The sequence below is a fragment of the Achromobacter maghribensis genome (assembly GCF_057334215.1).
Genome location: NZ_JBHFII010000001.1, coordinates 80,249 through 135,214, shown reverse-complemented (window position 1 = coordinate 135,214; position 54,966 = coordinate 80,249). Strand labels below are relative to the sequence as shown.

58 protein-coding genes and 2 pseudogenes (1 of these 60 running past the window's edge) are annotated in these 54,966 nt (G+C 65.0%); 25 read left to right on the top strand and 35 right to left on the bottom strand.

Annotated elements, in window-relative coordinates:
• A protein-coding gene (locus ACE039_RS00690; RefSeq protein WP_485821371.1) for a tripartite tricarboxylate transporter substrate binding protein crosses the window boundary here: on the bottom strand, nt 1-85 show its 5' end (the start). The gene continues 905 nt to the left of window position 1, outside the view; only the first 85 of its 990 coding nucleotides appear in the window; its start codon is at nt 83-85; the stop codon falls past the left edge of the window.
• Complete coding sequence (locus ACE039_RS00685) at nt 82-918, bottom strand: amidohydrolase family protein (protein ID WP_485821370.1); 837 nt, start codon at nt 916-918, stop codon at nt 82-84. The genes ACE039_RS00690 and ACE039_RS00685 overlap by 4 nt, the downstream gene beginning before the upstream one ends.
• Nucleotides 919-1,034: 116 nt before the next feature.
• Between ACE039_RS00685 and ACE039_RS00680 the strand changes: the two genes are divergently transcribed.
• Together ACE039_RS00680 and ACE039_RS00675 are read left to right on the top strand one after the other, a co-directional pair.
• The gene (locus ACE039_RS00680) at nt 1,035-1,922 is read left to right on the top strand and encodes a LysR family transcriptional regulator (RefSeq protein WP_313463279.1); all 888 of its coding nucleotides are present in this window, start codon (nt 1,035-1,037) and stop codon (nt 1,920-1,922) included.
• Between the two features lie 143 nt (nt 1,923-2,065).
• Complete coding sequence (locus ACE039_RS00675; protein ID WP_485821369.1) at nt 2,066-3,898, top strand: ABC transporter ATP-binding protein/permease; 1,833 nt, start codon at nt 2,066-2,068, stop codon at nt 3,896-3,898.
• A 56-nt stretch (nt 3,899-3,954) separates the two neighbouring features.
• Here the strand turns inward: ACE039_RS00675 and ACE039_RS00670 are convergent, their stop codons facing one another.
• A complete protein-coding gene (locus tag ACE039_RS00670; protein WP_485821368.1) occupies nt 3,955-4,758 on the bottom strand; it encodes an aspartate dehydrogenase in 804 nt (267 codons plus the stop codon).
• Between the two features lie 140 nt (nt 4,759-4,898).
• On the opposite strand from ACE039_RS00670, the gene ACE039_RS00665 reads away from it, so the two are divergent.
• Complete coding sequence (locus ACE039_RS00665) at nt 4,899-5,408, top strand: GNAT family N-acetyltransferase (protein ID WP_485821367.1); 510 nt, start codon at nt 4,899-4,901, stop codon at nt 5,406-5,408.
• Between the two features lie 49 nt (nt 5,409-5,457).
• Here the strand turns inward: ACE039_RS00665 and ACE039_RS00660 are convergent, their stop codons facing one another.
• From ACE039_RS00660 to ACE039_RS00635, 6 genes are all read right to left on the bottom strand, one after another.
• Entirely contained in the window at nt 5,458-6,846 is a 1,389-nt protein-coding gene (locus tag ACE039_RS00660; RefSeq protein WP_448710343.1) for an amidohydrolase, read from the bottom strand.
• 142 nt (nt 6,847-6,988) lie between these two features.
• Nucleotides 6,989-8,488, bottom strand: coding sequence for an MFS transporter (locus tag ACE039_RS00655; protein WP_485821366.1), 1,500 nt, complete (start codon nt 8,486-8,488; stop codon nt 6,989-6,991).
• A gap of 84 nt (nt 8,489-8,572) precedes the next feature.
• Nucleotides 8,573-9,520, bottom strand: a complete 948-nt coding sequence (locus ACE039_RS00650; RefSeq protein ID WP_310029866.1) for a Bug family tripartite tricarboxylate transporter substrate binding protein — start codon at nt 9,518-9,520, stop codon at nt 8,573-8,575.
• A gap of 43 nt (nt 9,521-9,563) precedes the next feature.
• Nucleotides 9,564-10,844 (bottom strand): carboxylesterase family protein, encoded by a 1,281-nt coding sequence (locus tag ACE039_RS00645; protein WP_485821365.1) that lies wholly within the window; start codon nt 10,842-10,844, stop codon nt 9,564-9,566.
• Nucleotides 10,845-11,001: 157 nt separating this feature from the next.
• Nucleotides 11,002-11,952, bottom strand: a complete 951-nt coding sequence (locus tag ACE039_RS00640) for an adenosine deaminase (protein WP_485821364.1) — start codon at nt 11,950-11,952, stop codon at nt 11,002-11,004.
• A 44-nt stretch (nt 11,953-11,996) separates the two neighbouring features.
• Nucleotides 11,997-12,932: a LysR family transcriptional regulator gene (locus ACE039_RS00635; RefSeq protein WP_105556454.1), complete on the bottom strand. Its 936-nt coding sequence runs from the start codon at nt 12,930-12,932 to the stop codon at nt 11,997-11,999.
• Between the two features lie 441 nt (nt 12,933-13,373).
• Between ACE039_RS00635 and ACE039_RS00630 the strand changes: the two genes are divergently transcribed.
• The 5 genes from ACE039_RS00630 (at nt 13,374) to ACE039_RS00610 (ending at nt 17,584) form a co-directional block, all read left to right on the top strand.
• Nucleotides 13,374-13,802: a hypothetical protein gene (locus ACE039_RS00630; RefSeq protein WP_485821363.1), complete on the top strand. Its 429-nt coding sequence runs from the start codon at nt 13,374-13,376 to the stop codon at nt 13,800-13,802.
• An 8-nt stretch (nt 13,803-13,810) separates the two neighbouring features.
• Nucleotides 13,811-15,181, top strand: a complete 1,371-nt coding sequence (locus tag ACE039_RS00625) for an MATE family efflux transporter (RefSeq protein ID WP_485821362.1) — start codon at nt 13,811-13,813, stop codon at nt 15,179-15,181.
• Nucleotides 15,182-15,255: 74 nt separating this feature from the next.
• Entirely contained in the window at nt 15,256-16,803 is a 1,548-nt protein-coding gene (locus ACE039_RS00620) for a lytic murein transglycosylase (protein ID WP_485821361.1), read from the top strand.
• Between the two features lie 7 nt (nt 16,804-16,810).
• Entirely contained in the window at nt 16,811-17,368 is a 558-nt protein-coding gene (locus ACE039_RS00615; protein WP_448710498.1) for a GNAT family N-acetyltransferase, read from the top strand.
• A gap of 30 nt (nt 17,369-17,398) precedes the next feature.
• The gene (locus tag ACE039_RS00610; RefSeq protein WP_448710499.1) at nt 17,399-17,584 is read left to right on the top strand and encodes an oxidoreductase-like domain-containing protein; all 186 of its coding nucleotides are present in this window, start codon (nt 17,399-17,401) and stop codon (nt 17,582-17,584) included.
• A gap of 78 nt (nt 17,585-17,662) precedes the next feature.
• On the opposite strand, the gene ACE039_RS00605 is transcribed toward ACE039_RS00610, so the two are convergent.
• The 9 genes from ACE039_RS00605 to ACE039_RS00565 form a co-directional block, all read right to left on the bottom strand.
• Nucleotides 17,663-18,100 carry an acetyltransferase gene (locus ACE039_RS00605; protein WP_105556448.1) on the bottom strand — a complete coding sequence of 146 codons (438 nt, stop codon included), beginning with the start codon at nt 18,098-18,100 and terminating at the stop codon, nt 17,663-17,665.
• A 62-nt stretch (nt 18,101-18,162) separates the two neighbouring features.
• On the bottom strand, nt 18,163-19,902 hold the full coding sequence (locus tag ACE039_RS00600; protein ID WP_485821360.1) for a M14 family metallopeptidase: 1,740 nt from the start codon (nt 19,900-19,902) through the stop codon (nt 18,163-18,165).
• A 69-nt stretch (nt 19,903-19,971) separates the two neighbouring features.
• On the bottom strand, nt 19,972-20,841 hold the full coding sequence (locus ACE039_RS00595; RefSeq protein WP_105556446.1) for an ABC transporter permease: 870 nt from the start codon (nt 20,839-20,841) through the stop codon (nt 19,972-19,974).
• A gap of 5 nt (nt 20,842-20,846) precedes the next feature.
• On the bottom strand, nt 20,847-21,770 hold the full coding sequence (locus tag ACE039_RS00590) for an ABC transporter permease (protein WP_105556445.1): 924 nt from the start codon (nt 21,768-21,770) through the stop codon (nt 20,847-20,849).
• Nucleotides 21,771-21,938: 168 nt separating this feature from the next.
• Nucleotides 21,939-23,471 (bottom strand): ABC transporter substrate-binding protein, encoded by a 1,533-nt coding sequence (locus ACE039_RS00585; protein ID WP_485821359.1) that lies wholly within the window; start codon nt 23,469-23,471, stop codon nt 21,939-21,941.
• Nucleotides 23,472-23,521: 50 nt separating this feature from the next.
• Complete coding sequence (locus tag ACE039_RS00580; protein WP_332007169.1) at nt 23,522-25,375, bottom strand: ABC transporter ATP-binding protein; 1,854 nt, start codon at nt 25,373-25,375, stop codon at nt 23,522-23,524.
• Nucleotides 25,376-25,384: 9 nt separating this feature from the next.
• Complete coding sequence (locus tag ACE039_RS00575; protein ID WP_035213506.1) at nt 25,385-25,897, bottom strand: winged helix DNA-binding protein; 513 nt, start codon at nt 25,895-25,897, stop codon at nt 25,385-25,387.
• Between the two features lie 108 nt (nt 25,898-26,005).
• Nucleotides 26,006-27,697, bottom strand: coding sequence for an ABC-F family ATP-binding cassette domain-containing protein (locus ACE039_RS00570; protein WP_485821358.1), 1,692 nt, complete (start codon nt 27,695-27,697; stop codon nt 26,006-26,008).
• Nucleotides 27,698-27,857: 160 nt separating this feature from the next.
• Complete coding sequence (locus tag ACE039_RS00565) at nt 27,858-28,343, bottom strand: Lrp/AsnC family transcriptional regulator (protein ID WP_485821357.1); 486 nt, start codon at nt 28,341-28,343, stop codon at nt 27,858-27,860.
• 97 nt (nt 28,344-28,440) lie between these two features.
• Between ACE039_RS00565 and ACE039_RS00560 the strand changes: the two genes are divergently transcribed.
• Nucleotides 28,441-29,928 carry an aminotransferase class V-fold PLP-dependent enzyme gene (locus tag ACE039_RS00560; RefSeq protein WP_485821356.1) on the top strand — a complete coding sequence of 496 codons (1,488 nt, stop codon included), beginning with the start codon at nt 28,441-28,443 and terminating at the stop codon, nt 29,926-29,928.
• Here the strand turns inward: ACE039_RS00560 and ACE039_RS00555 are convergent, their stop codons facing one another.
• Nucleotides 29,929-30,297 (bottom strand): hypothetical protein, encoded by a 369-nt coding sequence (locus tag ACE039_RS00555; protein ID WP_448710507.1) that lies wholly within the window; start codon nt 30,295-30,297, stop codon nt 29,929-29,931.
• A 306-nt stretch (nt 30,298-30,603) separates the two neighbouring features.
• Nucleotides 30,604-31,449, bottom strand: coding sequence for a site-specific integrase (locus ACE039_RS00550; protein ID WP_485821355.1), 846 nt, complete (start codon nt 31,447-31,449; stop codon nt 30,604-30,606).
• Between ACE039_RS00550 and ACE039_RS00545 the strand changes: the two genes are divergently transcribed.
• The 5 genes and pseudogenes from ACE039_RS00545 to ACE039_RS00525 all read left to right on the top strand — a co-directional run bounded on the left by ACE039_RS00545 (nt 31,448) and on the right by ACE039_RS00525 (nt 33,711).
• A complete protein-coding gene (locus ACE039_RS00545) occupies nt 31,448-31,735 on the top strand; it encodes a hypothetical protein (protein WP_485799546.1) in 288 nt (95 codons plus the stop codon). The two genes, ACE039_RS00550 and ACE039_RS00545, sit on opposite strands and share 2 nt — an antisense overlap.
• A pseudogene (locus ACE039_RS00540) lies at nt 31,726-32,225 on the top strand (lysozyme). The gene ACE039_RS00545 and the pseudogene ACE039_RS00540 overlap by 10 nt, the downstream one beginning before the upstream one ends.
• Nucleotides 32,204-32,716, top strand: coding sequence for a lysis system i-spanin subunit Rz (locus ACE039_RS00535; protein WP_448710511.1), 513 nt, complete (start codon nt 32,204-32,206; stop codon nt 32,714-32,716). Before ACE039_RS00540 ends, ACE039_RS00535 begins: the two are co-directional and overlap by 22 nt.
• 87 nt (nt 32,717-32,803) lie before the next feature.
• Nucleotides 32,804-33,541 carry a DUF6270 domain-containing protein gene (locus tag ACE039_RS00530; RefSeq protein ID WP_485821354.1) on the top strand — a complete coding sequence of 246 codons (738 nt, stop codon included), beginning with the start codon at nt 32,804-32,806 and terminating at the stop codon, nt 33,539-33,541.
• Nucleotides 33,542-33,597: 56 nt separating this feature from the next.
• Nucleotides 33,598-33,711 carry a DUF2514 family protein gene (locus tag ACE039_RS00525; RefSeq protein ID WP_310029832.1) on the top strand — a complete coding sequence of 38 codons (114 nt, stop codon included), beginning with the start codon at nt 33,598-33,600 and terminating at the stop codon, nt 33,709-33,711.
• A 15-nt stretch (nt 33,712-33,726) separates the two neighbouring features.
• On the opposite strand, the gene ACE039_RS00520 is transcribed toward ACE039_RS00525, so the two are convergent.
• Complete coding sequence (locus ACE039_RS00520; RefSeq protein WP_448710516.1) at nt 33,727-34,230, bottom strand: hypothetical protein; 504 nt, start codon at nt 34,228-34,230, stop codon at nt 33,727-33,729.
• A 948-nt stretch (nt 34,231-35,178) separates the two neighbouring features.
• Here ACE039_RS00520 and fmdA point away from each other — a divergent pair.
• Together fmdA and ACE039_RS00510 are read left to right on the top strand one after the other, a co-directional pair.
• Nucleotides 35,179-36,408, top strand: coding sequence for a formamidase (fmdA, locus tag ACE039_RS00515; protein WP_105556438.1), 1,230 nt, complete (start codon nt 35,179-35,181; stop codon nt 36,406-36,408).
• 9 nt (nt 36,409-36,417) lie between these two features.
• Nucleotides 36,418-36,750 carry an FmdB family zinc ribbon protein gene (locus tag ACE039_RS00510; protein ID WP_485821353.1) on the top strand — a complete coding sequence of 111 codons (333 nt, stop codon included), beginning with the start codon at nt 36,418-36,420 and terminating at the stop codon, nt 36,748-36,750.
• Nucleotides 36,751-36,837: 87 nt separating this feature from the next.
• Here the strand turns inward: ACE039_RS00510 and ACE039_RS00505 are convergent, their stop codons facing one another.
• Nucleotides 36,838-37,575 (bottom strand): ABC transporter substrate-binding protein, encoded by a 738-nt coding sequence (locus ACE039_RS00505; protein ID WP_313464824.1) that lies wholly within the window; start codon nt 37,573-37,575, stop codon nt 36,838-36,840.
• A gap of 95 nt (nt 37,576-37,670) precedes the next feature.
• A complete protein-coding gene (locus tag ACE039_RS00500) occupies nt 37,671-38,096 on the bottom strand; it encodes a copper resistance protein NlpE (RefSeq protein ID WP_310029823.1) in 426 nt (141 codons plus the stop codon).
• A 139-nt stretch (nt 38,097-38,235) separates the two neighbouring features.
• Between ACE039_RS00500 and ACE039_RS00495 the strand changes: the two genes are divergently transcribed.
• From ACE039_RS00495 to ACE039_RS00460, 8 genes are all read left to right on the top strand, one after another.
• Nucleotides 38,236-38,718, top strand: a complete 483-nt coding sequence (locus ACE039_RS00495; protein WP_485821352.1) for an OsmC family protein — start codon at nt 38,236-38,238, stop codon at nt 38,716-38,718.
• Nucleotides 38,715-39,380: a glutathione S-transferase family protein gene (locus ACE039_RS00490; RefSeq protein WP_485821351.1), complete on the top strand. Its 666-nt coding sequence runs from the start codon at nt 38,715-38,717 to the stop codon at nt 39,378-39,380. Before ACE039_RS00495 ends, ACE039_RS00490 begins: the two co-directional genes overlap by 4 nt.
• A gap of 48 nt (nt 39,381-39,428) precedes the next feature.
• Nucleotides 39,429-39,980 (top strand): cysteine hydrolase family protein, encoded by a 552-nt coding sequence (locus tag ACE039_RS00485; RefSeq protein WP_485821350.1) that lies wholly within the window; start codon nt 39,429-39,431, stop codon nt 39,978-39,980.
• A gap of 18 nt (nt 39,981-39,998) precedes the next feature.
• On the top strand, nt 39,999-40,232 hold the full coding sequence (locus ACE039_RS00480) for a DUF3820 family protein (protein WP_105556433.1): 234 nt from the start codon (nt 39,999-40,001) through the stop codon (nt 40,230-40,232).
• 155 nt (nt 40,233-40,387) lie between these two features.
• On the top strand, nt 40,388-40,717 hold the full coding sequence (locus tag ACE039_RS00475; protein WP_105556432.1) for a hypothetical protein: 330 nt from the start codon (nt 40,388-40,390) through the stop codon (nt 40,715-40,717).
• 101 nt (nt 40,718-40,818) lie between these two features.
• The gene (locus ACE039_RS00470; RefSeq protein ID WP_485821349.1) at nt 40,819-42,072 is read left to right on the top strand and encodes an Hsp70 family protein; all 1,254 of its coding nucleotides are present in this window, start codon (nt 40,819-40,821) and stop codon (nt 42,070-42,072) included.
• 118 nt (nt 42,073-42,190) lie between these two features.
• Nucleotides 42,191-42,778, top strand: a complete 588-nt coding sequence (locus ACE039_RS00465; protein WP_310029814.1) for an NUDIX domain-containing protein — start codon at nt 42,191-42,193, stop codon at nt 42,776-42,778.
• Between the two features lies 1 nt (nt 42,779).
• Nucleotides 42,780-43,121, top strand: coding sequence for a 2Fe-2S iron-sulfur cluster-binding protein (locus tag ACE039_RS00460; protein ID WP_485821348.1), 342 nt, complete (start codon nt 42,780-42,782; stop codon nt 43,119-43,121).
• Here the strand turns inward: ACE039_RS00460 and ACE039_RS00455 are convergent.
• The 8 genes from ACE039_RS00455 to ACE039_RS00420 form a co-directional block, all read right to left on the bottom strand.
• On the bottom strand, nt 43,102-43,503 hold the full coding sequence (locus ACE039_RS00455; RefSeq protein ID WP_485811226.1) for a hypothetical protein: 402 nt from the start codon (nt 43,501-43,503) through the stop codon (nt 43,102-43,104). The genes ACE039_RS00460 and ACE039_RS00455 overlap by 20 nt on opposite strands.
• Before the next feature lie 13 nt (nt 43,504-43,516).
• Nucleotides 43,517-44,215: a DUF899 domain-containing protein gene (locus tag ACE039_RS00450; protein WP_485821347.1), complete on the bottom strand. Its 699-nt coding sequence runs from the start codon at nt 44,213-44,215 to the stop codon at nt 43,517-43,519.
• A gap of 55 nt (nt 44,216-44,270) precedes the next feature.
• Nucleotides 44,271-44,714, bottom strand: coding sequence for an SRPBCC family protein (locus ACE039_RS00445; protein WP_448711214.1), 444 nt, complete (start codon nt 44,712-44,714; stop codon nt 44,271-44,273).
• The gene (locus tag ACE039_RS00440) at nt 44,621-45,052 is read right to left on the bottom strand and encodes an ArsR/SmtB family transcription factor (protein ID WP_448711212.1); all 432 of its coding nucleotides are present in this window, start codon (nt 45,050-45,052) and stop codon (nt 44,621-44,623) included. The genes ACE039_RS00445 and ACE039_RS00440 overlap by 94 nt, the downstream gene beginning before the upstream one ends.
• A 64-nt stretch (nt 45,053-45,116) precedes the next feature.
• Entirely contained in the window at nt 45,117-46,418 is a 1,302-nt protein-coding gene (locus ACE039_RS00435) for an MFS transporter (protein ID WP_485821346.1), read from the bottom strand.
• A 216-nt stretch (nt 46,419-46,634) separates the two neighbouring features.
• Nucleotides 46,635-47,840, bottom strand: a complete 1,206-nt coding sequence (locus ACE039_RS00430; RefSeq protein WP_448711210.1) for a hypothetical protein — start codon at nt 47,838-47,840, stop codon at nt 46,635-46,637.
• 14 nt (nt 47,841-47,854) lie between these two features.
• Complete coding sequence (locus tag ACE039_RS00425; protein WP_416029612.1) at nt 47,855-48,583, bottom strand: helix-turn-helix domain-containing protein; 729 nt, start codon at nt 48,581-48,583, stop codon at nt 47,855-47,857.
• A 99-nt stretch (nt 48,584-48,682) separates the two neighbouring features.
• Nucleotides 48,683-49,120, bottom strand: coding sequence for a gamma-glutamylcyclotransferase family protein (locus ACE039_RS00420; protein ID WP_485821345.1), 438 nt, complete (start codon nt 49,118-49,120; stop codon nt 48,683-48,685).
• Between the two features lie 136 nt (nt 49,121-49,256).
• Between ACE039_RS00420 and clpB the strand changes: the two genes are divergently transcribed.
• A complete protein-coding gene (gene clpB / locus ACE039_RS00415) occupies nt 49,257-51,863 on the top strand; it encodes an ATP-dependent chaperone ClpB (RefSeq protein WP_485821344.1) in 2,607 nt (868 codons plus the stop codon).
• A gap of 63 nt (nt 51,864-51,926) precedes the next feature.
• On the opposite strand, the gene ACE039_RS00410 is transcribed toward clpB, so the two are convergent.
• The 4 genes and pseudogenes from ACE039_RS00410 to ACE039_RS00395 form a co-directional block, all read right to left on the bottom strand.
• The gene (locus ACE039_RS00410; RefSeq protein ID WP_485821343.1) at nt 51,927-52,304 is read right to left on the bottom strand and encodes a DUF1641 domain-containing protein; all 378 of its coding nucleotides are present in this window, start codon (nt 52,302-52,304) and stop codon (nt 51,927-51,929) included.
• The gene (locus ACE039_RS00405) at nt 52,301-53,491 is read right to left on the bottom strand and encodes an NAD(P)/FAD-dependent oxidoreductase (RefSeq protein WP_485821342.1); all 1,191 of its coding nucleotides are present in this window, start codon (nt 53,489-53,491) and stop codon (nt 52,301-52,303) included. The genes ACE039_RS00410 and ACE039_RS00405 overlap by 4 nt, the downstream gene beginning before the upstream one ends.
• A 423-nt stretch (nt 53,492-53,914) precedes the next feature.
• Nucleotides 53,915-54,664: an SDR family NAD(P)-dependent oxidoreductase gene (locus ACE039_RS00400; protein WP_485821341.1), complete on the bottom strand. Its 750-nt coding sequence runs from the start codon at nt 54,662-54,664 to the stop codon at nt 53,915-53,917.
• A 13-nt stretch (nt 54,665-54,677) separates the two neighbouring features.
• Nucleotides 54,678-54,966 (bottom strand): annotated as a pseudogene (locus tag ACE039_RS00395) (MBL fold metallo-hydrolase); the annotation flags it as partial.

Genomic DNA, 54,966 nt, shown 5'->3' with positions numbered 1-54,966 from the left:
ACGCTGCGCCCGCGGCGCTGCCCAACAGGGCGGAGGCCATCAGCAGGGCGCCGCGGCGCGCCACGCGTTTGATCAGAGGGGTCATGGGTTGTCTCCTTGGAATTGGAATAGCTGCAACGGCGTGCCGGAAAGGACGGCGCGCCGTTGCGTTGGATCGTCGATCCAGGCGTCCAGCCATTGCGTCGCCGCAGGATAGGACGCCAGGTGCCGATGTTCGGTGTGGGGCCAGTCGCTGCCCCACATCAGGCGATCAGCGGAATAGGCGGTTAGCAGCTGGCCCGCGGCCTGCCGGCCGGACGCGGCGCAGTCCGCCGCCGGCCAGTTGCGGTAGGGGGCGGACAGCTTGACCCACACGCGGCCGCTGTCGGCCTGTTGCAGCAGGTATTGGAAACCGGGGTCGGCCACACCCAGCGCCGGGTCCGGGCGGCCGAAATGGTCCACGACCACGCGGCAGCCGGCGGCCAGCAGCGTGGGCAGCACATCGGGCAGCCGAGCCGCCTGCAGATGGACTTCCACATGCCAGCCCAGCGCGTTCACGCGCGCAAGCAGTGTCTGCCAGCCGGGGGCGGCAAGGTCGGGCACGGGCAGCCCGATCAGGTTCAGCCGCATGCCCACGACGCCGGCATCGGCCAGGGCCTGCAATTCGGCGTCGGCGATGCCGGGCGCCACCACCACCACGCCGCGCAGGCGGTCAGGCGCGGCGCGCAGGGCCTCAAGCAGGTAGCGGTTGTCGGTGCCCAGGAAGCTGGGTTGCACCAGCACGCCGTGACGAAGCCCGTGCGTGTCCAGCAACGCCAGGTAATCCGCCAGCGTGGCGTCGTAGTCAGGGGTGTGGCGGCGCGTGTCGGCCAGCGCCAGCCCTTGCTGCAATACGTGCGCGTGGGTGTCGACGGCGGCGCCGGTCGCGAGGGGGGGCAATGCGGTCTCCTGTTTTGTGCACGGGCGTGGCCCGCGCTGTTCTATAAGCCGGGATTCTAAGAAGTCGGGGTATAGTTTTCTATTGTAGAAAAGCGCTTTTTATATATTGGAACGATATGGAAACGCGACACTTGCGTTACTTCCTGGCGGTCGTGGACCATGGCAGCGTCAGCCGGGCGTCGGAATGGCTGGGAATCGCGCAGCCCGCGTTGAGCCAGGCGCTGGGCCGCATGGAAAAGGATCTGGGCGTGCGTCTCTTCGAGCGCTCGCGCCAAGGCGCCGCGCCCACGCCCGCTGCCCTGGCCATCCTGGAAGACGTGCGGACCAGCGTGGCGCGTATCGACGCGGCGGCGCAGCGGGCGCGCGAGATCGGGCGGGGCAGTGCCGGGCAGTTGACGGTGGGCCTGGTGTCATCGGCCTTGTTCGACACCTTGCCGCGCGCGCTGCGCGAAATGCGGCGGCAGGCGCCGGGCGTGCGCGTGATCTTGCGAGAGATGAGCAACGCCGAACAGGCCGAGGCGCTGCAAACCGGGGAGATCGATATCGGGCTGATGCACACGCCCGTCGCCGTGGGTGGGCGCATGCGTGAAAGGCAGTTGCTGCGCGACCGTCTGGTGGCCGCGGTTCCGGACGAGTTCGTCGTGGCTGAAGACGGGCAGGTGTCGATGGCGCAAATCGCGCAAGCGGGCCTGGTGATGTATCCGCAGGCGCAATTGCCGGCGTTCTACGCGGGCATCCTGGACGCAATGCGCAAGGGCGGGCACGATGCCCAGGTGGCGCAGGAAGCCAACCGGACGCTGACTGTCCTGTCTTGCGTGGCGGGCGGATGCGGGGTGGCGCTCTTGCCCAGCTGGATCCGGACGATGAATTTTGGCGGCGTGCGTTTCTGCGAAGTGCGCGACGGCCAGCGCCTGCCCAGCTTCGACCTCAGCGCGATCTGGCCCGCGCGGTCGGTGCCCACGCTGGCCGACCTGTTCGCCAATCTTGACCTTGGTCCACGCTGATCCTGCACGCAATCCTCGCCAGCCTTTCACTGCGCATTCAGCGGCGCTTTCAGAACGCTTAAGCCAGGCTTAAAACGGCATTTTCTTCGGAACCCGGCCCCGCCGTCCCGTCTAACCAGGAATGGCTTTTCGGGGGCTTGCCCATGGATCTGAACTGGCAACAGCAATTGGCGGAAAGCGCGCTGTGGCTTGCGCGCGCGTTTGGCATCACGGCCGTCGCGACCGCGTTGATGGCGGTGGTGCTGGCGCGCACGACCGACTGGGGCCGCAAGTTCTGGCGCCTGGCATGGCCTTACCTCACGCCACGGCGCAGTTGGCGGCCCTTGTTGACGCTGGCGCTATTGCTGTTCCTGGCGATGGCCGCGGTGCGCATGACCGTGCTGTTCTCATTTTGGTACAACGGCTTCTATAGCGCGCTGCAAGCGCTGGATCCCACCGCCTTCTGGCGCTTCCTGGGCATCTTCTCGATACTGGCCTCCGTGCACGTCGTGCGTGCGCTTGCCGACAGTTATGTCGGCCAGTCATTCGATATCCATTGGCGCGTGTGGTTGAACGACCGCCTCACGCGCGACTGGCTTGGCGCCAGCGCGTACTACCGCGGGCACTTCGTGGATGCGCCCGTCGATAACCCTGACCAACGCATCGAGCAGGACATCGCGATGTTCGTCACCGGCTCGCGCACGCTGGCCATCGGCGCGCTCAGCGCGGTGGTGTCGCTGGTGGCGTTCACCGGCATCCTGTGGGGGCTGTCCGGCCCGTTGTCGGTCGGGGGCATCGACATCCCGCGCGCCATGGTGTTCGTGGTCTTTCTGTATGTGATCGTCGCGACGTGGTTCGCCTTCAAGATCGGCCGTCCGTTGATCCAGCTGAATTTCCTGTCGGAACGGCTGACCGCCAACTTCCGCTACGCGCTGGTCCGTTTGCGTGAAAACGCCGAAAACGTCGCGTTCTACCAAGGCGAAGCGGCAGAGCGCGCGACGTTGTGGACACGGTTTGCGGCCTACATCGCGAACCTCTGGGCACGGGTCTACCGGGGCCTGAAGTTCGACGGCTTCAATTTGTCGGTCAGCCAGGTTGCGGTGGTCTTCCCCTTCATTCTGCAGGCGCCACGTTTCTTTAGCGGCGCGATCAAGCTGGGTGATGTGATGCAGACCTCGCAGGCGTTTGGCCAGGTACAGGATGCGCTGTCGTTCTTCCGGACGTCCTACGACACCTTTGCGCAATACCGCGCCACGCTGGACCGCCTGAATGGATTCCTGGATGCGAACGAAGCGGCGCGCGGGTTGCCGGCGGTGCAAACCGAGCCGTGGCGGGATGGCTTGGACATCGATGGGGTCACGGTGACGCGCCCTGACGGCAGCATGTTGCTGCGCCAATTGCATCTGCGGTTGCGCCCGGGGCAGACCTTGTTGATCAAGGGGCCGTCGGGCAGCGGCAAGACGACCTTGTTGCGGGCGTTGGCCGGGTTGTGGCCTTATGCGCAAGGCCGGGTGCGGCGGCCCGAAGGCGCATCGGCGTTGTTCCTGTCGCAGCGGCCCTATCTGCCGCTGGGCGATTTGCGGGGCGCCGTGGCCTACCCGGGGCAGGCGCAGCCGCAGGATGACGCGCGCCTGGCCGACGCATTGCGGCACGTCAATCTGGGGCATTTGGCCGGTCGCCTGGACGAGGTCGCGGACTGGTCCCGCATCCTGTCCCTGGGTGAACAGCAGCGCGTGGCGTTTGCCCGGGTACTGTTCAATCGGCCGGCCATCGTGTTCCTGGACGAAGCCACTTCGGCAACCGACGAAGGGCTGGAGCACATGCTGTACAGCCTGTTGCGCCGTGCGCTGCCCGACTGCATGCTGGTCAGCGTGGGCCATCGCAGCACGCTGGACCCGTTCCACACGCATCGGCTGGCGCTGGACGGCGAGGGCGGTTGGGCGGTGGAACCCATGGCGCCGCCGGCCGACAGCGCGGCCTTGCGCGCCGCAGCCTGATGGACCGACCCGCTTGACCCGCCGGGCCGGTCGGCAAAGGTGGGGCTGCGCGCCGTTCAGGTGCCCATGCGCAGCGGGCTGGTCAGCTTGCGCAGCGCGGCGACCACGCTTTGTGCCGTGATGCGGCCTGTCTTGGGGTTCGCCGAGGGAATGTTCTGGATTTCCATCGAGAACGACGCCGAATCCGAGACGACTTCCACGCGGTGGATATTGCGTTCCAGCGACGGGTCGGCCCAGATCTCCAGCGTGGTGCGGTCGGGCCCGATGCCCGCCAGCGACACGCTGACGGCCACGTTCAGGTTGGCCGGAAAGCCCACTGCGGCCTCGCGTGGCGAACCGCGGAAGATCAGGCGCGGTTCGGTGATGTCGGTGATGTCGATGTTGTTGTCGGTCAGGTAAGGCGCGCCCAGCAGGCCGCGCACGGGTTTGCGGGTGATCATCGTGACGGAATGGATGACGCCTTCGGCGGCCGCCGTGATGGCGTCCAGCCCCAGGATAGCGCCCGACGGCACGATGATCTGGCCATGATGCTGGCGCGCCAGTTCGATCAGGTCGTCGTGGCGCAGCAGGGCGCCGGAGCTCAGCACCACCATCTTCTTGCCCTTGCGCAGCACGGGTTCGGCGATGTCGCGGAACACGGCGGCGGGCGCGCATTCCACGACCACGTCGCAATGCTCGTGCAAGGCGTCAAGGGTGGTGAAGACCGGGGCCGCGTGGGTCCATGCGAAGGCGGGCGGGGCCTTGGGGTCGCGCACGGCGACGGCGGCCAAGGTCAGGCCGGGCACGCCGGCGTCCAGGGATTGCGCCACGGCTTGGCCGATGGCGCCGAAGCCGGCGATGCCGACGCGGTAGCTGTTCATAAGAGTCCTGAAGGGCGGAAAAAAGCGCCGAGGAAGGCGCAGGGCTGCCGGTCACTGTAGCCACCGTGCCGACGGTCGTCAATGCGCAATGGCCGTCAAGGGCGGCTACACTTTCAGCTCGATTCGATGGGAGCCCAGGCATGCAGATCCTGCCGGAAATGCCGGAAGACCACGACGCCATTTTCACGTTGACGCAAGCTGCGTTCAAAGACCATCTTCATAGCCAGCAGACCGAAGGCTACATCACCCACGCGCTGCGCGAGGCAGGCGCGTTGACGCTGTCGCTGGTGGCGCGGGCCAATGCACAGGCCGTGGGGCACATTGCGTTTTCTCCCGTCCGGATCAGCGACGGATCGCCGGATTGGTACGGGTTGGGACCGGTCGCAGTGTTGCCTGACTGGCAGGGCCGCGGCATCGGCGGGGCGTTGATCCGGGCCGGCCTGGACCGCCTGAAGGCAATGGGCGCGGCGGGCTGCGTGGTGTTGGGCGACCCGGCGTATTACCGGCGTTTCGGATTTGAGCCGACGCCCGCATTGACGTATCCCGGCGTGCCGCCGGAGTACTTCATGGCGCAGGCATTCACGCGCCCGGCGCAAGGCCGGGTTGCGTATCACCCGGGGTTTGACGCCACCGCGCAGGCGGACCGCTGAAGCACATGGCGGCCCTGCGGGCGGGCTTCACGCCCGCCTGCCGTGCCGCTTAGCTGCCTTTCTGCGCGCGGGCCATGTAGTCGATGGTCAGATTCGACAAGGCGCGCACGCCGTTGATCAGGCCTGATTCATCCACGTAGAAGCGCGGCGAGTGATTGGGGGCGGCCTTTTCCACGTCGGTACCCTTGGGCGTCACGCCCAGATAGAAGAACATGCCCGGCACCTTTTCCTGATAAAACGAAAAGTCTTCCGACGCCGTGGATTTCGGTTGCAGGCCATAGTTGCCTTCGCCCGCCACGCGGCGCAAGGTGGAACCCATCTGCTCGGTCAGCGCCGGGTTGTTGACGGTGGCGTTGTAGAGTTCGACCACGCGCACGTCGGCCTTCGCGCCGGCGCTTTGCGCGATCATCTCGGCGGTGCGGGTGATGCGTTGATGGATGTCCTTCTTCATGCCTTCGTCATAGGTGCGGATGGTGCCCGTCATGGCGACGTTGTCCGGCACGATGTTCATGCGGTTGCCGCCGTGGATGGCGCCCACGGTGATGACGGCAGGCTCCAGCATGCTGTTGATCTGGCGGCTGGGAATGGTCTGCAAGCCCAGGATGATCTGGGAACTGACGACGATGGGGTCGATGCCCGACCAGGGGCGCGCGCCGTGCGTCTGCTTGCCGGTGACGTCGATCCAGAACTGGTCGGCGGCAGCCATGGCCGGGCCGCTGCGCCACGACAGCCAGCCGGCCGGATACGCGCTGGACACGTGCAAGCCGAAGATGGCGTCCACCTTGGGATTTTCCAGCACGCCTTCCTGCACCATCATCTTGGCGCCCCAGATCTTCTTGCCGTCCGGTTCGAAGTCTGCCGGGCTTTCCTCGGCGGGCTGGAAAATGAACTTCACACTGCCGGGCAACTGGTCTTTCATGCCGGCCAGGACTTCGGCGGTAGCCATCAAAATGGCGGTGTGGGTGTCGTGGCCGCAGGCGTGCATCACGTCCACGTCTTTGCCCAGATAAGTGCCCTTGGCTTTCGACGCGAAGGGCACGTCCACTTGCTCCTTGACGGGCAGGGCATCCATGTCGGCGCGCAGCGCCACGACCGGCCCGGGTTTGCCTCCCTTGAGCACGGCGACGACGCCCGTGCCTGCCACGCCGGTCTTCACGTCCATGCCCAGCGCGCGCAGATGATCCGCCACGAGCTTGGCGGTACGCGTTTCCTGGTTGCCCAGTTCGGGATGCTGGTGGATGTCGCGACGCCAGGCGATGAGCTTGTCTTCGATCGCTTTCGCGCGCTGGTCGATCTGTTCGGACAGCGCGGCGTTGGGCGCGGGCGGCAACGGGCCTTGCGTGCCGGGCGCGCTTTGGGCCGCCGCGGGGCCGGCCATCAGCAGATGGGCGGCGAGCGCCAGCGGGGCCAGCCGGAATAACGTCTTACGCGATTGCATGGTCTTCTCCTCGTGGTTGTTAACCTGTTATTGGATGAGGATCTTACCCAAGCGCCGCGCGGCCGGCAGCTTTGTTACGGATGCTTAAAATCACCGCCGTTTGATTCCGGGAGGTGGAATTCTGGGCGCCGGAATCAGGCGTTCAAACGGTGTGCAGCGCGGGCTTGGCGCCGCGCGCGACGGCCCACAGCAACACCGCCGTCAATACGGATGCGGCGCCCGCGATCAGCATCGCGGTGTGGAAACCGCTGGCCAGCGCGTCGGCGAATCCGGCGACGATGCCTGACGGTTGGGCAGGCATGACATGGCGCGTGACGGCGGCGCGCGCCACGCCCGGCGCATCGGCCACGCCCATGCCTGCCAACGTGCGGGTGAACGCGTCGATTGCGCGACCGCTCATTAATGCGCCCAGCAACGCGATGCCTATCGTCATGCCGGTCTGGCGCAGCGCGTTCATGGTGGCGGACGCCATGCCCGAACGCGCGCGCGGCACCGTCGCCATGACGGCCATGCTGGTCGACGGCACGGCCAGCCCCATGCCCAGGCCCAGCATCACCATCAGCGATCCGGTCGCGAGCCAGGGCGTATGCGCGTCGAATTGCATCATGCCCAGCATGGCGGCGCCAATCAGGCCGTAGCCGGCGATCATCAGCCGGGGCAGGCCGAAGCGCAGGTTCAGGCGGCCGAACACCGTCGATACCAGCCCGGTCGCGATGAACTGCGGCGCCAGCCGCCACCCGGTGTCCAGCGGCGACAAGCCTTGCACATGCTGCAGATACAGCGAAAAGAAAAACAAACTGCTATAGCCCGAAAAGCCCAGCACAAACGAGGCGAAGTTGGTTGTCGCGAAGCCGGCATCGCGGAACAGGCGCAGCGGCAGCAAGGGCCGCGCCGCGCGGTGTTCGACCACCAGGAAGGCCGCCAGCCCCGCCGCCGCCACGCACAATGAGGCCACGGCGTCCGTGGCATTCCAGCCGTGTTCGCCCGCCGCGATCAGGCCGTAGGTCAGCGCGCCCAGCCAGACCACGCTAAGTGCCTGGCCCGCAGGGTCGAAGGCGGCGTGTTCGGGGTCCGCGCTTTCCTGGATGCCCCATGCACCCAGGGCGATGGCCAACGCACCCACCGGCAGGTTGATCAGGAAGATGCTCTGCCAGCTGAAATGCGCCACCAGCAGGCCGCCCAACATCGGCCCCACGATTAGCGAGATCGCATTGCACGATGCCCACACGCCGATCGCCTGTGCGCGCGCTTTCGGGTCCGGAAAGGCCTGTGTCAGCAACGACAGCGCGCCGGGAATCAGCAAGGCGCCCGCCACGCCTTGCACGGCGCGCCCGATCAGCAGCACGGGCAGGCTGCCCGCCCATCCGCAGATTGCGGAGCCGGCCGTGAACAACAGCACGCCGGCCAGCCAGGAACGCTTGCGGCCATAGCGGTCGCCCAGGGGGCCTGCCGACAACATCAAGGCGGACAGGAACAACGCGTAGGCGTCCACCACCCACTGCAGGCCCGCCATGTCGATCTGCAGCGCGGCCTGCATGGTGGGCAACGCCACGTTGACGATGCTGATGTCCAGGATGGTGATGAAGCTGCCCAGGTTGACGGCAATGGCAAGGGCGCGGCGGCGCGAGGGCGACATGGGCATGAAAGCGGAACCGGTGGCGAAAAAGCCATTCTAGTTATCGACCGACCGTCGGTCAATTGAAAAGAACGCATTCTCGATACCGACTTATTGCAGCTTGATGCCCAGCTCCTTGATCAGCGGCGCCATGTCGGCGCGGTCCGCCTTGATGGTCGCTGCCAGTTCTTCCGGCGAACTGCCGATCGGGATCATGCCCAGCGTGTCCATCTGCGTCTGCATCGCGGGATCTTTCAAAATGTCCGACACCGCCTTCTGGATAAACGCCACGCGCTCTGTCGGCACGCCGGCGGGCGCCATCAAGCCGATCCAGGGTTGCGGCGCGTAGTCCAGGCCGGACTCCTTCAGCGTGGGCGTGCCGGGCAGGCCGCGGAAGCGTTCGGGGCTGGTGATGGCGATGGCGCGCAAGCGGCCGCTGTCTATCAGGCCCTTGGCGCTGGATGGCGCATCCAGGCCCACATCCAGTTGGCCACCGATCAGGTCGTTCTGTGTCTTACCGGACGAGGACGACGGCACGTAAAGGGCCTTGATGCCGGCGCGCCGGGCGGTCTGTTCCCACACCAGATGAAAGGCCGTGCCGATGGAGAACGACCCCACACTCAGGTTGCGCGCCTTGCTTTCGCGCACGAAGTCTTCCCAGGTCTTGATCGGGCTGTCCTTGGACACGATGAAGAGGAACGGCGTGCGGGCCACCAGCGAGATCGGCTGCAGGTCCTTTTGCGTGTCGAAAGGCAGCGCATCCACCGCGAATGGCACGATCGTGACGGTGGATGCCACCACCATGCCCAGCGTGTAGCCATCGGGCGCCGACTTGACCAGGGCGCTGGTGCTGATGATGCCGGAGGCGCCCGGCCGGTTCTCCACCACCACCGGCTGCCCCCAGGCGGCGCCCAGTTTGCTGGCCAGCACGCGCAGCATTACGTCCACCGGGCCGCCGGGCGGGTTGGATACGATGATCTTCACGGGTTTGTCGGGATAGGTGGCCGAAGCGGCCACTGGCGCCAGCAGCGCAAGTGCCAGCACGGTGTGCTTGAACATGGAATTTCCCCTTGTGTTGTAGGTGGGCGATGCGGTCGCAGGCTCAGGCCAGGATGTGCTGGTGCGGCGCCATCGGCCAGTCGGGCGCTTCGCCGCGGATGAACGCGATCCACGCTTGCTGCGTCTGCTGCGTAAGCTGGGACGCCTGCGCCTCGGGCAATCCCGCCAGCATCGGGGCGGCGGCATAGGCGCCGATGGTGCCGAACACGAACGGCAGTTCGATGCAATGGCAGGCCCCGAAGCGCGCGGTGGGCGCCACGTCGAAGCGCGTCAGCCAGGCTTGCCGGCCACTTGCTACGGCGTCCCGGGCCCATTGACGGGAAGGCGCGCCGAAGACCTCCTCGCCGGCTTGTTGGCCGGCCGCATCGGACGCGTTGGCCATTTGGCCGGGAAAGGCCGCCATTTCGTCGCGGGTATAGGCCACCAGCACATCCGCGCGGGAGGCCGCCCGTTGCAGCGCGGGTGCGATGTCTTGCGGCAGTACCTGGCCGTCCAGCACGGGGCAGAACTGGCTGCGGCTGCTGCCTTCGGCGCGCAACGCGTCCTGCACGGCGGGCGCCTGCTGGGCCGCCAGCAGGGCAGCCACGGGCAAGCCACGTGCCGCGTCCAGCGATTCGGCGCCGGCAGCGTGTAAAAACGCCTGGCCCAGCGCGTCGGCTTGCGCAGCGCTGCGAAAGCCCCGGCCCAGCGCCGCGCTTTGCAGAATGGCGCGCGAGAAACGGGGTTGTCGCGCCAGCATCGCACAAATCGACGACGCTCCTGCCGATTGGCCCATGACCGTGATCCGCTCGGGGTCGCCGCCCAGGTCCTGGATGTTGTCCAGCACCCAGTCGATCGCCATCTCCTGGTCCAGCAGGCCGACGTTGGCGGTTTGTCCGGGCACATACAGCCAGCCCAGCGCGGCCAGCCGGTAATTGACGGCCACGACCACGAGGTCGCCCCGGGCCGCAAGATGTGATCCGTCGTACCAATCCAGCGCGCCGCCGCCGCTTTGCCAGGCGCCGCCATGCAGCCACACCACCACGGGCCGTCGCGCGGCGTCCGCGCCAGGCGTCCATACGGTCAGGTGCAGGCAGTCTTCGGATTGTGGCGCGTCGAAATCGCCCATGGCGCCGCGTAGCCGCGAAGGCAGTTGCGGCGCCACGGGCCCGGCGCGCGTGGCATCGAGGTGGCCGCGCCATGCGGCAGGCTGCGGCGGCGCGAAGCGCAGGCTCCCCACGGGAGGCTGCGCATAGGGAATGGCGCGATAGCAGCAGATGCCGCCCACCTCGCGCTCGCCAGTCAGCGTGCCGGCCTGCAGCACCGCTTGGACGGGTTGGTTCATATCCTGCCCCTTGCATCGTTGTCGTGCGGCCAGCGCCGGATGGCGTCGCAACCGTGGGGCTATGGTAGGGAAGATCGGGGCAGGGCAGCCATGCCGGTTTTGAACATTGCCATGCGGATCCCGCATGGCCTGGGTGCCGCCTGTTTTCTAGCGCCGCCTAGTTGGCGATGCGCGCGTCCAGGCTGTTGTCGGCTAGCGCTTGCGCTTGCGCACGGGTCATGCCCAGATGCTCGTACAGCGCGTGGAAGTTCTCGTTGACGTAGCCGCCGAAATAAGCCGGGTCGTCGGAGTTGACCGTGACCTTCACGCCCGCGTCCAGCAGCGACAGGATGTTGTGGTCGCGCATGTGGTCAAACACGCGCAACCGGGTGTTGGACAGCGGGCAGACGGTCAGGGGGATTTGTTCATCGATCAGGCGGGCGATCAGTTTCGGGTCTTCGGCGGCGCGCACGCCGTGGTCGATGCGTCGCACCTTCAACAGGTCCAGCGCTTCCCAGATGTATTCGGGCGGACCTTCCTCGCCCGCGTGGGCCACGGCCGGCAGACCTTCGGCACGGGCGCGGTCGAACACGCGCTGGAACAGGCGCGGCGGAAAGCCCATTTCGCTACTGTCCAGTCCCACCGCGATGAAGGCGTCGCGAAAGGGCAGCGCATCTTCCAGCGTCCGCATGGCCTGCGCTTCGGGCAGGTGGCGCAGAAAGCTGAGGATCAGGCCGCTGGTCACGCCCAGTTGCTTGCGGCCGTCTTCCAGCGCCTGGCGAATGCCGTTAAGTACGGCGGCGAACGGTACGCCGCGGTCGGTGTGGGTCTGGGGGTCGAAGAAGGGTTCGGTATGCACCACATTCTGTTCGCGGCACTTCAGCAGATAGGCCCAGGTCAGGTCGTAGAAATCCTGTTCCGTGCGCAGCACGTCGGCGCCCAGGTAGTACAGGTCGAGGAATTCCTGAAGATTGTCGTACTGATAAGCGCCGCGCAGGGCATCGATGTCGGGCCAGGGCAAGGCCACGCCGTTGCGTTGCGCCAGCCGGAACAGCAGCTCGGGTTCCAGCGAGCCTTCCAGGTGCAGGTGCAGTTCGGCCTTGGGCAATGCGTTGAGCCAGTCGTACATGGATGCTCCGATAAAAAAGGGTGATGCGAATTCCGGGTCTGCGGCTAGGCGGCCAGCGCGATGTCGTCCGCCTGGATGGCTTGCTTGACCTGCTCGGCGAAGGCGCGCGCCTGCCGCGTGCTGGGGCGGTCTCGGCGCCAGATCGCGGCCAGGGGTGATTTTCCGATGGCGGGGCGCGCCGGCAGCACGATAAGTTCGCCCCGAGCCTGCCGGACCGCGGCCACGCTGCCCGGCAGCATCCACAGATACTGGCCGTCCAGCAGCATCTCGCGGCCGAATTCCAGCGACAGGGCGCCGATCATATCCGGAATCGCCAAGCCGGCGTTGCGCAAGGACATCTCCAATTCGCCTCGTATGCGGCTACCCGGCAACGCCGTGATCCACGGATAGGCCACATAGTCCGCCAGCGTGGCGTCCGCCCGTCCGGCCAATGGATGCCCAATGGCGCAGCCCAGCACCACCGGGTCTTCCAGCAAGGTGGTGGACCGGTAGATCTGCGGGTTGACGGTGGAAGAGAAGCGGCTGATCAGCACGTCCAGGCCGCCGGCATCCAGGTCTTCGATCAGGCGTTCGTGCGTGCCGATTTCGATGGTCAGCGTAATGCGGGGATAGGCCTGCCGGAAGGCCCGCGCGGCTTGCGCCACCGGCCAGCCGGCAAACATCGAAAAACACCCGACGGTCAGGCTGCCTTCGTCGCCGCGCGACATCGCCGCCAGGTCGATCTCGGCTTTGCGAAAGTCGGTCAGCAGCAGGCGCGCATGGCGGCACATGGCGTCGCCAAGCGGCGTGCACGTCGTGCCTTTGGCCGTCCGCTCGAACAGGCGGGCGCCCACCAGCTCTTCGATTTCGGCGATGGCGCGGGACAGGCCGGATTGCGTGCTGTGCAATTGTGCCGCTGCTTTGGACAAATTGCCCAGTTCAGCGACGGTCAGCACGATTTCCAGGTGCCGGATACGGAGTTTGCCTCGGAAGGGTGTCATGGCGCGGGCGGGAAGCGATGGGCCGATTATTCCCCTGCGTCAGGCGCTTGGCAACGGCGCTGCGGGATTCGGATATAGTTCGTCGCCAGACACAACAACGAATACGGGGCGGCCGCCAGTGGGAGTTACCCGAAAGCTGGCAAGCAAGGAGACAGCCATGAATGCAACGGGACTGGGCGCGCGACGAATGATGCGGCTTGCGGCGGCGGGGTTGGCGACGCTGGCGTTGAGCGCGTGCGGCGTCTCCAAGGTGGACGAGGTCTCCGTCAAATGGCCGCCATTCCGGGACGGCACGCCCGTGGTGCTGCCGTCGGATCCGGCGCAATGCCCGGACCTGACGGGCACGTACCGCGCGCAAGGCGAGTACCGCTCGGGCGACCGCGAAACGAAGTCGCTCGCCGACCTTCGCAATTTCCTGTACTACCCGCTGGACCTTCAGGCATGCACGACAACCTGCTGCCGGAATGGCAGTCGACCTCCGCGGCCACCGTGGCGTTCGCGCCCGCTGCTGGCGGATGGGCCGTGCTGGCGCTGGACGGGCGCGGGGCCCGGTCGGCCGCGCACTTGCCTTTGCTGAATGGCGCGCAAGATCCCGCCGCGTTGACTCACGACGCCAGGCCTGGCGTGCCTGACGGCATCCGGCGCCACACGGGTTGCGCGCAGGGCCGGATGTGGGTCAGCGTGCGGCATGACTGGCGCCAGTACGAATCCATGGGCGTGCGGCGGCATGTGGCGTTGTTTCGCCCCGAGGCCGGCGGCTTGCTGGTGACCGTGCGGCGCGAATCCGATTCGATCGGCATGCTGCCCTGGTATTCCAACGAAAGCAGCGTGTTCCAGTACTGGTTCGCCAACGTGTCCGCGGCACGGTAGGCCGCGCCTTGGCCACCGTCACTCGCGCCGCCGCCCCGCGCGCCCGCTTCATCTCCGGGCCCTTGGGCCCCCACGTCCTGGAAATGATCCTCACCGGCTGGGCCAGCATGCTGGCCGTCTTCGCGGTGGAGTTTCTGTCGCTGCTGTACCTGGGCACGCTGAAGGATGAAGCCGTGCTGGGCGCGGTGGGGTTCGGGTCGATGACGCAGTTCACGATCACGGCGGTCTGCATCGGCGTCACGGTAGGCGGCGCCGCGCAGGTGTCGCGCGCGCTGGGGTCCGGCAATGCGCCGCGTGCGCGTACCCTGGCCGGGGCGTCGCTGATCTTGATGGCGGCGGCGGGAGTGGCGGCCGGCGCGGTGTTCCTGGCGGCGATCGGGCCGTTCACCGCCGCCATCGGGTTGGCGGAAGACGTGCGCGCGCACTTGCTGTCGTACGTGTTGATCACCACGCCCTTCGCCGTGATGATGGGTATCGGCATGATGCTGTCCAACCTGCTGCGCGCCGCCGGCCGCGGCCGCCAGTCCATGTGGGTACTGCTGGCGGGCACCGCCACGGTGGCGGCGCTGGATCCCATCGTCATCTTCGTGCTGGACGGCGGCATGGAAGGCATCGCGTGGGCGAGCGGCGTGGGCCGTCTGGCGACGGTGGCGCTGGGTGCATGGCTGGTGTTCCGCACGCATCGCCTGGTGGCGTGGCCCGTGTTGCGCACGTTGCGGGCCGACCTGGCCGCCATCGGCAAGATCGCCTTGCCCGCCGCGCTGACCACGCTGGCGACGCCGGCGGCGGTGATCTTCACCGCGTCCACCTATGCCAGCTTCGGCCCCAGCGTCATGGCGGGCGCCACGGTAGTGGACCGCTTGCTGCAACTGGCCTATTCGCTGTTCTTCGTGCTGCCGGGCGCCATGGGCCCCATTCTTGGGCAAAACCTGGGATCGGGGCAATGGGACCGCGTGAAACAGACCGTAAGGCTGACATCGCGATGGGCCCTATGCTACGGATTTGCCGCCGCCATCGTGCTGGCGGTGCTTGCGCCCTGGGTGCCGGACGTGTTCCAGGTTACCGGCCCGGGGCGCGACCTGATCATCTTCTTCTGCCGCTACGGCAGTTTCGCCTGGGCGGTGAACAGCCTGTTCTTCGTGTCGATCGCCGTGTTCAACAACCTGGGCTACGCCACGTATTCCACGGTCATCGGCTGGCTGCGCGCTACCTTGGGCACCTTGCCGTTCGTGTGGCTGGGCGCGCATTACGGCGGCCCCGAGGGGGTGATGCTGGGGCAGACCTTGGGGTTTGCCCTGTTCAGCGTGATCGCCATGGTGGTCTGCCTGCGGGTGTTGCGCGAGCCGCCGGTCGCGCCAGTAAGCAGGCCGGCCGCCTAGCACCGCGCCTGCGGTTCGATTTCGGCGGCTGGTCGCGGTACGATCCCGGCTGACTTCGATTTTTCAGGATTACCATGCGTTCGCGTTCCTCAGGCCCTCGAATCGATACCCTTTCCCGCGCCTTGCTGGCCGCCGCCGTGATGGCGGCTACCGCCGGCGCCGCGCAAGCGCAATCTCCCGAGTCGGCTACGGGCTCGCGCGCCCAGTCGCCCGCCCCGGCGCCGGTGCAACCGACCTTGACGCCGAAGCGCACGTTTGATGACGTGACCGCCGCGCAAGCCGCCGGACAGAAACCGGCCGCCGCCCCGGCTCCCGCCGTGTCAGCCCCCCCTGCGGCGGCGCCAGCCACGACCGCCGAGCCGGCCGCAACGGCGACGGTGATGCCCGCCGCCGCGCCGGCTGCCGCGCCCACGGTCATTGTGCCGACCGAGCTGGACACCAAGGCTTGCATCGCGAAGCTGCGCAAGGGCGCGGCCGCCAACGGCCTGACCGTCGCCGACTGGGACAAGTACACCGCCAACGCCAAGCTGCTGCCGACGACCGTGGCGTCCGCCAAGGGCCAGCCGGAAGGGCGCGAAAGCTGGTGGGACTACATCGCCAAGACCGTGGACGACGAACGCGTCAACGACGGCCGCGCCGTAATGAAGAAGGTGGGCCCGCAACTGGCTGCGATCGGCCAGCAGTATCAAGTGGATCCGGCCACGCTCGTCGCCATCTTCGGCATCGAGACCAACTATGGCCGCCAGATCGGCAAGACCGACGTGTTGAACGCCTGGTTGACCCGTGCCTGCACCGAGAACAAGACCCTGTGGGAAAAGAACGCCTACGCGTCGGTGCGTCTGCTGCGCGACGGCACGGTGCCTGCGGATAGTTTCGTGGGATCCTGGAGCGGCGCCTTCGGCATGACGCAGTTCATCCCGACGTCGTTCTATGAACTGGCCGCGGACGGCGACGGCGACGGCCGCATCGACCTCTACAACTCGCTGCCCGATGCGCTGGCGTCCACCGCCAGCCATTTGCGCAAGCGTCGCGCCAAATGGACGCACGGTCTGCCGGCCGTCGTGGAAGTGCGGGTGCCGGCCGAACTTGCCGCCGCCATCCCGCCCGAACCCGACGCTGAATACGTGGGCTCGCAAGACCGCCGCACGATCGCGCAGTGGGCCCAGGCCGGCCTGAAACAGGGTGACGGCTCCGTGCTGAAGCTGCCCTCGGGCAACGACGAGCAGGCCTATCTGTTCGCGCCCACCGGTGCCAAGGGGCCGGTGTTCCTGGCCACGGTCAACTTTGACGCCATCCTGCATTACAACCAGTCGCGCCGCTACGGCCTGGCGGTGTCGCTGCTGCTGAACCGCCTGCAGGGCGGCCCCGCTATCGTGGCCGCGTGGCCGACGGATGATCCCGGCCTGTCGCGGGCCGAGATCAAGCAGCTGCAGGAAGACCTCTACGGTCGCGGCTACGACATCGGCGTGGCGGATGGCATTCCGGGCGCCAAGACCCGCGACGCGGTGCGTGCCGAGCAAGAGCGCCGCAATCTGCCGCAGGACGGCCGCGTGGGCAAGCGCATCCTGGATGTCCTGAAGGCCGATCCGCCGGTGGCGGCGCGGGCGCTCCCGCCCAAGTGAGTGCCCCATGCCGCATGCCGTGTTCCCCGATGCCTTCCTGACCCTCCGTCTGCGCGCACAGCGCATGCGGCAGGGGCACCTGCCGTTCATCACCGACATGCACGCCGACGCCGGCCTGATGCAGACGATGGGCGGCACGCGTGATGCCGCCGCCAGTCGGCTGTATGTGGCGCAAAACGTCGCGCATTGGTTGGAGTATGGCTACGGCATGTACGTGCTCGAGGACCGCTACACCGGCGCGATGGCCGGCCGCGCCGGCCTGAAGTACACGGTCTCCGGCGATCAAGGCGCCATCGAACTCGCCTACGCGTTCGTTCCTGATTGCTGGGGGCGGGGCTATGCGGGCGAGATCGCGGCGGCGTTGATCGAAATGGGGTTCGAATTGCTGCCGGTGGACGTGTTGTCGGCCGTGGCGCTGCGATCGAACGCGGCGTCGCGCCGCGTCATGGAAAAGGCCGGTTTGCAGTATGTGGGTGAAACGTCCGGCGACGATGCCAGCGCCAAGGTCCGCTACGAAATCCGCCGCGTGCAATGGCGCGCAGCGCATGCGCAAGCAAGCGCCTGAGAGCCGGCGGATCGGCGCTAACATTGCGTCATGAGCACCCCGATAATTCCCGAAGACCACGACCCGCAGCCCGTCCCCCCAGAGCGCCCTGCGCCCGAGGAATGCTGCAACAGCGGTTGCATCCCCTGCGTCTACGATCGCTACGATGAGGCCATGGAAAACTACCGCGATGCGCTGAAGGCATGGCGTGCCCGCCACGAGCCACGGCATTCATAGAACAGGTGAAGCGCGAGGGGCCGGCGGCAAGAACGGCGACGTCTGGCCGCGCAACCCATCAAGCGGCGGTGCGCCGCGTCAGCCCGCCAGCTTCATGTGGATGATTGGAAACGGGCGGCCCGCATCGTCTTGGGCCGAGCGGCCCGTGTCTTCGAATCCGTAGTGCTTGTAGAAGCCATGCGCCTGCGGGTTCTGCTCGTTCACGTCGACCAGCAGCGTGCCGTGCAGCGACCGCGCGAAGTTCAGCAGACGGCGGCCGGCACCCTTGCCGCGTTTGTTGGCGTCCACGAACAGCATTTCCACCTTGTTGCCGGACAGGCCCATGAAACCGGCGAGTTCGCCGGCATCGTCCTCACAGACCCACACGCGCACCGACGGCAGGTAGGTGTTGAGCACCTGCGGGTACATGGCCTGAATCTCTTTTTCGGTCAGGAAGGAATGCGTGGCCCGCACCGAACGGAGCCAGATGTCCGCCAGGACCAGATCGTCGCCGTGATTGCGTTCTCGGATATTCATTTTCTTATTGATTCTGTTTGTCAAAGGCGCCGCGGTCCTTCGCCGCCGCGCCTTCATGTTTCCTACAGCCCTGAACGATACAGCTCGGTAGCCGCCAGGACGGTTTCCATTTGCACAGTATGCGCGAAAACAAAACGGTCTCCGTAGACGGTTTCATCCGGAAACTCCGAGATCAGCGCCAGGGGCAGTTCTTCGCGATCGCTTTCCGTGATCTGTACCGGAATGCCGTTCAGCACGTCAAAGCCGGATTCAAGCGCGTGCGCATGAAACAGTTCCAGCTGGCGCGCATTGAATTCAACCAGCCCCGGCACGGTGCAAGCCAGGCGGGCCGTCACGCCTTCGATCAGGAGGTGCGCGCGTTCGCTCCAGCCTGGATGGTGGCGCAGCACCAGGAAAAAACCCTTCGGCACGGTCCACAGTTCAAAATTTCGGGGCAGATAGCCCGACAGGGGACGGGTCCATTCATGCGCGGGATAGCCATGCAGATTGATATGCAGCTGCGCGCCGCTGATCGCATGCGCCTGGTGGCGGCCATCGCGTTCGAAGAAGGGCGCGTGTTCGCGGTACGCGATGTCGTCGCCCAACGCGCTGTAGCGCGACGCGTGCAGCATGTGGCGCGGGTGATGTTCGCGCAGGCGGTTGAACAGCGCGTAGCCGTCGGGGTTTTCGGCGGCGATCAGCGCGAAATGCGCGTTGCCGTGGGCGGCCAGCGTCTGCGCGGCGCGCAGGGCGCCCACCACGCCAGATGTCTCGTTGGCGTGTTGCGCGCCTGAAATGAAGACTGCCGGCCCGGGGCCGCGCACGTACGTGCCCAGTACCGGGCGGCCCTGACGCGACACGGCCTGGAACGCGTCGCCGCCGAACGCCGCCATGCAGCCGGCGATCTGACCGGCGGTCAAGGGTTCGCGGCGCTGGGCCAGCGGGGCGTCAAGCGGCGTGGCGACGACAGGGGCCGGGGCCTCGAACGGTTCGACGGAAATCTGCACGCGCGCCGCGCCGTCATGACGACGGATATCGGGGATGATCTGGCCGGGCTGCAGGCCACGGTCGCCGGAAGGGCGGCCGGAGTGGTGCTGGAAATGCTCCAGCAACGAAAAGTACACGTCTTCGTGCAGCGCTTCGAACGTGCTGATGATCTCTTCGTCCAGCGGCAGGGCGAAGTCCATGCCCGGCAGGTCGACGCGGATTTCCAGGCGGTCGAAGTACGGTTCGTGCGTGCCCCACGGGTGGTTGCGCACGGTATCGACGATGCTGCGGAACACTTGCTGATATTCAGTGGCTTGGGCGGCATCGGCCTGGACCTGGCCTTCGGCGTCGCGCACGCGCAGCCAGCCGGTGGGCGACAGCTCGGGCTTGCCGTCCTGGGTCTGGCCCAACTGGTTGGGGGCGAAGACGCGCGCGTCCACCTTGCGCCCGTCGGCATAGGTCAGGGCGACGTCGTAGTGCAGGTCCGACGCGCCGGGTTGCATGACCACGTGCACGCCCTCCATCAGGGCTACCAGCGGATAGGCTTCCAGCGTGAAGCGCTTGGCCTGGGCATGCTCGTGCAGCGGATAACGCACCAGGGCGAACACCAGCCCTTCGCGGTCGACCTCTTCCAGGAAGAAGTGCACCAACGGCTTGTAGGCGCTACGAAACCGCGCAGTGACGCCCGCCTGTGCCAGCCGCGCCTCGGCCGCCCGTCGGGCCTCCACGCCTTCAAACAACCAACCTTCCACGACCGCGCCGCGCCAGGCGGGAGCCATGTAGGCGTGCGTCCAGGCGTCCAGCGTGCGGTCGAATGTTTTTTCCAGCAAAGACATGCTTTCAGTTCCTTCGGTGTTCTTTCGTCATCCGGTAATGGGAAAAATGCCCCTTGCGGGGCATTTGCCTTACACCTTACCGGTGGGATCCAGGCGGTCCCGCAACCAGTCGCCAAGCAGGTTCAAGCCCAGCACGGTCAGCATGATCGCCAGGCCGGGGAAGACGCTGACCCACCATGCGGTCTGCATGTAGGTGCGGCCATCGGCAAGCATACCTCCCCAGCTGGGGATCATGGGATCCACGCCCAGGCCCAGGAAGGTCAGGCTGCTTTCCAGCAGGATGTTGTTGGCCACGTTGAGCGTCATCAGGATCACCAGCGGGCCCAGCAGGTTGGGCACGATGTGGTGGCGGATCATGGCCAGGTCGCGCACGCCGAACGCGCGGGCGGCCAGCACGAACTCGCGTTCACGCAGCGCCAGCACTTGCGCCCGGACCAGGCGCGCATATTGCACCCATTGCGACACGATCATGAAGAAGATCACGTTGTACAAGCCGCCGCCCAGGATGGCGATGAACGTGATGGCCACCAGGATGAAGGGCAGCGCCAGCTGCACGTCCGCGAAGCGCATGACGATCATGTCCCAGAAGCCGCGGTAGTAGCCGGCGATGAGGCCCATGATGATGCCCAGCAACGCGCCGCCGAGCACGGACGCAAAGCCCACCATCAGCGAAATCTTGCCGCCGACGATCACGCGGGCCAGCACGTCGCGGCCCAGCGGATCGGTGCCGAACGGATGGGCGGCGGACGAGAAGGGCGCCATCAGGCGGGCGGCCAGGTCCATGGATTCGCCGCCATCCGGGAACAGCCAGCCGGAGCTGAGCACCAGCAGGACCATGACACCGGTGAGCAGCGCGCCCAGCACGAATTCCAGGGAACGGTAGCGGCTGCGCGGCTTGAAAGGCTTGGGAGCGGCGGCGGTGGGGGTGGTTGTCTGCATAAGGCTTACCGCGTGCGGATACGGGGATCGACGATGCCGTAGGCGATGTCGACGATCAGGTTGACCAGGACGATGACGGTGGCCAGCACGGTGACCGTGCCCTGCAGCACCGGGTAGTCGCGCCCGGAAATGGCGTCGAACGCCAGGGTGCCCAGACCGGGCCAGTTGAACACCATCTCGATGACGACGATGCCGCCGATCAGGCCGCCGAACTGCAGGCCCAGATAGGTGATCAGCGGAATCGCGCAATTGCGCAGCGCATGCTTGTACAGCACCACGCGTTCCTTCAGGCCCTTGCTGCGCGCCACCATGATGTACTGCGCCGACAGCGTTTCCAGCATCGTGGTGCGAACCAGGCGGATATTGGTGGCGCTGAGGATGATGGCCATCGTCAAGGACGGCAGGATCAGGCTGGCGGGCCCGCTCCAGCCCGAAGGCGGCAGCAGCGGAAACGTGATCGACAGCAGCAGGACCAGCATCAGCGCCAGCCAGAAGTTGGGGAATGACAACCCCACCAACGACAGGATGCGGATGGCCTGGTCGGTTGCCTTGCCGCGCTTGATCGCCGCCTGGATGCCCAGGGGCAAAGAGATCAGGATCGAGAAGATCAGCGACGTGAAGGCCAGCATCAGGGTGGCGGGCAGGGCGTCGCCGATCAGCTTGGCGACCGACGTGCCGCCCATGAAGCTGCGACCGAAGTCGCCATGCAGGAGGCCCTGCATATAAGACAGATATTGCTCGTGGAACGGCCGGTTCAGGCCCAGCGCCTGGCGGATATTGGCCAGGTCTTGTTCGGTGACGCTGCCCGATCCCTGGCTGAGCATCAGCGCGGGGTCGCCGGTCAGGCGCACGGCATACGAGACAAGCAGCGTCACGGCGACGATCACGAAGACCGCCTGCAACACGCGTTTAATGAGAAATCCGGTCATAAGGCGCCGCCCCGGCTTGCGCCGGAGAGGGTCGGTAATGTTATGGCTTCAACGGGCATCGTCGATGCTTCAACGGGTATCGCACCAGCGGGATGCCAGGGATCCGGCTTTGCCGGTCCCGAGGCATGCCCCCTGGGGGGAAGCGCGGCAGCGCTTCGGGGGGGAACGCTACTCCACGCTGGCTTCTAGGAAGCGGAAGCGGATGTCGCCGGGCACTTCCAGGTTCTTCACGCGCTTGTTCACGCCCACGATCGTGTTCAGGCTGTACAGCGGCAACTCCAGGGCCTGGTCGGCGACATAGCCGGCGATTTCCTGCAGCATGGCCTCGCGCTTCTTCACGTCGTAGACGGTGCGCTGCGCTTCCAGCATGCCGTTGAGCTTGGCGTCGTTGTCGTACGGGTTCCACTTCTGGCCCGTGTGGTACATCAGGTACGCGGTGTTGTCGTAGTCATACGTCCAGCCGCCCCATTGGTTCTGCCACATTTCGCCCGTCTTGCCGCCCGGGATGATGTCGTTGAGCAGCACGCCGGTTTCATACGGCTTGATGGTGGCGCGCACGCCCACGGCTTGCAGGTAGCCCGACACGGCCTGGGCCACTTCGCGGAAGTTCGAATCGCTGCCGCGCACGTCGATCTGCACGGTGGCGCCCGGCTTCACGCCGGCCGCGGCCAGCAACTTCTTGGCTTCGGCGGGGTTGAAGGGCAGGGGCTTTTGCTCGGGGTTGTAGCCGAAGGACTGCGGGCCCTGGAAGCTGGCAATAACCTTGGCCTGGCCCAGCAGCAGCTGCTTGACGATGGCTTCGCGGTCGACCGCCATGATCAGGGCACGGCGCACGTCGCGGTTCTGGGTGATGCCGCCCTTGGTGTTGTAGCGCAGCGCGAAGGCCACGGGGCCACCGGTCGAGATGACGTCCGCGTTGCCGGACTTCTTCACGGTTTCGATCAAGCCCAGCGGGATCAACGTGGCGATGTCGATGCGGCCGGCTTGCAGCTCGGCGACCTGGGTGCCGGGTTCGCCGATGAAGCGGTACACAACCTTGTCCAGCTTGGGCTTGCCGCTCCAGTATTCGTCATTGCGAGCCAGGGTCACGTTGACCTTGGGCTGGTAGCTTTCGAACTTGAACGGGCCGGTGCCGACCGGGTTCGTGTTGAAGAAGTCTTCGCCCTTTTCCTTGATGTACTTCGGCGGCACGATCATGGCGCCGTAGCCGGCCAGCTTGGTCAGCAGCACCGGATCGGGTTGCTTCAGGATGAAGTCGACGGTGTATTCGTCCACCACCTTGATCTCGCCGATCGAGTCGTAGTTGGACTTCTGCGGTCCCTTGGCGCCTTCCGCGCCCAGCAGGCGTTCGAACGTGAACTTCACCGCTTCGGCGTTGAAGGGTTCGCCATTGTGGAACTTGACGCCTTCGCGCAGCTTGAAGCGCAGGCGCTTGTTGTCGTCCAGGTATTCCCAGCTGGTGGCCAGGCCCGGTTGCAGCTTCAGGTCGGCGCCGCGCATCGTCAGGCCGTCGTACAGGTTGCCGCCCACGGAACCCCAGAAGGTCACGAAGGTGTCGATCGGATCCCAGCTTCCCGGGTCCTGGTTGATGGCCACGCTGAGCGTGCCCGCGGCATGCGCGGTCGAGAAGACGGCGGGCATCGCGCCGCCCAGCGCCAGGGTCAGGGCGGCGGCGGTGAAGGTGGTGCGTAGGGATTGCATGTTCGCTCCAGGGACGGGAAGTCGGGTCGGGCCGAGGGAATAAAGGGGCTTCAGGCCGCCCGGGCCACTTGGTGGCCGGGCGCGAATTCGATCAGGGGAATGATGGCGGGCTCGTCGCCCACGCGGCGGACGGGGCTGGGGATTTCGCCTTCGATCAACGACGTGTCGATGTGGCGGCCGGGCTCGGCCACCGGCACCGCGGCCAGCAGTTTGCGGGTGTAGGCATGCTGCGGCGATTCGAAAATCTGCCGGCGCGTGCCCAATTCCACGATCTGGCCCAGGTACAGCACGGCCACGCGGTGGCTGACTTTTTCCACCACGGCCATGTCGTGCGTGATGAACAGGTAGGACAGGCCGCGGTCTTTCTGCAGGTCCATCAACAGGTTCAGGATCTGCGCCTGGATGGACACGTCCAGCGCCGACACGGATTCGTCGGCGATGATCAGCTTGGGGTTGCTGGCCAATGCGCGTGCGATGCACACGCGCTGACGCTGGCCGCCCGAGAATTCGTGCGGATAGCGCTTGGCGTGCTCGGGCTTCAGACCCACTTGCTCAAGCAATTCGCCCACGCGGCGGGCGATGGCCGCGTCGCCGTTCAAGAGGCCGTGCGTGCGGATGGGTTCCGCGATGCTGAATTCCACCGTCTTGCGCGGGTCCAGCGATGCGTAGGGGTCCTGGAAAATGTACTGGATTTCCTGGCGCAGGCGCTGGCGGCCGGCGGCATCCATCGAGAAGACGTCCTGGCCGTTGTACCGCACCGCGCCCGAGGTCGGCGCCACCAGTTGCTGCAAGGTCTTGCCGATGGTGGACTTGCCACTACCCGACTCGCCCACCAGCGCGAGTGTCTCGCCGGGGTAAACGTCAAAGCTGACCTCTTCGACGGCATGCACGCGATGCGTGACGCGGCCGAACAGGTTGTGGCCCACATCGAAACGGGTGGTCAACTTTTCCACGCGCAGCACCGGCTCGTCGTAGCGCGCCGTGTCCTGTTCGCGTGTTTCACCCACTTCGCGCAGGGTGTCGCCTTCCAGCACCGTTTGTGGCGTGCGTAGCGGCAGGTCGCTGCCGGTCAGGCTGCCCAGGCGCGGCACCGCGGCCAGCAGCGCGCGGGTGTAGGGATGCTTGGGCGCATTGAAGATCTCGTCGACGGTGCCTTGCTCGACCTTCTTGCCGCGCAGCATCACGACCACATCGTCGGCCATCTCGGCCACCACGCCCATATCGTGGGTGATGAAGATGACGGCGGTGCCCAGGTCGCGCTGCAATTCGCGGATGGTATTCAGGATTTGCGCCTGGATGGTCACGTCCAGCGCGGTGGTCGGCTCGTCGGCGATCAACAGACGCGGCTGGCACGACAGCGCCATCGCGATCATCACGCGTTGGCGCATGCCGCCGGACAACTGGTGGGGATACCGGTCCAGCAATTGCTCGGCGTCCGGCAGGCGCACCTTCTCAAGCAGCTTGCGCGCCGACTGGCGCGCGGCCGAGCGCGACAGCTGCTGGTGCAGCATGATGGCCTCGACGATCTGGTCGCCGATCGTGAACACCGGGTTCAGCGACGTCATCGGCTCCTGGAAGATCATCGCGATGTCGTTGCCGCGGATCGCGCGCATCTGCTCGTCGGTGGCGGTCGTCAGGTCGGTTTCGCGGCCGTCGTTGTCGCGGAACAGGATCTGGCCCGTGGCGATGCGGCCGCTGGTGTAGTCCGTCAACCGCATGATCGCCATGGACGTGACCGACTTGCCCGAGCCCGATTCGCCGACGATCGCCAGCGTCCTGCCCGGCCGGACATCGAAGTCCAGACCATCGACGGCGCGGAACACGCCCGTCTCGGTATTGAAATCGACCGATACGCCGCGGACGGACAACAACGGGGCGGACGAAGAGGCAGTAGTGCTAGACAACGTGGATTCTCACAGCGAGGTGGCGGCGCGGGCAGCCTGGTCGTACAGGCCCGACAGCGTGCGCAGGGTGTTGGCCAATTGATGGTTGGCGTCGTCCGCGGCAGGGGAGTCGATGAACGATTTGACGAGGCATTGCTCGCGCACTTCGGCGTAGCGCTGAATGGCGGCGGCGCCGGCTTCGGTGGTGGTGTAGATCACTTCCTTGCCCGTCTTGGCGCTTTGCACCACGCCCAGCCGCTCCAGCTTCTTCAGCGAATAGTTCACCAGGTGGGTGTCTTCGACGTTCAGCGTGAAGCAGATATCCGCCAGCTTCTTGCCGCGGCCACGGTGGAACACATGGTTAAGCACCAGGATGTCCAGTGAGGTCAATTCCGGCAAGCCCGCGCAGGCCATGCATCGCACCATCCAGCGGTTGAAGGCGTGAGACGCGATGATCAGCCCGAATTCCACCTCGGACAATTCCGGGGCGGATGAGGCGAGATGAGCAGAGGAAACAATGGCGTCCCGGACGGATACAGACATGGATAAGGCGGATAAGGGACGGTTCGATGACAAAACGTTGGCGAATTATTGACGATTTGTCGATATGGAGGCATTCGGGATAACCCGCAGCGATAAGAAGCGCCACGGTCATTCCCGCTCGTTGTTAAGGCCGCCGCCTGCGCCTTGTTCCAGCAACCGCCACCCGTCTGGCGCCCAGGACAGCCGATGCGTGGGGGCGATGGCCGCCAGGAAGGCGGCATCGTGCGACACGACCGCCATGGCGCCCGGATAGCCCGCCAGCGCTTCCTCCAACGCTTGCGTCGACGCAAGGTCCAGATGGTTGGTGGGTTCATCCAGCAACAGCAACTGGGCAGGCTGCTCGCGCCACAGGGCACTGGCAAGCGCTGCCTTGATGCGCTCGCCGCCGCTTAGCGTGGCGGCGAACGCCTGCACCTGCACAGGCCCCAGCCCTAGCAGCGCCAGGCGGCTGCGCAGTTCGCCTTCCGCCAGGGTCGCGCCCAATGCCGCCAGGGTCTGCATCAGGGAGCGGTCCGGCGGCAGCGTTGAGGCCCGCTGGTCCAATATGGCAGTCGGGACGCGGACATCGCAGACGCCGCGGCACGGCGCCTGTTCGCCCGCCAGCATCGCCAGCAAGGTGCTCTTGCCGCAGCCGTTCGGCCCTTGGATCGCGAGCCTGAACGGGCCGGACAAGGTCAGGTCCAACGCGGGGGCGTTGTGGGGGAAGGGTGCGACGGCGCCATGCAGGTGTAGCACCCGGCGGCCATTCGGCACCGCCGTCTCCGGCAAGGCCAACGCGATGCCCGGCGCAGCCGCGCCGCGCGCCGCGGCCTGCTGGACGGCCTGATCCAGGTTGGCGCGGGCCTGTTCGCGGCGCTGGCGTTCGCGCCCCGCATGCCCTTCGGCGTTCGCCCTTTTCATGCCCAGCAGGATGGGCGCCTGGTTGGCGTCGCGGGCCTGGCGCGCGTGGCGGGCGTTGCGCTGCTGTTGTGCGTCGTGTTGCTGGCGCAGGGCACGCAGCCCGGCCGCGCGTTCCTGGCGGGCATGGGCCAGCGTGGTTTCGGCGGCCGCGGCTTGCCGATCACGCTGTTCTTGCCATGCACGGTAATTGCCGGCGTGACCGGTGAGCTTGCCGTTGTCCAACTGCACGATATGTGACATGGCGTCCAGCAAGGCGCGGTCGTGAGTGACGACGATCAGCCCGCCACGGCAGTCGGCGATCCGCGCTAATAACCAGTCGCGCGCACGCGAATCCAGATGGTTGCTGGGTTCGTCCAGCAGCAGCCCGTCGGAATCTTGCAGCAGTGCGCCGGCCAGCGCCACTCGGGTCAGTTCGCCGCCGCTTGCGGCATGCGCGGGATGCTCGGGCGTCCAGGCGGGCAGGCCGGCGTCGGCAAGCATCCGCGCCCATTCGTCGCGGATCAGCCAATGGCCGTCGGCCACGTCGAAGTCCTCCTGCCGCGCGCTGCCGGATGCCAGGTTCGCCTGCGCGCGAAGGATCGAGGCGATACCCGCGACGTCGGCCAGCGTCACACCCGGTTCTTGCGGCAAGGTCTGCGGCACATAGGCGATTTGCCCATGGCGCACGACTCGGCCGGACTGCGGCGGGAAATCACCATGCAGCAGGCGCAGCAGTAGCGACTTGCCGGCGCCGTTGCGGCCAATCAGGCCGTGGCGTGCCGTGGAAAAGTCATGGCTGATGTCGTCCAGCAGCACGCGGCCGTCGGGCAGTGCGTGGCTGATGTGGTGCAGGCTGAGAAATGGCGGGGCCGCGGGCGGCAGGAGGTGCGCCTGATGCGGCGCGTGGGGATGCTGGGCCATGGAAAGCGCTCCGGGTCGATGAGACACCTTGTCCGCATCATGCGGCAAGGAGGATCAGGGGGAGGGCTTAAAGAATCATGGCCGGGCAGGGCTCCGCGAGGGGGGGATGGGAGTTCGAACGGGACAGCACCGGAAAGTTCCCGGGCGGCAAACGCAAGCCTCAGCCTTCCAGCACCCGCAGGTCTGGCGGCCGGTTTTCAATAATCGCCTCCATGCTGAAGAAGCCCGTCACGGTCGACAACTCAAAGTCCGTAATCAGTCTTTGATAGAAGCGATCATATCCCGCCATGCCGCGGCAGACGACTTTGATCAGGTAGTCCCAGTCACCGCCAATGCGGTAGAACTCGGTGACTTCGGGCAGGCGCTCGACATGCTCGCGGAACCCGTCGGCCCAAGCCTTGGCGTGATGGCTGGTCCGGATCATCACGAACACGGTCAAGTCCAGCCCCAGTGCCGCCAGGCTGACCTCGGCACGGGTGCCGCGGATGATCCCGCAGGCATTCAGGCGCTGCAACCGGCGCCAGCACGCGTTTTGCGACAAACCCACCCGATCCGCCAGTTCGCGCTGAGACAGCGCGCCGTCTTTTTGCAGGCAGGCAATGATGCTTAGATCGAGCTTATCTATTTTTTCCATTTGTTCGATCATATGATCTGTTTTTGCGGAGTTTACGCAAAATATCGGTGATGTTTCATCATGGCTTCCATCGTATGATATTTCTGAATCCACCGGAACCCGCACCATCATGAATACGCCCATCGCGACCCAGCCCGCCAAGCCCAGCCTCTTGCAGCAATTTCAAGACAGCCTTAAAACCGGCGACGTCGCCGCGGCGCTGGCGGAAGGGCTCATCGGCAAGGACGCCGTCATCGACGGCCCGTTCGGCACCAAGCCACTGGTCTACGCCGACTACGTCGCGTCCGGCCGCGCCTTGATGCAGGTAGAGCGCTTCATCCTCGAACAAGTGCTTCCGTATTACGCCAACTCGCACACCGAGGCGTCCTATTGCGGTGGGTTCGTCACGCGCTTGCGCCGTGAAGCACGCGCCGCCGTCGGCCGGTGCTGCGGCGCCGGCGACGAGCATGCGGTGATTTTCGCGGGCTCGGGCGCAACGGCCGGCATCAACCGGCTGGTTCATCTGTTCGGCGTGCATGCGGCCATTGCGGCGGGCCGCAAGGTCCGCGTCATCATCGGTCCGTACGAACATCACTCGAACATCCTGCCGTGGCGCGAATGCGGTGCCGAGCTTATCGAATTGGGTGAACACCCCGAAGGCGGACCGGACCTGGCCGCGTTGGCCGCCGCATTGCAAGCGCCCGATGGCACGCTCGTCGTCTGCGCGCTGTCGGCGGCTTCGAACGTTACCGGCATCGTCGCGGACGTCCCGGCCATCACGCGCCTGGTCAAACGGTCGGGTGCAAAAATGCTGTGGGACTACGCCGGCGGTGCGCCGTACCTGCCGGTCCAAATGTCGCCGGCCGCGGATGCGCAGATTGACGCCATCGTGTTCTCGCCGCATAAGTTCATTGGCGGCCCGGGCGCCTCTGGCGTGCTGATCGTGCGGCGTGACGCCGTGACGGAGACGACGCCGACATGGCCGGGCGGCGGCACCGTCAAATTCGTGTCGCCGGTGGGCCACGATTACAGCGGCAGCCTGGAGTCCCGCGAAGAAGCGGGCACTCCCAACGTCGTGGGCGACATCCGCGCCGCGCTGGTCCTGCTGGTGAAGGAAGCACTGGGCGCCGATTTCATGCAGCAGCGCAACGCGCGCTTCGTGCAGCGGGCGCTTGATGCCTGGAAAAACGTGGAGCATCTGGAACTGCTGGGCTCGCTGACGGCTCAGCGTCTGCCGATCTTCTCCTTCCGAGTGCGCAACGGCAAGGGCGGTTTCGTGCATCAGCAATTGGTCACCCGCATGTTGAGCGACCGCTTCGGCATCCAGGCTCGCGGGGGCTGCGCATGCGCCGGGCCTTATGTCCACCGCCTGCTCGACATTGGCGAGGATCAGTCGCTGCAGATGCGCCAGGCCATTCTCGATGGCCGCGAAATTGAAAAACCGGGTTTTGTGCGATTGAATTTCAGCGCGCTGCTGCCGGACGCCAAGGCGGATTTCATCCTGGAGTCGGTGCGCGCGCTGGCTGCCGACGCCGCAGCCTTCGAGGGGTTGTACGGCTTTGATCCCAGCCGCGCCATTTTCTTCCCGAAAAGCGCCGAACTGGCCGCCGCGGCCTGATCAGTCTTTCATCTGCGGGCCGCAGGTCCGGATCCAGGCGGCCTTCATGTCGGCAAGGTCGTCCGATGCGCGGGTCAGTGTCTTGATGACCTGATCCGAGAAGGCCGCGCCTTGCCGGCGGCAGGCCTCGAAGTCGTCGCTGAGCGCAAAGCGCGCATCCAGCAAGTCAAGGCGGCCTTGGCACAGGTCGCGATTCAGTTGCAGGTCGTTGGACGCTTCGCGCGTGCGTTGCACGTCCTGCGCGCGGTCGACGCTGGCCAGCCCGGCGTCGATCCGGGCCACGCAATCGTCGGCGGCGTGCGCGGACGCGCCCGCGCAGGCGGCGATGATCAGGAAGGCGGCCAGGGGCCGGCGGTGCAATGCTGCCATACGGTGAACCTTGGTATTGCGCTGAAGATGCTCCGCATCATAACTGCTGCGAAACCCCCCTCCCATGTCGCGGCGCGGGTGCCGCCACTGCATGGAAAACCAGTATGGCAAATCGCCTGAAGACGTCTACCATCGCTAACGGGTCAACGATTCCGAAGATCCAATCCGGCAAGGGAATTGGACGCACATCCGGCTGAAGTTCTGTTTTATCAACACGTTATGTTGGAGATGAAAGAGAATGGCGAATACGCCGACACAGACGGAGAGCCGCATAAACACTGGCTGTAGTGTAGGCCGTCAATAATACTACCCTTCGTTTTTGGTAGGACCACGCACCACTTTCACGCGCTTGTCTCGCAGGTAGATCTCGGTCGTTTTTCGATCGGAATGGCCCAAGAGCGCCATAGGGTCGGCCCTTGTTCGTCGGCATGGGGGCCTGACATGGCCCGGATATCGTGCAGGGTGGCGTCCATTACCTTTGCCTTCGCCGCGGCTCGTTTGAATTCTCGCCACACGTTGGTATGCGCGCGCGGCTTGTCGTCCCGAGAGCCAAGAAGGTAACGCTTGTTTCCCCACAACCTCCCGCGACCGCTTGACTGCTTCGACCAGCTCCGACGTCCAGCCGGCGATCAATTGCTTGCCCGTCTTCTGCTGCTGGAAGAAGATGCCCCGATCTACGATATGGTCCTCTTCAATCTCCAGGACATCCCCGATGCGCTGCCCAATCAAATAGCAGACGTCCATAATGCACTGCATCCAATCTTGAGAGGCTGCATGGATGGCCTCGTATTCCTCGTGGCTCAGCAAGCGATCCCGCGATTTTGTCGCGAATCGCTTTACGCTCACGCAGGGGTTCGCTTCAACCTTCCCCCGGCCCAGCGCCCATTGGAACGTCATGTTCAGGACAGTGAGAAGCCGATTCGCTCGGCCGTACTTGTGGGCATACGCGTCCATCGTCTGCACCACATGCCCGTGCTTCACCTGGTCCGGTAGGAAGTCCGCAAAGACATCCTTCAACGTCTCCGCAGTTGGCCTATACCTGATGCGGAAGTTCGGGCTGTAGTCGCCGGGCGGTTCCGCCGATGTCCCGCTTAGGCGGGCTTTTTTACGTCTATAGGGGACGCGATGTTGTCGCTTCAAAGGCAATTCCATGGCTGACGAACATCTGTCCGATGCCTTCATTAAGTCACTGCACGCCCGCGTCGTGCAAATGGAACAAGACATGGCCCACAACGCGGAAGCCACCGCGCGGAATACGGACTCCATCGAGACGATCCGGCAGAACACGCAAGACATCGTGGACACGTTCGCGGCGTTGGCTGGCGGATTTAAGGTCCTGCAGGGGCTAGGAAGGCTTGCGCGCCCTATCGGCTATATCGCTACTGCGATTGCGGCCACGTTAGCTGCGGTGGCGGCGGTGAAGGGGATATGGAAATGATCTCGGATAGTCTGAAGCGTAAGCTGATTGCGGCTGCGAGCGCCGGATCGATCGCGATTGCCGGCGTGCTGGTATCGCACTTCGAGCCCGGGAAAGTGCGCGGTAGACCCTGCATCGATCCGGTTGGCGTGCTAACGGTGTGCGACGGGTATACCTGTTCGGATATTGACCGAAACCGGATCTACACGGACGCCGAGTGTGACGCCTGGCGCGATACCGACTTGGCCGCGGCGGACCGCGCCGTTCGCCGGCTGATTACCGTCCCGCTAAACGACTGGCAACGCGCCGCGCTCATCGACTTCACGTACAACCTGGCGCCAGCAATCTGGCTGAGTCGACCATGCGGCGCAAGTTCAACGCTGGGGATTATGCCGGCGGCTGCGCTGAACTGAACCGATGGGTCAAGATCCGAAAGGGCGGCGTGCTGGTGACGCTGCCTGGCCTTGTCACGCGTAGGGAGGTGGACAAATGGGTCTGCCTGCAACCTTGATCGGCTGGAAGGGCTACGCCGCGGCGCTGGCTGTGGGCGCCATCGTTGCCGGTGGCGCAGCCTGGAAAGCACAAAGCTGGCGGTATGGCGCAGAACGCGCCGAGACGAAGGCCAATCAAGCGGCTCGCGTCGCGGAATCTCAGCGCGAAGCACGAGAAATTCTTGAGCGGCGGGTGGCTGAGGTGGGCCAGATCAACGAGCGAAATGCCAAGGCCGAATGGGCCGCTTATGGAGGGATGCGCAATGCGCAAGTTCAGGACGACGGCCTTCGGGCTGATGTTGATGCTGGGAGCCGGCGGTTGCACGTTGCTGCCTCCTGCCCCACCGCCAGCGGTGGAATGTCTCCAGCCAGAAGCACCGCCCACGTGGGTGATGGAACCCGCGCCGAACTTGATCCCGCTGCTCGACCAACTTATTTCGCCTTCAGGGCTGGCATCCGACAAGTGACGGCACAACTTGCTGCGTGCCAGGCGTGGCAAAGGCAGAAATGATGCGGGCAGCCTGCGTCCCGCCCGATTTGCATCCACTTGCGCCCGCTTTATACTCGGGATTCGCTTAATGGATCCCAGAGAGACGCAATGCAAGTTTGTATTTTTGGAAGCTGTGTGTCTAGAGATATCTTCAATCTTGCATCGCCAGGGGAGTTCGATATCTCTTTGTATGTGGCCCGGAGCTCCATAGCGTCCATTTTTTCCCCCCCACCTTTCGATGATGTCTACAGTGCCAAGCTGAAGTCGCCTTTCCAGAAAAAGCTAGTCTCTTGGGACATCGAAAAGAAAGCTGTTTCCTTGCTTAGGGCCAACTCTGCGGATGTGTTTTTGTTCGACAACATTGACGATCGATTTAGCCTTCTTGTAATGCCTAATGGTCGTCGCTGTACCATTTCCTCCGAAATGAAGTCGACAGGTGCCAGTTCCCATGAAGGGGCGAAAATCGTTCGCTCTGGATCGCCAAGGTTTATGCAATGGTGGGAGCACGGATGGCAACAACTTGTGAAGACGTTCTCCGAGCGGGGGCTACTTGATCGTGTACTCGTCAACAGAGTCTTTTGCCAGCCCGAAACTGAAACCGGAAAGCAGTTCGATAGAGATCAGGTCGACCGTATCAACGATGGCCTGTCAAAAATGTACGAGATTCAGAGTAAAGATCTTCCGAGTAGCCAATTCATCGACTATGGCGCTCAGTTGACTTGCCCAGACGAACATCAATGGGGGCCGTCTCCCTTTCACTTCAGCCAATCATCTCAAAGGTTCGCTCTGGATCAGATTAGGACGATAGTTTCGGCCAGGAAACCGTCCACGGCCGTACAAGCATAATGGAGCTGATCGTGCCGATTTCGGAAGGGGCCGCTGCCGTCGATTTGTGGGCCTAGATGCTCGGCCGGGTTAGCGACCGAGCTACAGAGCGTGCAGGAGTTGCGGACCGTTCCCGAATCGCGGGACTGACCTGCGAGAGAGTTTACGATTCTCTACGTGACGGCAACTGAGCTAGTCCGCCACTCCTAAGTCAGTGCTAATGCGGCGGTACGAACGACACCATCGTTGCCACGAGCCTTGAAGGTCAATGTAGTGTCGTTGGTGAATTCGAAAGTGACTTCTCCATTGAGTTGTGGGGTCTCATTGCTGGGCGGAAGAAATCGAATGCTGCCGTGCACGCGCATAACTTTGCGTCCGCTGGTGGCCGTGTTTTCGAACACGTTGACAAACGCCGCGCTGACGCCGTCATTCGGCTGGGAGTCCAGATTCAGTGCCGAAGCTCCCGACCCGGATCGGAGAGTGAATAAGCGGCCACTAGTCGCAATCTGCAGCGAGTCATGGATAACCCCGGCATTGTTGATTGACTGAATGCTACTGGTATTCGCCAGGATGTTGGACAGTGTCACTCCCACCTTTGTTTTCATTTCCCCGACATAGTGTGCGGTGTTGTATGGAAACGTTGGGGTGTTGGCGGGTCCCGTTCGGACGGCGCCGCAGAGCGAATCTGCGAAGAAGTTCTCATCGATCAAGTTGCGAGCGGAGTCGTCTTCGCAGTAAACATAGTGCGTGATGGTCGATCCGCCCGAGAACGAGTTTCGCCGCACCTCCACGCCTTATCGCGCTCGCCGAATTTCTGGAGCAGTAATTCAGCGTCTTTCGGGGTTTGGTAGTGGCTGCACTTGGTATTCTCCGGGGGGAGTATTCCAGTATAGGGTGAGACGCCTATAGGGTGAGACGCCTGGGGCGGTTCCGCAATGTCGCTGCTGCCCGACCAGTCAGGTAGGCGCGTGTTCGCGCCTCAAGGAAGGTCCGCCCATCGTCGAAAACGCGGAGTTATAGATCGTCGGGAGAGACTACCAGGTGATTACCAAGGGCGAAAAACCAGACGGTTTGAGCTAGACGAGCCCCGTCTGCCAACTTGTCAGACACGACCATGATTGCGTCGGAGTAGACCGTCACCTCGACGGAGGGCTCTGCTTCCCAATCTAGCAATAGCTCCGCAAAAATATCGATATTCTGCGATGACGGAGTCGGAGTCGATCAGAACTCGATTGGAAAATCCAAGGATGTCGATGAAGGCAACAAATTTATATCCTTCTTGTGCTGCTGCCGGCCAGGGCAGTGCAATACCTCATTTGTACCCATCTTAATGATGCCCGAGATTAGGATGCTGGGCCGATAGCCCTAAAGAGCTGAACTGCGCCACTAAAGCCTCGATCAGCAGGAGAGTATGCGCCCCTGGTCGGTGGTTTCACCGTGCCTGTGGGTACAGGTCCAGCAGCCGCCGAGCTTCGGGAGCATGGGCTTGAAGTAGGATATATCGATACTGTGCAAAAACACAGTTTACCGCTGTCTAAAACTCGCCTACCGTGCTTTACAAATCAATGGCTTACGGAGCCCAAAAACTCCTACGGTATTAGACAGCCAATGATGGAAAGTTCTGTTTTATCAACACGTTATGTTGGAGATGAAAGAGAATGGCGAATACGCTCATCAAAGTCGATCTGGACCAGTCCCCGTACGAGAATAAGCAGATCCATAACCGATGGCATCCCGACATCCCGATGGCGGTGTGGGTCAAGCCCGGCGACGATTTCGTGCTGGAAACCTATGACTGGACCGGCGGCGCGATCAAGAACGACGACAGCGCCGATGATGTGCGCGACGTGGACCTGTCCACGGTGCACTTCCTGTCTGGCCCGGTGGGCGTCGAAGGCGCCGAGCCCGGCGACCTGCTCGTCGTGGATTTGCTGGACATCGGCGCCAAGCCCGATAGCCTGTGGGGCTTCAACGGCTTCTTCAGCCGCAACAACGGCGGCGGTTTCCTCACTGAACACTTTCCGCATGCCCAGAAATCCATCTGGGATTTCCATGGCATGTTCACCTCGTCGCGCCATATTCCGGGCGTGAATTTCGCGGGTCTGATCCACCCCGGCCTGATCGGCTGCCTGCCCGACAAGAAATTGCTGGACACGTGGAACCGGCGCGAGCAGGCGCTGATCGACACCAACCCCAACCGCGTGCCGCCGCTGGCGAATCCGCCGGCGCCCAAGACGGCGCACATGGGCGCGTTGCAAGGCGCCGAACGCGATAAGGCCGCAGGCGAAGGCGCACGCACCGTGCCGCCGCGCGAACACGGCGGCAACTGCGACATCAAGGATTTGTCGCGCGGCGCGCGGGTCTTCTTTCCGGTCTACGTGAAGGGCGGCGGTCTTTCCGTGGGCGACCTGCACTTTTCGCAAGGCGATGGCGAGATCACCTTCTGCGGCGCGATCGAAATGGCGGGCTGGGTGCATATGCGCGTGACGCTGATCAAGGGCGGCATGGAGAAGTACGCCATCAAGAACCCCATCTTCAAGCCCAGCCCCATTACGCCTGCCTACAAGGACTACCTGATCTTCGAGGGCATTTCGGTAGACGAGACGGGCAAGCAGCATTACCTGGACGTGAACGTGGCATACCGCCAGGCTTGCCTGAACGCCATCGAGTATCTGAAGAAGTTCGGCTATTCCGGCGCGCAGGCCTATTCGCTGCTGGGTTGCGCGCCGGTGCAGGGGCATATCAGCGGCGTGGTGGATATTCCCAATTCCTGCGCCACGCTCTGGCTGCCGACCGAAATCTTCGATTTCGATATCCAGCCTTCGGCGTCCGGCCCCATCAAGCACATCAAGGGCGGCGTGGACATGCCGCTGTCGCGCGACCGCTAGGAGACGACGATGCCCATGTATGACTATGCCTGCGGCGATTGCGGCGAATTCGCCGCCTTGCGGCCGCTGGCGCAATGGCGCGAACCGGCGGACTGCCCGCAATGCGGCGGGGCGTCTGGCCGCATCATCGGCGGGGCGCCCGCGATTTCGGCACTGTCCTCCGCCGTGAACCGTGCGCGTGCCATCAATGAGCGCAGCGCGAACGAGCCGCGCAGTTCGCGTTCGGGGCACGGCATGAATTGCGGGTGTTGTTCCGGCGGGCGCGCATCCGGCAAGACGCGCACCACCCCGGATGGGGCCAAGTCATTCGCAGGCGCACGGCCCTGGATGATCAGCCACTAAACACGGCGAAACCCAGGCAACGGGCCGGATTCTGCGGCCCGTTTTCATTTGGGGATCGGGCCGTTGCCTTTTGCCGACGCGCCGGCGTCAAGCCTCCAGTGGGGCGACGGCGGCGCCCTGGATCTTGTGCCGAGCCAGGGCGTCGGCGACAAAGCCCGACTTCTTCATGGCTTCGACGAAGGCGGCCAGATAGGCGCTGGCCTTGTCGCCACGACTCTTGGGCACGCCCATCGCCTGGCGAATCAGCATGAAGTGACCGTCCAGCAGGCGCAGTCCGCCCAAGCGCTGCGCGTCGCCTTCCAACTGTTGCTTCACGCCGGCGGCCACTTCCATGTTCTCTTTCAGGAACGTATCCACGACGGCGGGCGATGTGGGGGCGCGGAAAATCTCGGCCTGCTTCAGCTCGCGCGTCAGATACAGGTCATAGGCGCTGCCCTTGCCGACCACGACGCGCTGGCCTTTGCTGTCAACCTGGTCCATCGCGGTGATGGGGGAATCCTGGCGCACCAGGTAGGCGCCCTCGATCACGACGTAGGGCGCGGTGAACGCGATCTGTTCGCCACGCAGCGGATCGATGGCGAAGAAGCCCACGTCCGCCTGTTCGGCGGCCACCGCGTTGACGGATTCACCGGCGGACTTGAACACCACCAGCTCCAGTTTCACGTCCAGGCGCCGCGCCAGCTCCGTGGCCAGGTCCACCGATACCCCGCCGGGCAGTCCGGTGGCCGCGTCGGTGTTGGCCAGGATGGGGTTGCCCAGATTGATGGACGCGCGCAGCGCCCCGGTGGGGGCGAAGGCGGAGAGCAGCTCGTGATCGGTCTTCATGGCTTCCTTGGGGTGGGGCCGCGCCGCCGGGCGCTGGCGATTCCACAAGAATAGCCGGAAGATCCGGGCTTGGGCGATGCCCGAGGCGCGCAGCTTTACTGCGCGCGCCGCAGCACATAGTGCGGCGCCAGCGGGCCGGTCGGGCGCGTGCCGTCGCGGTACAGCATGGTTACCTGATTTTCGCCGACGAAATAGCGCTGGCTGTCGCCGGAGGCGTCCAGCCGGATGGTGCTGCCGTCGGATTCCCAGCTAAAGGTGCCCGTGACGATTTCGGGTTGCGGTTCGCGGTCCAGGTATTGGGTCTGGCGTTCGTAGCGGTCGCCCTTTTGCAGCGTCAACCGGGTCTTGATGCCCGGGCAGTCGGCGCAGGGCAGGGTGCCTTCGTAGCTGCCGGGCCAATCCAGCGCATTGCGCGCGGTATGACCATCGGCCGGCGTGTCGCGGGCGTCGTTGGCGTGGAAAGGGGCGCAGCCGGCAAGCAGGGCAAGGCTCAGGGTGCAGGTCAGGGTGGATTTCATCATGGCGAGCTCCTGTTGGGAAAACGGGTTCACGATACGGACAGTACCCCGGGCATGCTGAAACGGGATGTAAAGCCCCGGGAAAATGTGCGCTACGCTTGATGCCTTCTCCTGCCTGAACGGCGCACACACCCAAGCCATCATGACGAAAGCGAAAGGCGAACACCACTACACGGTTACGGTGAACTGGACCGGCAACACCGGCACCGGCACCTCCAGCTACGCGGCCTACTCGCGCGACCACGTGATACGGGCTGAAGGCAAACCCGATGTGCCTGGGTCGTCCGACCCGGCTTTCCGGGGAGACCCGGCGCGCTGGAATCCCGAGGACATGCTGGTCGCGTCGCTGTCCGCCTGCCACAAGCTCTGGTATCTGCATTTTTGCGCGGTCGAAGGCATCACGGTGGAGGCCTACCGCGACGACGCACAAGGCATCATGACCGAGGATCCCGCCCGCGGCGGCGCGTTCACCCGCGTCACCTTGCGCCCCGAGGTCACAATCCGCGCGGGCGACGACGCGGCGCTGGCAGCCGAGCTGCACGACCGGGCGCACCACTTCTGCTTCATCGCGAATTCCGTGAATTTCGCGGTGCGTTGCGAGCCCCGCATCGTGTTTGCGCCATGACCGCCGCTGCGGGCAAGACCACAATCTGGGGGCGGCGCAGTTCGTTCAATGTGCAAAAGGTGCTGTGGCTGGCGGACGAATTGGGCCTTGACTACGAGCACGTGCCCGCGGGCGGGCAGTTCGGTCTGGTGGATTCGCCGGAATTCCTGGGAATGAATCCGCACGGCAAGGTGCCGGTGCTGCGCGACGATGACGCGACGGTCTGGGAGTCGCACGCGATCCTGCGCTATCTGGCGGCGCGCCATGGCGGCGCCGCGTTCTGGCCGGAGCAGGCGGCGGCGCGTGCCCGCGCCGACGGCTGGATGGACTGGGCGCAAACGGCGTTGCAGCCCGCATTTCTGGTCGGCGTATTCTGGGGCTACTACCGCACGCCCGAGGCGCAACGCGACGCGGCCGCCATCGCGCGCAGCCTCGACGCCACCCATGCCTGCCTGCGCCAGCTGGATGACGCGCTGGCCGATCAGCCTTACCTGAGCGGGCAGGCGCTGGGCTTGGCCGATGTGCCGGCAGCCACGGCCTTGTACCGCTATTACGAGCTGGACATCCCGCATGCTCCGTTGCCGCACGTGCGCGCCTGGTACGAACGGTTGCAGGCACGACGCGCGTATCGTCAACAGGTGATGGTGCCGTTCGGCGAATTGCGGGGGCGGCTGGAATTCTGACGCGCACGGTAAGGTAGACTGCTTCGCACCCCAAGAACCTGGATAGCCATGACAGCCGCTTTGATAGTGATCGACGTGCAACGCGCCTTGTTTGAGGCGTCGCCGCCGCCCGCCGACGCCGGCGCGGTGCTGGGCCGTATCAATGGCCTGACCGACCGCGCGCGCGCTGCCGGCGTGCCGGTCATCTATGTGCAGCACGAAAGCGCCGGTAGCCCGTTCATGCCCGGCCAGCCTGCCTGGGAGCTCGATACGCGTCTGACGCCATTGCCCGAAGACGCTCGCGTGCGCAAGACGACGCCCGACTCTTTTCACGGCACGACCCTGGGCCAGACGCTGGCCGATGCCGGCGTGACGGAGCTGGTCGTGTGCGGGTACGCCACCGAATTCTGCGTGGACACCACCGTGCGCCGCGCGGCGGGCTTGGGGCTGCCTGTCACGCTGGCCGCCGATGCCCACACCACGCAGGACAAACCGCACGCGACGGGCGCGCAGATCCGCGCGCACCACAACGCCACGCTGTCCGCGATAGCCAGCTTCGGCGTCAAGATCGCAGCCGTGCCCGCCGCCGACATTGTCTTTTCGCCGACGGCGCCTCGCTAAGACGGCGCTTTCCAAACGATGGATCCTGAACTCCTCCAACTTCTGGTCACCCGTGAGATGCCCTTCGGCAAGTACAAGGGGCGTTTGATCGCCGATCTGCCCGGGCCGTACCTGGCCTGGTTCGCGCGCGAGGGGTTTCCCCCCGGCGAACTGGGGCGCTTGCTGGCCTTGATGCATGAACTGGACCACAACGGCCTGTCGTCGTTGCTGGCGCCGCTGCGCAAATCCCGGCCCGCCGCGCCCAAGGCATAGCGCCGGCGCACGAAACGGCGGGAAACAACTCTGCTTGCCGTTGTAGCGTCTTGGCACGTCCCCCGCTGGCGGGGGACGCTACGATAAGGCGATTCGCCCGGGGCGTGCCGCCGTCGTTGCAGGCCAGGGCGATTGCTTATCGAAGAGAGGCCTCCATGAAAAAACACACCCTTTCCGCCTTCCTGTTCGCCGCGTTGTGCGCGGCCGGCGCCGCGCAGGCGCAGGACGCCGTGCAGGCCACGCGGGAATACCAATATCCCAGCTTGCCGTCCAAGGACGGCAGCCAGTCGCCGCCTTCCACGTTGCGCATGACGGTCACGCCGGCGCCGGGCGATGCGCCCGCGGTTATCCGGGATTCGCCGGAAAGCCAGGCCCAGTATGTCCGTTGCCGCGAGGTCTCGGACCGCGCCGCGGTGTCGAACGCGCAGATGCAGGCCGGCGTGGCGCAATGCCTGAAAGAACTGGAACAGCGCCGGCAGCAGTAAGGGCGTCGCGTGGGGAAAGGGCAGGCAGGGACGACAGCAGCCTACTGGCCGCGAAGCGAGTACACTTGTCCGCCGTTTTGCTATAAGCCCCAGAATTCTCCATGATTTCCTCTGCATGCGGCGTCGACTTCGGTACGTCCAACTCCACCGTAGGCTGGAGCCGCCCCGACCAACGCGCGCTCCTCGCCCTGGAAGACGGCAAGACCACCTTGCCGTCGGCCATTTTTTTCCATGACGAAGACGCCGAGGTCAGCTATGGCCGCGCCGCCATTTCCGACTACCTGGCGGGCTACGACGGGCGCTTGATGCGTTCGATGAAAAGCCTGTTGGGCAGTTCGCTGATCGATGGGTCGACGGAAGTGCAGGGGCGTTCCATCCCGTTCCGCGTGCTGCTGACGCGTTTCATCGCCGAATTGAAGCGTCGCGCCGAAACGGCCGCGGGCCGTGACTTCACGCGTGCCGTGCTGGGGCGGCCCGTCTTCTTCGTGGACGATAACGCTGCGGCCGACCAGACCGCCCAGGACACCTTGGGCGAAATCGCGCGCAGCGTCGGGTTCACCGACATAGAGTTCCAGTTCGAGCCGCTGGCCGCCGCATTCGACTACGAATCGCAGATCGACCGCGAAGAGCTGGTGCTGGTCATCGACATCGGCGGCGGCACATCCGACTTCTCGCTGATCCGGCTGGGTCCCGACCGCGCCGGCAAGGTCGACCGCCGCGACGACATCCTGGCATATGGCGGCGTGCATATTGGCGGCGTGGATTTCGACAAGCAACTGAGCCTGGCACACGTCATGCCCCTACTGGGATTGGGCAGCCAGTTGCGCAGCGGCAAGGACGTGCCTTCCACGCAGTACGGCAACCTGGCCTGCTGGCACACCATCAACCAGGCCTATACGCGCAAGGCAGCGGAACATTTCGCCTACATTCGCGCCGAAGCCGGCGACCGCGATAAGATCGACCTGCTGTTGAACCTGGTCAAGCAACGCGCGGGCCACTGGGTGGCGGTACAGGTGGAAGAGGCCAAGATCGCGCTGTCCGAAGCGCCGTGGGCCCGCATCGACCTCTCGCGCATCGCGCCCGAACTGGGGGTGGACGTAACGCGCCCGTCGTTCGACGCCTGCGTGGGACGTTTGATTGAAAAGGTCGAAACGACGGTTGGCGCGCTATTGCGCGACGCCGGCGTAAGCACGGCCGATGTGGATACGGTGTTTTTCACCGGCGGTTCCAGCCGCGTGCCGCGCCTGCGCGAAACCGTGTCGGCGCTGGTGCCGGGCGCGCGTAGCGTCGAAGGCGACCTGTTCGGCAGCATTGGCGCTGGCCTGGCGCTGGACGCCCGCCGCAAGTTCGACTGATCGGGGGGACGGCGGGGCGTGACGCCAGCCGCCCGGGCGGCGATGGTAAGCTGCATTGCTTGCCGAAGGCGCTGCGGCGCCCGCCTGTTCCAAGACCCCCAGACTCCTACGCGCGCTCATGACCCGCCCGACCGATACCCATCTTGTTGAAACACTGGTGACCAGCGAAGCGCCCTATGAAGGCAGCTTCCTGAAGATTCGCCGAGACACCGTCAGCTTGCCCAACGGCAATACGGCTACGCGCGAATACGTCGTGCATCCCGGCGCGGTGGTGGTGATTCCCTTGCTGGACGACGGCCGCGTCTTGCTTGAACGCCAGTTCCGCTATCCGATCGGGCGCGTCATGACCGAATTTCCGGCCGGCAAGCTGGACCCGGGCGAAGATCCCCTGGTCTGCGGCAAGCGCGAACTGCTGGAAGAAACGGGCTATACCGCCGACCAGTGGGCGCATGCGGGCGCCTTGCATTTGGCTATCGCCTATTCCACCGAGATCATCCACATCTTCTTCGCGCGCGGTTTGCGCCCGGGGCCGCGCCAACTGGATCAGGACGAGTTCCTGGACGTGATCAGCGCGGATCCGGCCGAATTGCTGGCGGCCTGCAGCAAAGGTGAAGTCACCGACGCCAAGACGCTGACCTGCGTGCTGTGGATGCAAAACGTGCTGTCCGGCGCATGGCAGCTGGACTGGCAGGACAACGCCGGCTGACATGCCTGCATTCCCGGTCCTGGTCCAGCCCGCCGGACTGCGTTTCGACGCCGACGCAGGCACCCCCATCTTGCTGGCAGCGCAGGCAGCCGGCATCAAGCTGCCCAGTTCGTGCCGCAACGGCACATGCCGTGCCTGCATGTGCCTGATGCTTGAAGGCTCGGTGGCCTATGGCATCGAATGGCCCGGCCTGTCGCGCGACGAAAAGGAAGAAGGCTGGATCCTGCCTTGCGTGGCGCACGCCACGTCGGCCCTGGAGATCCAGGCGCCCCTGGCGGCGGTGATCGACGCCGTGCCCGCCACCCCGGCTGTGGCCCGGCCCCTTACCGGCGCGCGGCGCTAAACGCAAAAACCGGCAGTAGCGCAACGGCCATGCCGGCCGCCATGCCCAGCGCCATGCCGCCAAATGGCGGCGCACCCAGTGCAAGTGCCGCCATCACGCCCAGCCGCGCGCCCAGCACCATCCCGATCGCCATCGCGAATGCGCAGAGCAGGCGTTGAACAAGCGGCGGGGCGGAAGTGCGTCCCGCCGGCCATGGCGCCAGCGCGGCCACGGCCATCGCGGCGCTACTCGCGGGCATCAGCGCGCCGTGCCGCCATGCCATGTCCAGCAGCCCGCCTGGCGCGCCGCATTCGCTGGCCAGCAGCGCCGCAGGCGTCAGCCGGGTGTCGATCCACAGACCCACCGCCATGGCTCCCAGGCAGGCGAGCCACAGCGCGGCCATGGCGCGCGCGCCGTCAGGCGCAGGCGTGGCACGCCTTGGGTGCGTCGTCATACCGGTCATGGTGGCGGACCCAGTCGCCCAGGTTGAAGTGCGGGCCGGTTTCATTGCGGCCCAGCGGGGCGAAATCCAGATAGTTGTACGCGCCGACCAAGCGTTCCACGCCTCGTTCGAAGGCCGAATAGGTGTGGAAGATCTCGCCGTCGGGGTCGTGGAAAAATGCGCTGGCGCCCGAGCGCTCTTCCACGCTGCCATCGGCCTGCGGCACCGACGCATGGAGGTCGAAGTTGAAGTCGCAGCCCTCGGACGAGAACCAATCGAAGCGCCAGCCCATGCGCCGTTTGAAGGCGTCCAGCTTGGCCAGCGGCGCGCGCGACACCGCCACCACCGATACGTCGTGATGGCGCAAGTGCGTCAGGGCGCTGTCCAGGTGGTCGGCCAGGAACGAACAGCCTACGCAGCCCTCGTCCCAGTCCGGACCGTACATGAAGTGATAGAGGATCAATTGGCGTTTGCCGGCGAACAAGTCAGCCAGGCCGAGGGGGCCGCGGGCGCTTTGGAATTGGTAGGGCTTGTCCACCCGCACCCATGGCAGGTCTAGCCGGTCGCGAGCCAGGGCGTCCTGGGCCCGCGTCATGGCTTTTTCACGGTCTAGCAAGGCCTGACGGGCAGCGTCCCATTGCGGACGGGAAACGACAGGATGTGGGGTTTGCATGGTGCGACTCCTTTGCATGGCGGGCCGGCGGGGCCCGGGCGGGCAAACGGGCGGTTCACGCCTCGCTTGCCAGATGGTCCGCCAGCCGGTCCATCGCGCCTGCCCAGCCGTTCTCGTGGCTGTCGCGGGTTGCCTGGTCGACAAACGGAGTTTGCAGGAAGGCCAGTTCGGTGCCGCCCTGCGAGGGGGCGAATTCAAGGGTGATCAGCGACCCTTCTTCCGGGGTGTCGCGCCAGGCCCAGGTGAAGACCAGCCGGCGCTGCGGTTGCACCTCGCGGTACTCGCCGCTGGCGTAATGCGACTGGCCGTCTTCCGTGACGAAGCCCACCTGGTAGCCGCCGCCCACGCGCACATCGGTGTCAGCCACCAGCACTTGTCGCGTGCCGGCGGGGCCGAACCAGCGCATCAGCGCTTGCGGGTCTGTCCAGGCGCGCCAGACGCGGTCGACGGGGGCGGCGAATCGCCGGGTAAGGCGGAGTTCGATGGGGGCGGTGGGCATGGGTGGATCTCCTCGTCGTGGTACAGGTACCGGGCCAGCGAATCCAGTTGGCCGTTCCAGAATTTCTCGTAGCGCGCCAGCCAGTCGGACGCCGCGCGCATGGGTTCGGGCGATAGCGTGCAGCTGACGACGCGGCCGTCCTTGGCGCGGGCGATCAACCCGGCGTCTTCCAGCACGCGCAGATGCTTCATGAACGCCGGAAGCGACATGGCGTGGGGGCGGGCCAGTTCGCTGACCGACGCCGTGCCCTGTTCCAGGTCGGCCAGCACCCGCCGCCGGGTGCCATCGGCCAAGGCGGAAAATAGGCTGTCCAGGGTGTCGTCATTTAAGTTAACCATAAGGTTAAGTATCGATCCGAAAAACTGCCGGCGTCAAGCCGGCAGCGTCGGGAATTTCCCTAGGTCAATCGTGCCGGTGCATGGCCGACTGATGCTTGGTGTCGCGCATGCTGGCGTATACCAGCAGCGACAGGAAGATCACGCCCGCCAGGTAGTAGTAGAACCACTCTTCGTGCCCTTGCTGCTTGAAGAACAGGGCGATGGCGGGCGCCGTACCCCCGAAGATCGATACGGTGACCGCATACGGCACGGCCACGCCGGTCGCGCGAATATTGGTGGGAAACAGCTCGGCCTTCACCACGGCGTTGATCGACGTATAGCCCGCCGTGAACACCCATGCGCCGCAGATCAGCAGGAACGCGATGAAGGGCGACCGGGTGTGCGACAGGGTCATCAGGATCGGCACCGTCAACGCCGCGCCCGCCACGCCGAAGAAAATCAGCAGCGGCTTGCGCCCGATCTTGTCCGATAGCGCGCCATACAGCGGTTGCAGGATCAGCGCGAATATCAGCGAGGCCGCGATGATGTAGGTGGTGGTGATGTCCGAGAAGCCCGAGGTCTGCCGCACGAACGTCTGCATGTAGGTGGTGAAGGTGTAGAAGGCCGCGGTGCCGCCGGCCGTCAGCCCGACCACGATGGCCACTTCGCGCGGATACTTCATCAGGCCGCGCAGCGAACTGGTCTTCGGCTTTGTCTTCTGGGCTTCCTTGTACGAATCGGTCTCGGGCATGTCGCGACGCATCAGCGCGGTAACGATCGCCAGCAAGGCGCCGATCACGAACGGGATGCGCCAGCCCCATTCCACCAGCTGTTCGTGGGTCAGGAACACGTTCTGCAACAGCAGCAGGACCAGGATCGCGCAGAGCTGGCCGCCGATCAGGGTGACGTACTGGAAGCTGGAATAGAAGCCGCGGTGTTCGGGGTCCGAGATCTCGGTCAGGTACGTGGCGCTGGCGCCGTATTCGCCACCCAGGCTCAGGCCTTCGATCACGCGGGCCAGGGCCAGCAACGCAGGCGCGGCGAAGCCGATGGTCGCGTAGGTGGGCGTCACGGCGATGATCAGCGACCCCACGCACATCATTACCACCGACACCATCAGCGATATCCGCCGCCCGTGGCGGTCGGCGATGTGGCCGAACAGCCAGCCGCCCAGCGGGCGCACGATGAAGCCGGCCGCGAACAAGGTAGCGGCATTCAACTGCTGCACCACGGGGTCGTGCGAGGGGAAGAAGGCGGGGGCGAAATACAGGGCGAAGGCGGTATAGGCGTAGAAGTCGTACCACTCGACCAGGTTGCCCATGGAGCCGACGAAGATCGCCTTGATGCGGCCTTTGGCGTCGGGCATGGCCAGATACGTTTGCGTCATGACTGTTCTCTGGGTGAGCTTGTCGGGAGTCGCCGGACACGCGACCGCGCCTCGTCCTCGCCCGTCAAGATCGCAAGGCCAGCCGCGAAATGGAACACGCATCGCGGTATCTTGCGCTTGCCCGCGCAGAAATGCACGTACTTGCAAACGATTTGTATTCAGGAATTTGTCAGGATCGGCGGGGCGCCGGCGTCTTGCCGGGTGCCGCGGGGGCGGCTACTTGCCGCGCGGCTTGATGATGTCGCAGGCGGCGGCTCGGTCGCCCGCCTGGGCGTCGCTGCCCAACAAGGCTCGGGCGCCGCACACGGAGCCGAACATGCCCTTGTTGTCGTGGCCCACGCCGCCGACCTCGAAGCTGTTGCGGTGCAGCGGCACGGGCTTGGCGCCGCGGGCTGCCAGTTGGTACTCGTACTGCACATAGGCCGTGCCGCGAGCCAACCGCGTGGCGCCTTGGGCTTCGGCGCCGCAGGTCTTGTCCAGCAGGCGGTGTTCGGGGTTGTTGTCGGCCCCGCCCAGCAGGTAGGTCACGTCGCGGGCGGCATAGCGGATGAAAAGCCGCGTATCGTCGGTTTCGCGTGCGTAGGGCGGCAGCTTGTCCGTGCCGTACTTGTACTGGTTGTAGGTGGGGCAGATGCCGCGCTCGTAGGGCGCATAGCCTTTGCCGTCGGGGCGGGGGCGCTCGTTGGTCAGGTACAGGTAGGACGAGGGGTTCGCGATTACGTAGCGCAGCGCCAGTCCGTCGCGGCGCAACGGGCCGTCGGTGTTGTTCAGCACGGCATAGCGCTGCACCAGCTGCCCGCCTGCGGAATGCCCGGCCAGCACGATGGTGGCCAGGGCCGGCAGGCGCTTGCGGTCGTCCAGGCTGCGCAACAGGTCGTCCAGCACCTGAAACGAGGTGACCGGGGCGGGCCGTCCAGCGGCCTGGATGCTTTCTTCGCCTTCTTCCCAGGTGGCTTTGCGCCATGCGGCCATGCCGCCGAAGCCCGAATCGATGGATCCGGGAAAGCGCGGCGCCAGGACCAGCGTGTCGCGCGCCCGGTCCGGGTTCTGCGTCAACAGGCCGGTAGCGGTGTCGTAATAGCGGTCGGCGTCGCGCTTCACGCCATGGATCATGATCAACACCTGCTTGATATCGCGCAGGTCGTCCCGGGCCAGGTTGCGGTTAGCATAGATTGGCATCTTGTACCGATGCCCTGGCTTGCCCAGTTCCACGGTCTGCCAGTGCAACGGCGTGGCACGTTTGGGCGCGGGAACGGTTTCGTCGTAATCGTAGGGGTCGGGCAGCGGCGTCTGGGCGTGCAGGACGCAAGGCGCAAACGCGCCGGCCAACGCCAGGGCGGCGCCCAGGCGGCGTCCGGAAAACCGGCGCACGCGGGCGGGCGGCGGTTGATCGGGCGCGACAGGAGCAAAGGCGCGGCGCATGGCGCGGCGGGGCGTCAGCAGATCTCGAGGCCCAGCAGTTGCTTGAGGGCGGGCAGATCCAGGATGCGGACTTCGCGCTGGTTGATCTTGATCAGGCCTTCGCGCGCGAAACGCGAAAACAGACGGCTGACCGTTTCCAGCGTCAAGCCAAGGTAATTGCCGATTTCCTCGCGGCTCATGCGCAGCACGAACTCGGTCGACGAATAACCCAGCGACGCATACCGTTGCGACAGGTTCAGCAGGAAGGCTGCCAGACGCTGTTCGGAACGCATGGACCCCAGCGACGCCAGCATCTGGTGCGAACGCGTGATCTCGCGGCTCATCAGGCGCCGGAACTGCTGCTGCAGCGACGGCAGGTGAGCGGCCACGCGGTCGACATCGGCTAGGCGGATGACACAGACTTCCGAGTCTTCCAGCGCAACGGCGGCCGACACGTGCTTGCCGTCCAGCATCCCGTCCATGCCGACGATTTCGCCGGGCAAATGAAAGCCGGTGACCTGGATCTGGCCGGTTGCGTCTTCCAGCTGGGTCTTGATGCTGCCGAAGCGCACGCTATAGACGGCATCAAGCGGGTGATCCAGCGAATACAGCGTCTTGCCCTTTTCCAGGCGAACACGCTCTTTCACCAGCTCATCCAGTTTTTCCACTTCGGCGGCGGCCATTCCCACGGGCACGCACACGTGTCCCAACATGCATGTGGAACAGTGGGCGCCATCAGGGGCGACGGGAACCCGTTTTTGCATACGATGACCTCTATAGTGCCCGTCGCCAGCCAAAGGGGGCGAAACGGGTGTAAAGCGTGAAGACAACGCCTATTGTAGTCTGTTGTTACTACGGCCGTCTTACGGGGTTGCACCGTTCGCCCGCCCGCGCCGGTGCGCGATCCAGTCTTCGCCGTCGATATCGGCGGCGGCGCCACGCCACGCCGGGTCGATGGGGTAGTACTGGCAGAGGATTTCCAGGGGGTCTTGCGGCGTGGAATCCAGGCGCGCGACGATTTCGCGGCGCACAAAGCAGCAAGGCTGGCCGGGCACGTATTCCTCGATTTCGTCCATCAGCGCGATGAACGCCGGCGGTACCTCGTAGACCTCGCCGCGCACGCGGCGTCCGTCCGTCACGGGGATCAGCCCCGGCCAATCGCCGAAGTCCACCAGCATGCCGGGCACGGTCGCCGGGCCCACCGGCCGGGGGGCGGAAAGGCCTCTTTTGGCGGCGGCTTGCGCCAGATCATTGATTTCGCCGGCGCGTAGGGTGCCGTAGACAAAAACGTATATGCTCATAGGTCGGATTGTGCTGCACGGCGTAGCAAAACAAGTGCCCGGATGGTGTTGAAATTCTCTCATCCGGCCGCATATTCAGGATATCGAGCCAGCCGGCACGTATCGGTCAGGCTCTCCAACAAGCCAAACGACCATTATGCGATTCGACAAACTCACCACCAAGTTCCAGCAAGCCCTGGCCGACGCTCAAAGTCTGGCCGCCCGTAACGACCATCCCTATATCGAGCCCGTCCACGTGCTCTCCGCCTTGCTGTCCGACGCGGACAGTGGCGCAGGAAGCCTGCTGGCGCGCGCCGGGGTAGCGGTCAACCGCGTGCAGTCTGCATTGGAAAGCGCGATGAAGTCGCTGCCACAAGTGCAGGGCGACGACAACGTACAGGTCGGCCGCGACCTGAACGCCGTACTGACCCGCACCGACAAGGAAGCCGCCCGCCGTGGCGACACCTACATCGCCAGCGAACTGTTCCTGTTGGCGCTGGCCGACGACAAGGGCGAGGCAGGCCGCATCCTGCGTGAAGCCGGCTTGCAGAAAAAGGCCCTTGAGGCCGCGGTCGACGCCGTGCGCGGCGGCGAAAACGTGTCCGGCGCCGAAGGCGAATCCAACCGCGAAGCCCTGTCCAAGTACACCATGGACCTGACCGAGCGCGCCCGTCAGGGCAAGCTTGATCCGGTGATCGGCCGCGATGACGAGATCCGCCGCACCATCCAGATCCTGCAGCGTCGCACGAAGAACAATCCCGTCCTGATCGGCGAGCCCGGTGTGGGCAAGACCGCCATCGTCGAAGGCCTGGCGCAGCGCATCGTCAACGACGAAGTGCCCGAGAGCCTGCGCGGCAAGCGGGTGCTGTCGCTGGATCTGGCCGCGCTGTTGGCGGGCGCCAAGTTCCGCGGCGAATTCGAAGAACGCCTGAAGGCCGTGCTGAAAGAGCTGGGCCAGGACGACGGCAGCAACATCGTCTTCATCGACGAGCTGCACACCATGGTCGGCGCGGGCAAGGCCGAAGGCGCGATGGACGCGGGCAACATGCTCAAGCCGGCGCTTGCGCGCGGCGAGCTGCATTGCATTGGCGCCACCACGCTGGACGAATATCGCAAGTACATCGAAAAGGACGCGGCGCTGGAGCGGCGCTTCCAGAAGGTGCTGGTCGACGAGCCCGATGTGGAATCCACCATCGCCATCCTGCGCGGCCTGCAGGAACGCTATGAGATCCACCACGGCGTCGAGATCACCGACCCGGCCATCGTGGCCGCGGCCGAGCTGTCGCACCGCTACATCACCGACCGCTTCCTGCCCGACAAGGCCATCGACCTGATCGACGAGGCTGGCGCGCGTATCCGGATGGAAATCGACTCCAAGCCGGAAGTGATGGACAAGCTGGACCGCCGCATCATCCAGCTGAAGATCGAACGCGAAGCCGTCAAGAAGGAAACCGACGACGCGTCCAAGCGCCGCCTGGGCGTCATCGAAGACGAACTGGAAAAGCTGCAACGCGAATACAACGACTTCGAGGAAATCTGGAAGGCCGAGAAGGCCGCGGTGCAAGGCACACAGGCCATCAAGGAAGAGATCGACAGCGTGCGCGCCGAAATGGCTGAACTGCAGCGCAAGGGTCAGTTCGACAAATTGGCCGAACTGCAATACGGCAAGCTGCCGGACCTGGAATCGCGCCTGAAGGCCGCCGAAGTCGGCGCCGCGCAGGCCGCTGAAAATGCCGAGGGCGACGAAACGCGCCCGCGCCTGCTGCGCACCCGCGTTGGCGCCGAGGAAATCGCCGAGGTCGTGTCGCGGGCAACGGGCATCCCGGTGTCCAAGATGATGCAGGGAGAACGCGAGAAGCTGCTGCACATGGAGGAATTCCTGCACAAGCGCGTGGTGGGCCAGGACGAAGCCGTGCGACTGGTCTCCGACGCCATCCGGCGTTCGCGTGCCGGCCTGGCAGACCCGGCGCGGCCGTACGGTTCGTTCCTGTTCCTGGGCCCGACCGGGGTGGGCAAGACCGAGTTGACGCGTGCGTTGGCCGAATTCATGTTCGACTCCGAAGAGCACCTGATCCGCATCGACATGAGCGAATTCATGGAGAAGCACTCGGTGGCGCGGCTGATCGGCGCCCCGCCCGGATACGTGGGCTACGAAGAGGGCGGCTACCTGACCGAAGCCGTGCGCCGCAAGCCGTACAGCGTGATCCTGCTGGATGAAGTCGAGAAGGCCCATCCGGACGTGTTCAACGTGCTGCTGCAAGTGCTGGACGACGGGCGCCTGACCGATGGCCAGGGCCGCACGGTGGACTTCCGCAACACGGTGATCGTGATGACGTCGAACCTGGGTTCGCATCACATCCAGAGCCTGGCTGGCCAGCCGTACGACGTGGTCAAGGAAGTGGTGTGGGGCGAGCTCAAGCAGATCCTGCGGCCCGAGTTCCTGAACCGCATTGACGAAGTGGTCGTGTTCCACGGTCTGGAGGCTCAGCACATCGAGTCCATCGCCCGCATCCAGCTGCGCCGTCTTGGCGCACGCCTGGAGAAGCAGGAAATGCGGCTGGAAGTCACCGAGCCGGCGTTGGCGGAACTGGCCCGTTCCGGGTTCGATCCCGTGTTTGGCGCGCGCCCGTTGAAGCGTGCGATCCAGCAGCAGATCGAAAACCCGGTGGCGCGCCTGATCCTGGAGGGCAAGTTCGGCCCCCGCGACGTGGTGCCGGTGGATTGGCGGGATGGCGAATTCGTCTTTACCCGAACGTTGCAGTAAGCGGTGGCAGCATGAAAAAGCCCGGCAGCAATGCCGGGTTTTTTTTGTCAGTCGTGCGCTGCGTCAGGAGTTGGCGTAATCGGCCCGTTGCGCGCCCATCTGCCGCCCCACGCTTTGCAGCGAGCGCAGCACCAGCGCCACCCCCCGTCGCGTGTCCTCGTCACGCAGCAGCGCCAGCAAACCCATCAGGCTGGGGGGATGCGTTTCTGCCAGCGTTTGCGCATGGGCGGCGCGCACGCTGTTGGCGGCCGTCCATGCGGCGCCCGCCGCTTGCTCGGACAGCAACCCAAGCTTTTCCACCATCGGCTGATCCAGCAGGTCCACCAGGTCGGAAGTCAGCGAGATCAGGTCGACGATGTTGTCCAGTCGTTGGTTGTCGACAAGCGGACGCAGCTTGCCGGCCAGCGCCTGCAGCGTTTCATCATGGGTATTCATGTTCATAGCATTCCCCTTGCGACCGCCCAGTACAGCCCCCGGTTGAATCCATGCCGAAGCAGCCCGCCCAGTTTGGTGGGAGGGGTGGGCTGCACGTCATGGGTGTAGTCGTACCAGAGGGGCATGCCCGCGTTCAGACCCATCTGGGCAACGGCCTGCACACGGCCTTCGTAGGCGCTACAAGGGTGGCCCAGGCGGATTTCGCCCGCGATGTTGTTGGCGATGACGGGCGCCTGGTTGTGGCACGAGCCGCCTGCTTTGCTGACCGGAAGGTCCACCGTATCGCCGATGACGTAGACATTCTGCAACCCGTAGACCTGCATCGTCTCGTGGTCTGTCGGCAGCCAGCCCTCGTTGTCCTCTGCCTGGGACATGCCCGACTCCAGCACGGCGTCGACGGCGCGTATCGGCGGCGTCGCCATCAGGATGTCGAACGGCTGCTCGCCGCCTTCCGCCGAATACGCGACGCGTGCCTCCGGGTCCACGCGCGCCAGCGTGAAGCCGCGCTGGAACTTGATGCCTCGTTGCTCGAAGATGGCGGGCAGCACCTCGCAAGTGGGCTGCTGCAAGAACAGGCAGTTGCGCAAGAGTTGCGATGTGGTGGGGTAGGTGTAGACGATTTCGACTTTGTCGCGCACGCCGCGACGGCGCAAGTAGTCGTCCAGCATCAGGGTGGTTTCAATCGGCGCGATGCCGCATTGGTGGGGGACGTTCGGCGTCTTCGGGAAGGTGACGCTGACGAAGATCCGGCCTTTGTCGATCTTGGACAGCCGGCTGGCCAACTGGCGCGCCGGCGCGTACTGGTAGAAATGGTCGCCGGCTTCTTTCAGGCCTTCTATGCGCTCGGGCGCGGGGATGCAGCCCGTGGCGATCACCAGGTAGTCATAGCCGTAGCGCTTGCCCTGTTGCGTCAGCAATTCCTGGCTGTTGAACTCAAACCGCGTGACTTTATCGACGTGGAAATGGATCTCGGGGCGCAGCAGGGAACGCTCCGGGCGCTTCAACTCTTCCTGGAAGAAAAGATTGAAGGCCACATACATGAAGGCGGGCTTGTAGTAATGGTCAGGGGAGTCCGACAACAACGTGACGCTGACTTCGCCTCGCGACACTTCGGGGTATAGCTTGGAGACCAGTTGGTTGGCCAGCATGGTGCCGCCAACCCCACCGCCTACGACAACAATTCGCTTGCTCATAAAAATCCTCCAGTGAGAATAGTCAGGAACCAAGTGCAGTTGCGCGTCTATATGTACCAATGGCGGGTAAGAAGGTCAAATAAATAACTATTTATTATATTTGATGGTGTCGAATATGCGCCCGAGGCCGGTCAGCCACTTACGCCTGGCGCGGCTGGCAAAGGCCGGCGCTACCGGACAGGCCGCCTGGCAGAATGCGGCAAGGCGGCGGATGCCGCCGACCGCGATTCGACCCCGTTGCCGAGCCCAATGCCCTCACGATTAGCGACGGCTTGCCGGCAGAGCGCTGCCATTAAGCGGTGGACCCGGTCAGTAATCCCAGATGACCGGGACCCAGCGGAAGAATAACGGTGTCAGACTACAACTCCGCTCCGTCGGCGTACGCGGGATCGTCCATGTCGCTTAGGGGACAGTCGCCGCCTTTCAGGTCAATGCCATGCCGCCATCCACCCGCAGGACGATGCCCGTGATGAAACGGCTGTCGTCCGATGCCAGGAACAATGCCGCGCTGGCCAGTTCGTCCGGATGCGCCAGCCGCCCAAGCGGAATGGCCGACGCCATGCCCTGTTCGAAGGCTGCCCGGTCCGATTCCGCGACGCCCAGCTTTTCAAGAATGGGCGTGTCGGTCGGGCCGGGGCTCAACACGTTGACGCGGATCTTTCTGGCTTTGAACTCCAGCGCCCAGGCCCGCGCAAAGGCTTCAATGGCCGCCTTGGATCCGGCGTAGACCGCATGATTCTCCAGCACCTTCGCCGTGGCGATGGAGCTTGTGAGGATGATGGAGCCGCCGTCGCGCATCCGTGGCAGGGCCTTTGTGACGCCGAAGAAGACGGCGCGCGCGTTGGTGCCGAATTGGGTGTCATAGCTGTCGATGCCGACGGCCGCCGACGGCTCGATGTTGTTCATGCCGGCGTTGGCCATGTAGATGTCGATGGCGCCGAAACGCTCGCCGAGTTCGGCCATCATGCGGTCGTGCGTCGATAGATCCCCGATATCGCCGACGACGCCGAAAGCGGAGGGTCCGAGTTGGGCCACCGCCTCGTCGACGGCCTGCCGCCGCCGTCCGAGGATCGCGACGCGGGCGCCTTCGGCGGCAAAGGCCTGCGCCGCCGCGAAGCCGATGCCGCTGTTGCCGCCGGTGATGACGGCATTTTTTCCTAGTAGCTTTTTCATGAGCATGCTCTCTTCAGTAGTCCCAGATCACAGGCACCCAACGAAAGGCGTCGCCGTCGACCGCCACGCGGCCGACGGAGGGGAACGGCAAGTGAGCCGCCACCAGCAGGCCGCCGCTTTGCGCCAGTTCGTTGAACAGGCCGATGCGGACCCGGGCCGATTTCTCGGGGTCGTGTTCGAAACCGTTATGCCAGTCGGGGTGATCGAAGGCGACGGGGAACATCGCGTCGCCGGCAAAGGTCAGTCGTTCGCCGCCCGATACCAGGTCGACCACGCTGTGTCCGGGCGTGTGGCCCCCCGTG

Coding starts and splice junctions, on each gene's coding strand:
- ACE039_RS00610 (WP_448710499.1), top strand. CDS start 17,399: ATGAGCACCCCGATAATTCCCGAAGACCACGACCCGCAGCCCGTCCCC.
- ACE039_RS00475 (WP_105556432.1), top strand. CDS start 40,388: ATGAAAAAACACACCCTTTCCGCCTTCCTGTTCGCCGCGTTGTGCGCG.
- ACE039_RS00455 (WP_485811226.1), bottom strand. CDS start 43,503: ATGGCCGCGCTGTGGCTCGCCTGCCTGGGAGCCATGGCGGTGGGTCTG.
- ACE039_RS00445 (WP_448711214.1), bottom strand. CDS start 44,714: ATGCCCACCGCCCCCATCGAACTCCGCCTTACCCGGCGATTCGCCGCC.
- ACE039_RS00640 (WP_485821364.1), bottom strand. CDS start 11,952: ATGTACGACTGGCTCAACGCATTGCCCAAGGCCGAACTGCACCTGCAC.
- ACE039_RS00480 (WP_105556433.1), top strand. CDS start 39,999: ATGGATCCTGAACTCCTCCAACTTCTGGTCACCCGTGAGATGCCCTTC.
- ACE039_RS00530 (WP_485821354.1), top strand. CDS start 32,804: ATGCAAGTTTGTATTTTTGGAAGCTGTGTGTCTAGAGATATCTTCAAT.
- ACE039_RS00495 (WP_485821352.1), top strand. CDS start 38,236: ATGACGAAAGCGAAAGGCGAACACCACTACACGGTTACGGTGAACTGG.
- ACE039_RS00615 (WP_448710498.1), top strand. CDS start 16,811: ATGCCGCATGCCGTGTTCCCCGATGCCTTCCTGACCCTCCGTCTGCGC.
- ACE039_RS00430 (WP_448711210.1), bottom strand. CDS start 47,840: ATGCGCCGCGCCTTTGCTCCTGTCGCGCCCGATCAACCGCCGCCCGCC.
- ACE039_RS00525 (WP_310029832.1), top strand. CDS start 33,598: ATGCTCGGCCGGGTTAGCGACCGAGCTACAGAGCGTGCAGGAGTTGCG.
- ACE039_RS00665 (WP_485821367.1), top strand. CDS start 4,899: ATGCAGATCCTGCCGGAAATGCCGGAAGACCACGACGCCATTTTCACG.
- ACE039_RS00425 (WP_416029612.1), bottom strand. CDS start 48,583: ATGCAAAAACGGGTTCCCGTCGCCCCTGATGGCGCCCACTGTTCCACA.
- ACE039_RS00680 (WP_313463279.1), top strand. CDS start 1,035: ATGGAAACGCGACACTTGCGTTACTTCCTGGCGGTCGTGGACCATGGC.
- ACE039_RS00570 (WP_485821358.1), bottom strand. CDS start 27,697: ATGGCCCAGCATCCCCACGCGCCGCATCAGGCGCACCTCCTGCCGCCC.
- clpB (WP_485821344.1), top strand. CDS start 49,257: ATGCGATTCGACAAACTCACCACCAAGTTCCAGCAAGCCCTGGCCGAC.
- ACE039_RS00560 (WP_485821356.1), top strand. CDS start 28,441: ATGAATACGCCCATCGCGACCCAGCCCGCCAAGCCCAGCCTCTTGCAG.
- ACE039_RS00670 (WP_485821368.1), bottom strand. CDS start 4,758: ATGAACAGCTACCGCGTCGGCATCGCCGGCTTCGGCGCCATCGGCCAA.
- ACE039_RS00595 (WP_105556446.1), bottom strand. CDS start 20,841: ATGCAGACAACCACCCCCACCGCCGCCGCTCCCAAGCCTTTCAAGCCG.
- ACE039_RS00450 (WP_485821347.1), bottom strand. CDS start 44,215: ATGCAAACCCCACATCCTGTCGTTTCCCGTCCGCAATGGGACGCTGCC.
- ACE039_RS00605 (WP_105556448.1), bottom strand. CDS start 18,100: ATGAATATCCGAGAACGCAATCACGGCGACGATCTGGTCCTGGCGGAC.
- ACE039_RS00405 (WP_485821342.1), bottom strand. CDS start 53,491: ATGAGCAAGCGAATTGTTGTCGTAGGCGGTGGGGTTGGCGGCACCATG.
- ACE039_RS00575 (WP_035213506.1), bottom strand. CDS start 25,897: ATGTCTGTATCCGTCCGGGACGCCATTGTTTCCTCTGCTCATCTCGCC.
- ACE039_RS00600 (WP_485821360.1), bottom strand. CDS start 19,902: ATGTCTTTGCTGGAAAAAACATTCGACCGCACGCTGGACGCCTGGACG.
- ACE039_RS00410 (WP_485821343.1), bottom strand. CDS start 52,304: ATGAACATGAATACCCATGATGAAACGCTGCAGGCGCTGGCCGGCAAG.
- ACE039_RS00400 (WP_485821341.1), bottom strand. CDS start 54,664: ATGAAAAAGCTACTAGGAAAAAATGCCGTCATCACCGGCGGCAACAGC.
- ACE039_RS00565 (WP_485821357.1), bottom strand. CDS start 28,343: ATGATCGAACAAATGGAAAAAATAGATAAGCTCGATCTAAGCATCATT.
- ACE039_RS00650 (WP_310029866.1), bottom strand. CDS start 9,520: ATGTTCAAGCACACCGTGCTGGCACTTGCGCTGCTGGCGCCAGTGGCC.
- ACE039_RS00585 (WP_485821359.1), bottom strand. CDS start 23,471: ATGCAATCCCTACGCACCACCTTCACCGCCGCCGCCCTGACCCTGGCG.
- ACE039_RS00510 (WP_485821353.1), top strand. CDS start 36,418: ATGCCCATGTATGACTATGCCTGCGGCGATTGCGGCGAATTCGCCGCC.
- ACE039_RS00460 (WP_485821348.1), top strand. CDS start 42,780: ATGCCTGCATTCCCGGTCCTGGTCCAGCCCGCCGGACTGCGTTTCGAC.
- ACE039_RS00485 (WP_485821350.1), top strand. CDS start 39,429: ATGACAGCCGCTTTGATAGTGATCGACGTGCAACGCGCCTTGTTTGAG.
- ACE039_RS00555 (WP_448710507.1), bottom strand. CDS start 30,297: ATGGCAGCATTGCACCGCCGGCCCCTGGCCGCCTTCCTGATCATCGCC.
- ACE039_RS00505 (WP_313464824.1), bottom strand. CDS start 37,575: ATGAAGACCGATCACGAGCTGCTCTCCGCCTTCGCCCCCACCGGGGCG.
- ACE039_RS00660 (WP_448710343.1), bottom strand. CDS start 6,846: ATGCAATCGCGTAAGACGTTATTCCGGCTGGCCCCGCTGGCGCTCGCC.
- fmdA (WP_105556438.1), top strand. CDS start 35,179: ATGGCGAATACGCTCATCAAAGTCGATCTGGACCAGTCCCCGTACGAG.
- ACE039_RS00440 (WP_448711212.1), bottom strand. CDS start 45,052: ATGGTTAACTTAAATGACGACACCCTGGACAGCCTATTTTCCGCCTTG.
- ACE039_RS00635 (WP_105556454.1), bottom strand. CDS start 12,932: ATGACACCCTTCCGAGGCAAACTCCGTATCCGGCACCTGGAAATCGTG.
- ACE039_RS00465 (WP_310029814.1), top strand. CDS start 42,191: ATGACCCGCCCGACCGATACCCATCTTGTTGAAACACTGGTGACCAGC.
- ACE039_RS00490 (WP_485821351.1), top strand. CDS start 38,715: ATGACCGCCGCTGCGGGCAAGACCACAATCTGGGGGCGGCGCAGTTCG.
- ACE039_RS00545 (WP_485799546.1), top strand. CDS start 31,448: ATGGCTGACGAACATCTGTCCGATGCCTTCATTAAGTCACTGCACGCC.
- ACE039_RS00620 (WP_485821361.1), top strand. CDS start 15,256: ATGCGTTCGCGTTCCTCAGGCCCTCGAATCGATACCCTTTCCCGCGCC.
- ACE039_RS00550 (WP_485821355.1), bottom strand. CDS start 31,449: ATGGAATTGCCTTTGAAGCGACAACATCGCGTCCCCTATAGACGTAAA.
- ACE039_RS00435 (WP_485821346.1), bottom strand. CDS start 46,418: ATGACGCAAACGTATCTGGCCATGCCCGACGCCAAAGGCCGCATCAAG.
- ACE039_RS00590 (WP_105556445.1), bottom strand. CDS start 21,770: ATGACCGGATTTCTCATTAAACGCGTGTTGCAGGCGGTCTTCGTGATC.
- ACE039_RS00500 (WP_310029823.1), bottom strand. CDS start 38,096: ATGATGAAATCCACCCTGACCTGCACCCTGAGCCTTGCCCTGCTTGCC.
- ACE039_RS00645 (WP_485821365.1), bottom strand. CDS start 10,844: ATGAACCAACCCGTCCAAGCGGTGCTGCAGGCCGGCACGCTGACTGGC.
- ACE039_RS00655 (WP_485821366.1), bottom strand. CDS start 8,488: ATGCCCATGTCGCCCTCGCGCCGCCGCGCCCTTGCCATTGCCGTCAAC.
- ACE039_RS00675 (WP_485821369.1), top strand. CDS start 2,066: ATGGATCTGAACTGGCAACAGCAATTGGCGGAAAGCGCGCTGTGGCTT.
- ACE039_RS00420 (WP_485821345.1), bottom strand. CDS start 49,120: ATGAGCATATACGTTTTTGTCTACGGCACCCTACGCGCCGGCGAAATC.
- ACE039_RS00630 (WP_485821363.1), top strand. CDS start 13,374: ATGCACGACAACCTGCTGCCGGAATGGCAGTCGACCTCCGCGGCCACC.
- ACE039_RS00535 (WP_448710511.1), top strand. CDS start 32,204: ATGGGTCTGCCTGCAACCTTGATCGGCTGGAAGGGCTACGCCGCGGCG.
- ACE039_RS00470 (WP_485821349.1), top strand. CDS start 40,819: ATGATTTCCTCTGCATGCGGCGTCGACTTCGGTACGTCCAACTCCACC.